Annotated in this window: 43 protein-coding genes (1 of these 43 running past the window's edge); 31 read left to right on the forward strand and 12 right to left on the reverse strand. The window is 34.1% G+C overall.

The window, feature by feature from the left end:
• Window positions 1-805, forward strand: partial view of a zinc-binding alcohol dehydrogenase family protein gene (locus VB776_RS16730; RefSeq protein ID WP_323698006.1) — the 3' portion only. The gene continues 221 nt to the left of window position 1, outside the view; only the last 805 of its 1,026 coding nucleotides appear in the window; its start codon lies beyond the left edge, outside the window; its stop codon occupies window positions 803-805.
• A gap of 94 nt (window positions 806-899) precedes the next feature.
• On the opposite strand, the gene VB776_RS16735 is transcribed toward VB776_RS16730, so the two are convergent.
• The gene (locus VB776_RS16735; protein ID WP_323698008.1) at window positions 900-1,925 is read right to left on the reverse strand and encodes a LacI family DNA-binding transcriptional regulator; all 1,026 of its coding nucleotides are present in this window, start codon (window positions 1,923-1,925) and stop codon (window positions 900-902) included.
• Window positions 1,926-2,197: 272 nt separating this feature from the next.
• Here VB776_RS16735 and VB776_RS16740 point away from each other — a divergent pair, with 272 nt between their 5' ends.
• The 16 genes from VB776_RS16740 to VB776_RS16815 all read left to right on the forward strand — a co-directional run bounded on the left by VB776_RS16740 (window position 2,198) and on the right by VB776_RS16815 (window position 21,896).
• Window positions 2,198-2,968 (forward strand): SDR family oxidoreductase, encoded by a 771-nt coding sequence (locus tag VB776_RS16740; protein ID WP_323698009.1) that lies wholly within the window; start codon window positions 2,198-2,200, stop codon window positions 2,966-2,968.
• Window positions 2,969-3,010: 42 nt separating this feature from the next.
• Window positions 3,011-3,841, forward strand: coding sequence for a 5-dehydro-4-deoxy-D-glucuronate isomerase (gene kduI / locus VB776_RS16745; protein ID WP_323698010.1), 831 nt, complete (start codon window positions 3,011-3,013; stop codon window positions 3,839-3,841).
• A 100-nt stretch (window positions 3,842-3,941) separates the two neighbouring features.
• Window positions 3,942-6,278: a glycosyl hydrolase family 28 protein gene (locus VB776_RS16750; RefSeq protein ID WP_323698011.1), complete on the forward strand. Its 2,337-nt coding sequence runs from the start codon at window positions 3,942-3,944 to the stop codon at window positions 6,276-6,278.
• A 1-nt stretch (window position 6,279) separates the two neighbouring features.
• Window positions 6,280-6,621, forward strand: a complete 342-nt coding sequence (locus tag VB776_RS16755) for a cupin domain-containing protein (protein WP_323698012.1) — start codon at window positions 6,280-6,282, stop codon at window positions 6,619-6,621.
• A 212-nt stretch (window positions 6,622-6,833) separates the two neighbouring features.
• Window positions 6,834-8,360, forward strand: coding sequence for a tagaturonate reductase (locus VB776_RS16760; RefSeq protein WP_323698013.1), 1,527 nt, complete (start codon window positions 6,834-6,836; stop codon window positions 8,358-8,360).
• A gap of 71 nt (window positions 8,361-8,431) precedes the next feature.
• Window positions 8,432-10,090, forward strand: a complete 1,659-nt coding sequence (locus VB776_RS16765) for a UxaA family hydrolase (protein WP_323698014.1) — start codon at window positions 8,432-8,434, stop codon at window positions 10,088-10,090.
• A gap of 100 nt (window positions 10,091-10,190) precedes the next feature.
• Window positions 10,191-11,600 (forward strand): glucuronate isomerase, encoded by a 1,410-nt coding sequence (gene uxaC, locus VB776_RS16770; protein ID WP_323698016.1) that lies wholly within the window; start codon window positions 10,191-10,193, stop codon window positions 11,598-11,600.
• A gap of 120 nt (window positions 11,601-11,720) precedes the next feature.
• Entirely contained in the window at window positions 11,721-12,749 is a 1,029-nt protein-coding gene (locus VB776_RS16775; RefSeq protein ID WP_323698018.1) for a sugar kinase, read from the forward strand.
• A gap of 84 nt (window positions 12,750-12,833) precedes the next feature.
• Window positions 12,834-13,847, forward strand: coding sequence for a class 1 fructose-bisphosphatase (fbp, locus tag VB776_RS16780; RefSeq protein ID WP_323698019.1), 1,014 nt, complete (start codon window positions 12,834-12,836; stop codon window positions 13,845-13,847).
• 17 nt (window positions 13,848-13,864) lie between these two features.
• Window positions 13,865-14,539, forward strand: coding sequence for a bifunctional 4-hydroxy-2-oxoglutarate aldolase/2-dehydro-3-deoxy-phosphogluconate aldolase (locus VB776_RS16785; protein ID WP_323698021.1), 675 nt, complete (start codon window positions 13,865-13,867; stop codon window positions 14,537-14,539).
• A gap of 130 nt (window positions 14,540-14,669) precedes the next feature.
• Window positions 14,670-15,950 carry an MFS transporter gene (locus tag VB776_RS16790; RefSeq protein ID WP_323698022.1) on the forward strand — a complete coding sequence of 427 codons (1,281 nt, stop codon included), beginning with the start codon at window positions 14,670-14,672 and terminating at the stop codon, window positions 15,948-15,950.
• A gap of 219 nt (window positions 15,951-16,169) precedes the next feature.
• Window positions 16,170-17,819: a M14 family metallopeptidase gene (locus VB776_RS16795; protein WP_323698023.1), complete on the forward strand. Its 1,650-nt coding sequence runs from the start codon at window positions 16,170-16,172 to the stop codon at window positions 17,817-17,819.
• 45 nt (window positions 17,820-17,864) lie between these two features.
• Window positions 17,865-19,610, forward strand: coding sequence for a M14 family metallopeptidase (locus VB776_RS16800; RefSeq protein ID WP_323698024.1), 1,746 nt, complete (start codon window positions 17,865-17,867; stop codon window positions 19,608-19,610).
• Window positions 19,611-19,624: 14 nt separating this feature from the next.
• Window positions 19,625-20,164, forward strand: a complete 540-nt coding sequence (hslV, locus tag VB776_RS16805; RefSeq protein WP_184131466.1) for an ATP-dependent protease subunit HslV — start codon at window positions 19,625-19,627, stop codon at window positions 20,162-20,164.
• Between the two features lie 227 nt (window positions 20,165-20,391).
• On the forward strand, window positions 20,392-21,027 hold the full coding sequence (locus VB776_RS16810) for a peroxiredoxin (protein WP_323260999.1): 636 nt from the start codon (window positions 20,392-20,394) through the stop codon (window positions 21,025-21,027).
• Window positions 21,028-21,107: 80 nt separating this feature from the next.
• Window positions 21,108-21,896, forward strand: a complete 789-nt coding sequence (locus tag VB776_RS16815) for a glycoside hydrolase family 25 protein (RefSeq protein ID WP_323698026.1) — start codon at window positions 21,108-21,110, stop codon at window positions 21,894-21,896.
• Between the two features lie 9 nt (window positions 21,897-21,905).
• Here the strand turns inward: VB776_RS16815 and VB776_RS16820 are convergent, their stop codons facing one another.
• The 5 genes from VB776_RS16820 to VB776_RS16840 form a co-directional block, all read right to left on the reverse strand.
• Window positions 21,906-23,099: a glycosyltransferase gene (locus VB776_RS16820; protein WP_323698027.1), complete on the reverse strand. Its 1,194-nt coding sequence runs from the start codon at window positions 23,097-23,099 to the stop codon at window positions 21,906-21,908.
• Between the two features lie 20 nt (window positions 23,100-23,119).
• Window positions 23,120-24,220 (reverse strand): glycosyltransferase family 4 protein, encoded by a 1,101-nt coding sequence (locus VB776_RS16825; RefSeq protein ID WP_323698029.1) that lies wholly within the window; start codon window positions 24,218-24,220, stop codon window positions 23,120-23,122.
• A gap of 143 nt (window positions 24,221-24,363) precedes the next feature.
• A complete protein-coding gene (locus VB776_RS16830) occupies window positions 24,364-25,656 on the reverse strand; it encodes an aminopeptidase P family protein (protein WP_323698031.1) in 1,293 nt (430 codons plus the stop codon).
• 11 nt (window positions 25,657-25,667) lie between these two features.
• Window positions 25,668-26,432, reverse strand: a complete 765-nt coding sequence (locus tag VB776_RS16835) for a class I SAM-dependent methyltransferase (protein ID WP_323698032.1) — start codon at window positions 26,430-26,432, stop codon at window positions 25,668-25,670.
• Between the two features lie 135 nt (window positions 26,433-26,567).
• Entirely contained in the window at window positions 26,568-27,338 is a 771-nt protein-coding gene (locus VB776_RS16840; RefSeq protein ID WP_323698033.1) for a 3-keto-disaccharide hydrolase, read from the reverse strand.
• A 131-nt stretch (window positions 27,339-27,469) separates the two neighbouring features.
• Here VB776_RS16840 and VB776_RS16845 point away from each other — a divergent pair, with 131 nt between their 5' ends.
• Both VB776_RS16845 and VB776_RS16850 read left to right on the forward strand, forming a co-directional pair.
• Window positions 27,470-27,994, forward strand: a complete 525-nt coding sequence (locus tag VB776_RS16845) for a hypothetical protein (RefSeq protein ID WP_323698034.1) — start codon at window positions 27,470-27,472, stop codon at window positions 27,992-27,994.
• Window positions 27,995-28,024: 30 nt separating this feature from the next.
• Window positions 28,025-28,432, forward strand: a complete 408-nt coding sequence (locus VB776_RS16850; RefSeq protein WP_323698035.1) for a hypothetical protein — start codon at window positions 28,025-28,027, stop codon at window positions 28,430-28,432.
• A 58-nt stretch (window positions 28,433-28,490) separates the two neighbouring features.
• On the opposite strand, the gene VB776_RS16855 is transcribed toward VB776_RS16850, so the two are convergent.
• The gene (locus tag VB776_RS16855; protein ID WP_309918619.1) at window positions 28,491-28,646 is read right to left on the reverse strand and encodes a hypothetical protein; all 156 of its coding nucleotides are present in this window, start codon (window positions 28,644-28,646) and stop codon (window positions 28,491-28,493) included.
• 359 nt (window positions 28,647-29,005) lie between these two features.
• Here VB776_RS16855 and hisS point away from each other — a divergent pair, with 359 nt between their 5' ends.
• The 3 genes from hisS (at window position 29,006) to VB776_RS16870 (ending at window position 33,436) form a co-directional block, all read left to right on the forward strand.
• Window positions 29,006-30,361 carry a histidine--tRNA ligase gene (gene hisS, locus VB776_RS16860; protein WP_323698037.1) on the forward strand — a complete coding sequence of 452 codons (1,356 nt, stop codon included), beginning with the start codon at window positions 29,006-29,008 and terminating at the stop codon, window positions 30,359-30,361.
• 125 nt (window positions 30,362-30,486) lie between these two features.
• Complete coding sequence (locus VB776_RS16865) at window positions 30,487-31,881, forward strand: energy transducer TonB (RefSeq protein ID WP_323698038.1); 1,395 nt, start codon at window positions 30,487-30,489, stop codon at window positions 31,879-31,881.
• Between the two features lie 139 nt (window positions 31,882-32,020).
• Window positions 32,021-33,436, forward strand: a complete 1,416-nt coding sequence (locus VB776_RS16870; RefSeq protein ID WP_323698039.1) for an energy transducer TonB — start codon at window positions 32,021-32,023, stop codon at window positions 33,434-33,436.
• An 88-nt stretch (window positions 33,437-33,524) separates the two neighbouring features.
• Here VB776_RS16870 and pgi read toward each other — a convergent pair whose 3' ends face one another.
• Window positions 33,525-35,171 (reverse strand): glucose-6-phosphate isomerase, encoded by a 1,647-nt coding sequence (gene pgi / locus VB776_RS16875; protein WP_323698041.1) that lies wholly within the window; start codon window positions 35,169-35,171, stop codon window positions 33,525-33,527.
• A gap of 425 nt (window positions 35,172-35,596) precedes the next feature.
• On the opposite strand from pgi, the gene VB776_RS16880 reads away from it, so the two are divergent.
• The 3 genes from VB776_RS16880 to VB776_RS16890 all read left to right on the forward strand — a co-directional run bounded on the left by VB776_RS16880 (window position 35,597) and on the right by VB776_RS16890 (window position 41,832).
• Window positions 35,597-37,249: a CTP synthase gene (locus tag VB776_RS16880; protein WP_323698043.1), complete on the forward strand. Its 1,653-nt coding sequence runs from the start codon at window positions 35,597-35,599 to the stop codon at window positions 37,247-37,249.
• 218 nt (window positions 37,250-37,467) lie between these two features.
• Window positions 37,468-39,321, forward strand: a complete 1,854-nt coding sequence (gene yidC, locus VB776_RS16885; RefSeq protein ID WP_323698045.1) for a membrane protein insertase YidC — start codon at window positions 37,468-37,470, stop codon at window positions 39,319-39,321.
• A 525-nt stretch (window positions 39,322-39,846) separates the two neighbouring features.
• Window positions 39,847-41,832 (forward strand): tetratricopeptide repeat-containing sensor histidine kinase, encoded by a 1,986-nt coding sequence (locus tag VB776_RS16890; protein ID WP_323698047.1) that lies wholly within the window; start codon window positions 39,847-39,849, stop codon window positions 41,830-41,832.
• Window positions 41,833-42,241: 409 nt separating this feature from the next.
• On the opposite strand, the gene VB776_RS16895 is transcribed toward VB776_RS16890, so the two are convergent.
• A complete protein-coding gene (locus VB776_RS16895) occupies window positions 42,242-43,417 on the reverse strand; it encodes a class I SAM-dependent rRNA methyltransferase (RefSeq protein WP_323698049.1) in 1,176 nt (391 codons plus the stop codon).
• A gap of 60 nt (window positions 43,418-43,477) precedes the next feature.
• The gene (locus VB776_RS16900) at window positions 43,478-44,503 is read right to left on the reverse strand and encodes a zinc dependent phospholipase C family protein (RefSeq protein WP_323698050.1); all 1,026 of its coding nucleotides are present in this window, start codon (window positions 44,501-44,503) and stop codon (window positions 43,478-43,480) included.
• Window positions 44,504-44,646: 143 nt separating this feature from the next.
• Here VB776_RS16900 and rpsT point away from each other — a divergent pair, with 143 nt between their 5' ends.
• Together rpsT and radC are read left to right on the forward strand one after the other, a co-directional pair.
• Window positions 44,647-44,901, forward strand: coding sequence for a 30S ribosomal protein S20 (gene rpsT / locus VB776_RS16905; protein ID WP_184131519.1), 255 nt, complete (start codon window positions 44,647-44,649; stop codon window positions 44,899-44,901).
• Between the two features lie 196 nt (window positions 44,902-45,097).
• The gene (gene radC, locus VB776_RS16910) at window positions 45,098-45,799 is read left to right on the forward strand and encodes a RadC family protein (RefSeq protein ID WP_323698051.1); all 702 of its coding nucleotides are present in this window, start codon (window positions 45,098-45,100) and stop codon (window positions 45,797-45,799) included.
• A 61-nt stretch (window positions 45,800-45,860) separates the two neighbouring features.
• On the opposite strand, the gene VB776_RS16915 is transcribed toward radC, so the two are convergent.
• The gene (locus VB776_RS16915) at window positions 45,861-47,420 is read right to left on the reverse strand and encodes a DUF5723 family protein (protein ID WP_323698052.1); all 1,560 of its coding nucleotides are present in this window, start codon (window positions 47,418-47,420) and stop codon (window positions 45,861-45,863) included.
• Window positions 47,421-47,777: 357 nt separating this feature from the next.
• Between VB776_RS16915 and pfkA the strand changes: the two genes are divergently transcribed.
• From pfkA to VB776_RS16935, 4 genes are all read left to right on the forward strand, one after another.
• Window positions 47,778-48,752 carry a 6-phosphofructokinase gene (gene pfkA, locus VB776_RS16920; RefSeq protein ID WP_323698053.1) on the forward strand — a complete coding sequence of 325 codons (975 nt, stop codon included), beginning with the start codon at window positions 47,778-47,780 and terminating at the stop codon, window positions 48,750-48,752.
• Between the two features lie 507 nt (window positions 48,753-49,259).
• The gene (locus VB776_RS16925) at window positions 49,260-49,808 is read left to right on the forward strand and encodes a hypothetical protein (RefSeq protein WP_323698054.1); all 549 of its coding nucleotides are present in this window, start codon (window positions 49,260-49,262) and stop codon (window positions 49,806-49,808) included.
• A gap of 26 nt (window positions 49,809-49,834) precedes the next feature.
• Window positions 49,835-50,896: a T9SS type A sorting domain-containing protein gene (locus VB776_RS16930; RefSeq protein ID WP_323698055.1), complete on the forward strand. Its 1,062-nt coding sequence runs from the start codon at window positions 49,835-49,837 to the stop codon at window positions 50,894-50,896.
• 4 nt (window positions 50,897-50,900) lie between these two features.
• A complete protein-coding gene (locus VB776_RS16935) occupies window positions 50,901-51,308 on the forward strand; it encodes a hypothetical protein (protein WP_323698056.1) in 408 nt (135 codons plus the stop codon).
• Window positions 51,309-51,597: 289 nt separating this feature from the next.
• On the opposite strand, the gene VB776_RS16940 is transcribed toward VB776_RS16935, so the two are convergent.
• Window positions 51,598-56,454, reverse strand: coding sequence for a T9SS type A sorting domain-containing protein (locus VB776_RS16940; RefSeq protein WP_323698057.1), 4,857 nt, complete (start codon window positions 56,452-56,454; stop codon window positions 51,598-51,600).
• Window positions 56,455-56,638: the final 184 nt, after the last annotated feature.

The following is a 56,638-nucleotide window of genomic DNA, read 5'->3' on the forward strand; positions in this document are numbered from 1 at the left end:
TACAAGTGAATTAAGTATTGGCGATAAAGTATCTGTTGAGCCATATCTAAATTGTGGAAAATGTCAGGCTTGTTTGAATAACAAACAAAACTGCTGTGAGAACATCAAAGTAATGGGTGTGCATACGGATGGCGGAATGACTGAGTACGTGAAAATTCCTGCTCATAAATTACATCGTTCAAAAATTTTGGGCTATGAACAATTGGCTTTAGTAGAAACGTTGGGTATTGGTGCTCATGCTGTACAAAGAGCAAGTGTTAGTCAGAATGATATTGTGTTAGTGATTGGTGCTGGTCCGATTGGTTTATCTGTCATTCAGTTTGCAAAATTGCATGGGGCTAAAATAGCAGTAATGGATTTCAATGTTCAAAGACTTGATTTTGCTAAAGAACTATTCGATACTGATGTTTCCGTATTAGCGAAAGAGGGCTTTACATCTGATGATTTAAAAGCTACTTTGAATGGAGCATTGCCAACGATTGTTTTTGATGCTACTGGTAACCCTCAATCAATGATGAAATCTTTTTCTTATTTAGCTTTTGGTGGAAAATTGGTTTTCGTAGGTCTTTTTCAAGGAGATGTTACTTTCTTTGATCCAGATTTTCATCGTAAGGAAATGACGCTTTTTGCTAGTAGAAATTCACTTCCAGCTGATTTTAAAATGATTATTAAAAATATGGAAGAAGGAAAAATTCAAACACAGGCTTGGCTTACGCATGAAGCAGCGTTTGAAGAATTACCAGATGTTTTTGAATCATGGCTGGATCCAAGTTCAAGAGTGATTAAGGCAATGGTGACTGTCTAGGATTTTGTCTATCTGCTTTGGGCTGTCGGATAGGATAGCTCTTCTGTCTTTTGCCTTAATGATAGCTGACATCCGAAATCCGATAGCCAAATCATCAGATTGAAACAATCGAAGAATCCCTAATAATCAATTCTGTATAAAGTTTGAATGTTTGATAAGTCGTAGGAATACTTGAGCTTTTTCGCTCAATTAAATCCAACAATAATTCAGCTGAACGTTGACCCATCTGCAAAGAAGGTTGAACGACGGTCGTCAAGGCTGGTTCTAACATAGAGGCAGCCTTGAGATTTGTAAAGCCAACAATAGAAATTTGCTCAGGAATCGTAATATTTTTTGTTTTTAAAGTAGCCAAACAACCTAAAGCGAGTCTATCGCTTACCGTTAAAATTCCGTCTGGAGGATTTGTTTCAGATAAAAGTTCGTCTATGATTAATTCCATATTTTCTGAAGAATAATTGGAGTATTTAATCATGGCTTTATCAACTGGAATTTCATATTTGTTGAGGGCTGCGATATAACCTTTTACTCTTTCTTTTGTAATTGATAAATAAGGCGAAGCAGTAATGTGTGCAATTCTTCTTCTGCCTTCACGAATAAGGTGTTCGGTAGCAGTAAATGCTCCTTCAAAATTGTCAGAGATTACTTTGTGGGTGTTAATTTCATCCGAAACTCTATCAAATAAAACAATAGGCATTCCTTTTTCATGAAGCTCTTTAAGCTGAGAAATGTCGTTAGTTTCTCCAGCCAAAGAAATTAACAAGCCATCAACTCTTCTTGAAGCAATGTGTTTAAGATTAATACTTTCTCTTTCAAAGGATTCATGACTTTGAAAAATTACAACATGATAGCCTCTGTTGTACGAAATGGCTTCAATACCATTGATTACTTGTGAGAAAAAAGGATTATCAATTTCAGGAACAATTACTCCAATTGACCTGCTTTTGTTCTCTTTTAAGCTCAGTGCAATTGGGTTTGGTCGATAGTTATACTTCTCGGCATATTCAATAACCAGTTTTTTAGTATCAGGATTAATTTCGTAGCTTCCACGCAAAGCTCTTGACACTGTGGAAGTGGATAAATTCAATGCTTTAGCAATATCTTTGATGGTAATCAGTTCCAATGGTTTGTTCTTTGATTTGTACAATTACAAAAGTATGAGTTTTTTATGACCTAAAAATAACTAAAACTATGATATTCTACTAAAAGTATCAAAATCTATTGAATAAGTCTAAAAATGTTTCTTGATGAGAACGTTCCCGATAACGTTTGCATAAAAATATTCTAATATTTACTTGAACGCTGTATTTATTAAGTATAGGTTTGTTCAGGGCTTAGTAGGACAAATTTTCTGCTAAATTTTTAAAATCTTGGAATAATTAAAAAAAGAAACTTATGAGTTTATCATCATTATTTAGTTTAGAAGGTAAAGTGGCTTTGGTTACTGGTTGTGACAGAGGTATCGGAATGGGAATGGCATTGGCTTTAGCGGAAGCAGGAGCAGACATCATTTGTGCAGCCCTTACGCTAGAACCTGAAAATAGTGAAATTGAAAAAGGAGTGAGAGGTTTTGGAAGAAATTTTACTGGTTATAATGTAGATTTAAGTGATAGAACTACCCTGTATGCTTTTATTAACGAAGTAAAGTCAAATCATCCACAAGTTGATATTTTAATTAATAATGCTGGTATGATTTTGAGAAATCCAGCGGCAGAACATTCTGACGAATATTGGGATAAAGTATTATCAATCAATTTGGATGCTCAGTTTATTCTAGCTCGTGAATTCGGTAGAGATATGGTAGCAAGAGGTTCGGGTAAAATTATTTTTACCGCTTCTTTATTAAGTTTCCAAGGTGGTATTAATGTTCCTAGTTATGCAGCTTCAAAAGGTGCAATTAGTAGTGTAGTAAAAGCTTTGGCAAATGAGTGGGCTTCAAAAGGGGTTAATGTAAATGCGATTGCTCCAGGTTATATCGCTACAGATAATACTGCTGCTTTAAGAGCAGATGCTGAAAGAAGTAAATCAATTTTAGACCGTATTCCTGCTGGTCGTTGGGGCGAGCCTTCTGATTTCATGGGTCCAGTAGTATTCTTGGCTTCTGAAGCAGGTGCTTACGTAAACGGAACGATTTTAGTAGTAGATGGTGGTTGGATGGGACGCTAATCATCCTATAATTTTATTATTCAATTATTTATATTTAATCCTATGCAAAGTAGATACGAAAGTAGCCCAAAAGAAGTGGCTGGAATGAATACGGAAAGCTTAAGAGCTAATTTTTTAATCGAAAAATTGTTTGAAGCGAACCAAGTAAGTTTAACTTATACGCATTACGATAGAGTAATCACTGGTGGCGTAATGCCAGTTGGTGAAACGGTAAGTTTACCAAATTATGATGCTTTGAAAAGTGAATACTTTTTGGAAAGAAGAGAATTAGGTATCATCAATGTTGGTGGAGATGGCAAAATTACGGCTGATGGAGAAGCATTTTTGATTAACAAATTAGATTGTTTGTATTTAGGAAAAGGCGTTCAGACAGTTTCATTTGAAAGTATAGATGCCAATAATCCTGCTCAGTACTTTTTGATTTCTTCACCAGCTCATCAAGCTTATCCAACACGTTTGATGAAAAAAGAAGAGGCTTCACCAGTAAATTTGGGAAGTAATCTTACTTCTAATGAAAGAACGATTTACAAATACATTCATTTAGATGGTATCCGTAGTTGTCAATTAGTAATGGGCTTAACCGTATTGGCAAATGGTAGTGTTTGGAATACAATGCCAGCACACACCCACGACCGTAGAATGGAAGTATATTGTTACTTTGATGTTCCTCAGAATCAAGCAGTATTACATTTGATGGGACAACCTCAGGAAACTCGCCATTTATTTGTTTCAAATCACCAAGCGATTATTTCACCACCTTGGTCAATTCACTCAGGTTGTGGCACGGCTAATTACTCATTTATTTGGGCAATGGCTGGCGAAAATCAACTATTTACGGATATGGATTTTGTAGAAATTCCATCTTTAAGATAAGAATATTTAGTTTTCTTACCTGTCGGTTTTTGATTGAATATCTAAACCGACAGTTTATTTCACTCTCAAGATTTTATAAAAATTACAATCTCTATTAACAATGAAAAAAATATTAGGTATCATATTTTGTGTTATCCTGATGGCTTTCAAAAGCGCAGATGATAAAGTAACTGTATTTCTCATTGGAGATTCAACTTGTGCCAATAAAGCTCCAGCCGATAGTCCAGAAACAGGTTGGGGAATGATTTTGCCTAATTACTTTAATGATGCGGTACAAGTACAAAATCATGCTGTAAATGGAAGAAGTACTAAAAGTTTTATCACTGAAAAACGTTGGGATGCAGTAAGCCAACAATTGAAAAAAGGAGATTGGGTTTTAATTCAGTTTGGTCATAACGACCAAAAGATCAACGACAGTACTCGTTACGCTGCTCCGCAAACTACTTATAGAAATAACCTGATTAAATTTATCAATGAAACCAGAGCAAAAGGTGCAAATCCAGTTTTGATTACGCCCGTAATGCGTAGAAAGTTTGATAGTAATAGACAGTTCGTCGATCAGCATGGAGAGTATCCAGCTGTGGTAAAAGCTGTAGCAAAAGAATTTGGAGTAGCCTTGATTGACCTTCATGCTAAAAGTAAAGCAGTGATTGAACAGCATGGAGTAGAAGGTTCTAAGAAATTATTCATGCACTATATTGGTGGTGTTTTCGGTAAATTTCCAAAAGGTGTTACGGACGATACACATTTTTCAAAATATGGTGCTTCGGTGATGGCAAGTTTAGTAGCCGAAGGAATTGTTGAAGCAAATGTTGGCTTAAAGAGCTTTTTAAAGAAATCAGAGTTTCAAGAGAAGTATGAGTTTGAATTACCAAAGTACTACACGCCAGTATTTAAAAAGGATACGTTTAATATCATCCGTTACGGAGCAAAGTCAAATGGAATTACTTTAAATACTGAAGCGATTAATCATGCTATTACTATTTGTGCAGAGTCGGGCGGAGGTACAGTTTTAATTCCGAGTGGCTTATGGTTGACAGGTCCAGTTGTGTTGAAATCGAATGTGAATTTACATGTTGCTAAAGGAGCAATCTTACAATTCAGTAGAAATATTGATGATTATCCAATCATAGCGACAACTTGGGAAGGCGAAGAAGCTTATCGTTGTCAAGCACCAATTTCAGGGGTTGATTTAATTGATATTGGTTTAACAGGAGATGGCGTAATTGATGGTGGTGGAGATGTTTGGAGAGCTATCAAGAAAAGTAAACAAACGGATGCTCAATGGAAAAAACTCATAAAATCTGGTGGTGTTTTAGATGAAGAACAAAATACTTGGTATCCAAACGAGCAATCAAGAAAAGGCGTTAAAGTGGTTGGAGGAAGTAAACTTACGAACGGGAAAACGGCTAAAGATTATGAAGATATCAAAGGCTTTTTGAGACCAAATATGTTGAGTCTTACTCGTTGTAAATTCATTTTATTAGAAGGTGTGCATTTACAAAATTCACCTGCTTGGACAATCCATCCATTACTTTGTGACCACATTACGATGAGAAATGTAGATGTGAAAAATTATTGGTATGCTCAAAATAGCGATGGTGTTGATTTAGAATCTTGCAGAAATGGCATCATGGAAAATTGCACTTTCGATACTGGTGATGATGGTATTACGATTAAATCTGGAAGAGATGAACAAGGTAGAAAAAGAGGTGTGCCAACAGAAAACTTTATCATTAAAGATTGTAAAGTGTATCATGCTCATGGTGGTTTTGTAATTGGTTCAGAGATGTCGGGCGGTGTGAGAAATATGTATGTTTCTAATTGTTCTTTTTTAGGAACTGATGTGGGTTTACGTTTTAAAACGGCAAGAGGAAGAGGTGGAATCGTAGAAAAAATTTATGTCAATAATATTCAAATGACAGAAATTGCTGGCGAAGCGGTGTTGTTTGATATGTATTATGCTGGCAAAGATCCCGTTGCTTTAAATGGAGAATCAGATGAATTACCAGAAATGCAAGCTCAGCCTTTGTCGGAAGCAACGCCACAATTTAGAGAATTTCATGTAACTAATATTAATTGTTTAGGGGCAGAAACTGGTATTAAAGTGAGAGGTTTACCTGAAATGAGCGTAAAGAATATCTCTATTGAAAATGCTGTTTTACAAGCCAACACTGGTTTACTTTGTATTGAAGCGGAAAATATTTCATTGAAAAATGTTACGTTGATAACAAAAGATGAAACGACCATGCAGGTACAGAACAGTAAAAACATAAGTCTTGACGATATTCGCTATGAAAATGCTGAGGTACTGTTAAAAATTACTGGTGAGCGTTCACAAGGCATTAAATTATTGAATACTAATACTTCAAAAGCGAAGAAGGAAGTAGAGTTTGGTAAGAAAGTATCCAAAAACATATATAGCAATCAAAAATAATATGTTGTCAGTAAAAGAATTAACCTTAGTGACTGATGAACAAGTAGCTTGGGAGGAACTCGGAGGAGGCATTAAAAGAAAAGTAATGTCTTATAACGATGACATTATGCTGGTGAAAGTAGCTTTTGAAAAAGGTGGAGTCGGAGCGATTCATTCTCATCCACATTTGCAAATAAGTTATGTTTCTGCGGGTGCTTTTGAAATCACCATTGGCGACGATAAAAAAGTACTGAAAGAAGGCGATGTCTATTTTGTTCCATCTGAAGTATTGCACGGAGCAGTTTGCTTAGAAGCAGGAGAATTGATAGATGTCTTTTCACCGATGCGAGCAGACTTTGTGTAGATAATTAGTGAATTAGCGATTTAGTGAATTAGTGATTGTTTTTCTAACACTAGAAATCTCTTCATCCTAAAGTCTAAAATCCTTTAGTCCTAAAGCCTAAAAATCTTAAAGTCTAAAAAAAGAATCAAGCATTATTAATATAAATCAATAGTTGGATTGTCGATATTTCACAATCCAACTACAGTATCCTCTATTAAAGATTTTCAATCATTATGAATACTTCTCAAAATCATAAAAATCTCAGTAAAAGCAACGCTGCTCTTCCTGAATCTTTGCTTAATTTACCTGAAAAGGTATTACAATTTGGAACGGGCGTTTTGCTAAGAGGTTTGCCAGATTACTTTATTAATAAAGCCAATCAGCAAGGTATTTTTAATGGTAGAATCGTCGTGGTGAAATCAACAGACGGAGGCGATGCCGAAGCTTTTGAACGTCAAGATAACCTTTATACCATTTGTGAAAGAGGTATTCAGCAAGGAAATGTATTTGAGAAAAATACCGTTTCGGCTGCTATTAGCAGAGTATTATCTGCTAAAACAGAATGGGATGCTATTTTGGAATGTGCTAAAAATCCTGACTTACAGATTATTACTTCCAATACTACCGAAGTAGGAATTCAATTGGTGCAGGATGATATTAAGCAAAGTCCGCCAATTTCATTTCCAGGTAAAGTATTAGCATTTCTTCATGCTAGATTCAAAGCATTTGAAGGAAGTAAAGAACATGGAATGGTGGTTGTTCCTACAGAATTAATTACGGATAATGGCAAAAAATTAGAAGGCATTATTTTTGAATTGGCACATAGAAATGCACTAGAGTCAGAATTTATTGATTGGTTAGAATCGTCAGTAACTTTCTGTAATTCATTAGTTGATAGAATTGTACCGGGAAAACCAAGTGCAGAAGTAAAAGCCAATATTGAAGCAGAATTGGGTTATCAGGATGATTTATTAATTGTGTCAGAAGTATATCGTTTATGGGCAATTGAAGGGAATCAGAAAGTGAAAAACGTATTGTCGTTTCACCAAGCAGACGAAGGCGTAATTATTGAACCCAACATTGATTTATACCGTGAATTAAAATTACGTTTACTTAACGGTACGCATACTTTAAGTTGTGGTTTAGCCTTCTTAGCAGGTTTCAAAACGGTGAAAGAAGCCATGCAAAATGAAGTAATGTCAGCTTTCATCAGTAATTTAATGTTGGCTGAAATTGGCTTAGGTATTCCTTATAAAGTAGATGATAAAGTAGCACAAAGATTCGGTATGCAAGTATTAGACCGTTTCCGTAACCCAAACCTTGATCACCAATGGTTAAGTATTACGGTACAGTACACATCTAAAATGCGTATGAGAAATATTCCAACGCTTTTGCAATATCATAAAATTTATCAATGCGTACCTGAATATATTGCTTTTGGATTTGCCGCTTATTTGCTATTCATGAAGGCTGTTAAAGAAGAGAATGGCAAATATTATGGCATTCACGCTGGGGAATATTATCAGATTCAAGACGATAAAGCAGAATATTTCTTTACAAAATGGACTAATTTATCAAGTGATGAATTGGTAACGGCGGTTTTAAGTGATAAAAGTCTTTGGGAAACAGATTTGACAAGTATTACAGGTTTTGCGGAAAGCGTAACAACGTTTTTAAATCTTATGATTGAAAAAACTGTGAAGGCTTCTTTAAAATCATACCTTAATAAAGGTGAATTGGTTGAGTATAGTAGAGCATAGTCTTACTTTTAAGTTTAATTATTCTGTGAACTCAAAGAATTAAAATTTTAACCAATCATCAAATATTCATCGTGAAAAGAAACGTTTTAAAAATTCATCCGAACGACAACGTGATTGTCGCTTTAGCAGATTTATCGAAAGGTCAGACTGTGGAATTGGATGGTCAGACTTATACACTGACAGAAGATATTGCTGCTAAACACAAATTTGCTATGCAAGATTTTGAAGTAGGAGCAGAGATTAGAATGTACAATGTATTAGTTGGGAAAGCTCAATCATTTATCAATAAAGGTGGAAGTATCAATATTTTCAATGTAAAACATGCAGTAGATTCTTTTGAATTACGTGAAAACCAAGCTGCATGGGAAGCTCCATCTTCAGTAACAAAGTTTGAAGGTAGAACTTTTAACGGTTATCATCGTGCAAATGGAAGTGTTGGAACGGCTAATTATTGGTTGGTAATTCCATTGGTATTTTGTGAAAACCGTAATATTGAAGTACTTCGTGAGGCTTTGGTAGATGATTTAGGTTATGCTCGTAAACACGAATATCAAAGTCAAACCCATGATTTAATTGCATTATACAAAGCTGGAAAAACGATTGAAGAAATTTTACAAGCAGATTATTTGCAAAGTCAAGGAGAGAAAGATGCGAAGCAAAAACTTTTCCCTAACGTTGATGGCGTAAAATTCTTATTACATGATGGCGGTTGTGGTGGTACTCGTCAAGACGCTCAAGCACTTTGTGGATTATTAGCAGGTTATATCACACATCCAAACTGTGCGGGTGCTACAGTTTTAAGTTTAGGATGTCAGAATGCACAAGCAAGTATTTTACAAGAAGAAATCGCTAAACGTGATGCTGACTTCAAAAAGCCTTTATATATTTTAGAACAACAAAATATTGGTACTGAGTCTGAATTGATGGCTCAGGCATTAAAACAAACTTTTGTAGGATTGATTGAAGCAAATCAAAACACACGTCAACCAGCACCATTGAGTAAATTATGTATTGGTTTAGAGTGCGGAGGTTCTGATGGTTTCTCTGGTATTTCAGCAAATCCAGCTATTGGTTATACTTCAGATTTATTGATTGGTTTGGGTGGTTCGGTGATTTTAGCTGAATTCCCAGAATTGTGTGGTGTTGAGCAAGAATTAACTGACCGTTGTTTAGACCCAGAAGATGCTAAATTATTCAGTCATTTAGTAAATACTTATAACGACCGTGCCAAGGCTGTAGGTTCAGGTTTTGATATGAATCCTTCACCAGGCAATATCAAAGATGGATTGATTACCGACGCTATTAAATCGGCTGGTGCGGCTAAAAAAGGAGGAACTTCGCCAGTAACTTCTGTTTTAGATTATCCAGAACCAGTAAAAAAAGCAGGTTTAACACTTTTATGTACACCGGGCAACGATGTGGAATCGACAACTGCTGAAGTAGCATCGGGTGCAAACCTTGTTTTATTTACCACTGGTTTAGGAACGCCAACAGGAAATCCTATTGCTCCAGTGGTGAAAATTGCAACGAATACAAAGTTATTCGAAAAGATGTCAGACATTATCGACATCAACACGGGTACTATTATTGAAGGCGAAGAAACGATAGAGGAGGCTGGCGAACGTATTTTAGAATACGCAATAAAAGTAGCTAGTGGCGAAATTGAAATTTGTGCCGTTAGAAATGGACAAGATGATTTTATTCCTTGGAAACGAGGAGTATCTTTATAGGATTGAAAATTGAGTATCGAGGATTGATTTTCAATTTTAACGTTCAAAATCAATCCTCGTTTATTTAATTTCTCAATACTAAATCAAAATTTTAACAAAAATGCTGTACACGAAGACATTCTTAGACGAAGATTTCCTTTTACAAACTGCAACTGCTAGTAAACTGTATCATGAGTTTGCTAAAGAGATGCCAATTATTGATTATCATAACCATTTGCCTCCAGACCAAATTGCTCAGAACAAAAGTTTTGAAAATTTATCTCAAATTTGGCTTTATGGCGACCACTACAAATGGCGTGCAATGCGTGCGAATGGTATCAATGAAAGCTATTGTACTGGTAATAAATCTGATTATGAGAAGTTTGAAAAATGGGCTGAGACAGTTCCATATACAATGAGAAACCCATTGTATCACTGGACTCACCTTGAATTACAGCGTTATTTTGATGTACATGAAATTTTAAATCCATCGACGGCTCGTAAAATTTTTGATGAATGTTCTGAAAAATTACAATCGCCAGAATATGCCGTTAGAGGTTTATTAAGTAAAATGAATGTAAAAGTTGCCTGTACTACAGACGACCCTTTAGATTCATTAGAATATCACCAAGCGATTAAAGAGGAAGGAACTTTGGATACTAAAGTATTACCAACGTTTCGTCCTGACAGATTTATTTTAATTGATAATCCTAATTATACTTCATTCATTGAAAAATTAGGAGTAATGGTCAATACTGAAATTAATAGTTTTGAAGCTTTAGTTTCAGCTTTGAAAACTCGTGCTGAATTCTTTGCTTCAATGGGAGGAAAGTTAGCTGACCACGGTTTAGAGCAAATTTATGCAGCTGATTTCACCGAAGAAGATGCTAATAAAGTATTAAAGAAAAAAATAGCAGGCGAATCTATCAGTGCAGAAGAGTCTTTGTTATTCAAATCGGCTATTTTACACAGCTTAGGAGTAATTTATCATGGACTTGGTTGGACTCAACAATTCCACTTAGGTGCTTTAAGAAATAACAATACTCGTGCCATGCGTTTATTAGGGCCAGATACTGGTTGGGATTCAATTGGAGATTTCTCTCAGGCAGCTTCTTTATCTAAGTTTTTAGGTCGTTTAGATGAATACGACCAATTGGCGCAAACAATTATTTATAACCTTAACCCACGTGACAACGAGTTAATGGCAACTATGATTGGAAATTTCAATGATGGTTCTGTGGCTGGTAAAATTCAGTTCGGTTCTGGTTGGTGGTTTTTAGACCAAAAAGATGGCATGGAAAGACAAATGAATGCTTTGTCGAACATGGGATTATTGAGTCGCTTTGTGGGTATGTTAACAGATTCACGTAGTTTCTTGTCGTTCCCACGCCATGAATATTTCCGTAGAATTCTTTGTAATTTGTTAGGAAACGAAATCGAAAATGGTGAACTACCAAACGATATTGAATGGATCGGTAAAATGATTCAGAATATCTGTTATAATAATGCAAAGGAGTATTTTAAATTTTAAACTAAGCTTTAGGCTGTAAGCAATAAGCTTTAAGCAACAAATTGTTATGAAACAGCAATACAAAAACTGTATCATTGGCGGCATATAGCTTACAGCCTAAAGCCTAAAGCTCAAAATAGAATGAACAAAGTTTGTTGTTTCGGAGAATTATTATTGCGTCTTTCACCAAAAGCTAATGGCGTTTGGATAAAAGAAACCTCAATGCCAGTTTTTGTAGGCGGAGCAGAATTGAACGTGGCTACGGCTTTAGCAAATTGGGGAATCAATGCGAGCTATTTTACCGCATTACCTGAAAATTCTTTAGCGAACGATATTAAAAATTATATAGCTGAGAAAGGTATTGATACTTCGGTCATTAATACTTCTGGTGAAAGAATTGGAACGTATTATCTTCCACAAGGAGCTGATTTAAAAAATGCAGGAGTGATTTATGACAGAGCTTACTCTTCATTTGCCTCTTTGAAAGTTGGTCAAATTGATTGGAAAACAGTTTTGAAAGATGTTTCTTGGTTTCATTTCAGTGCCATCAGTCCAGCGTTGAATCAAGATGCGGCTGATGTTTGTTTGGAAGTATTGAAAGTAGCCTCAGAAATGAATATTACCATTTCTGTAGATTTGAATTACCGTTCAAAACTATGGAAATACGGCAAAAAGCCAACTGAAATTATGCCAGAATTAGCACAATATTGTGATGTAATTATGGGTAATCTTTGGGCTGCCAATACTTTATTAGGAATAGAAATTGACCCACTATTATTGACAAGTTTGGAAAAACAGGATGCTTATGATTATCCAGCACATGGAAAAGCAACTTCTGAAGCCATTCAAAAGGCATTTCCAAAATGTAAGTTTGTAGCCAATACGTATAGATTTGATCACAACAAAACGGGCATTGAATATTACACTACTCTTTTTACAGAGGGAAATCAATATCAATCACCAGTATTTTTTGCTGATTCAGTAGTAGATAAAATTGGAAGTGGAGATTGTTTTATGGGGGGATTAATTTATGGTTTATCTCAAAAACAAGACGCTCAAGAAGTAATCAATTTTGCCGCAGCCGCAGCTTATGGAAAACTCCAAGAGTACGGCGATGCCACACAACAAAAAGTGGAAGCTGTAAAATTAATTCTTGAAAATTACCTTTAGTCATTGACGTTTACGAGTTGTACCAAAATCTGCTCGCAAACTTGAAATAACCTATTTGTTTAACAATTAATATTGGCTTTTTTTATGAAAAATGAAAACTTAGCTTTACCTGTTGGTATTACTTTAGATCGATTCATTATGCGCAATCAAGAAGCATTTCAGTTTGCTTCGGGGGAATTGTCGCAGTTATTGAGAGATATTGCTTTAGCAAGTAAAATCCTAAATCGTGAAATCAATCGTGCTGGATTGGCTGATGTAACAGGGCTGTTAGGTTCGCAAAATGTACAAGGTGAAGCCCAACAAAAATTGGATGTTATTGCTGATATTCGTTTTTTGAGAGCCCTCAAAAATGGTGGAGAAGTTTGTGCTATCATTTCGGAGGAAGAACCTGAAATCATTCTGACTGGAAACAATCATGCTAAGTATGTCGTAGCAATTGATCCGCTGGATGGTTCATCGAATATTGATTCTAACGTTTCAATCGGTACAATTTTTTCAATTTTTCGTAGAAAAACACCTATTGGCTCAGTTCCTTCATTAAAAGACTGTATCCAAAGAGGTGACGAACAAGTAGCGGCTGGGTATATTTTATATGGTTCTTCAACTATTTTAGTTTATACAACTGGTAAAGGAGTAAACGGATTTACGTATGATAATTCTTTGGGAGAGTATTTTCTTTCTCACCCACAGATGCAGGTAAATCAAGAAGGAACTATTTTCTCTTGTAACGAAGGGAATTTCTATGATTTCCCTGAATGTATTCAAGAATATTTGACAGAGTGTAAACAAAAAAGATACGCAGGTCGATACATTGGTTCTTTGGTGGGAGATTTTCATAGAAATCTTTTGAAGGGTGGAGTATATTTGTACCCTCCAACTCGTCATAACCTTGATGGTAAATTAAGGTTACTTTATGAATGTTTACCTTTAGCTTTTATTATTGAACAAGCAGGAGGAAAAGCTTCAGACGGAAAACAGAGAATTTTAGAAATACAGCCTCAAAATCTTCACCAACGCTCTCCATTATACATCGGTTCGTCGAGCATGGTAGAAGCCATTGAAGAATGCTGTAAAGAAATGGACAAACAATTTTCTTAAAAAATTAAAAAACAAGCATGGCTTTTTTTCAACCCAAAATATTAAATCAATTACTGGCTGATTTTCCAGTAGTTCCAGTGTTTTATCATGAAGACATTACGTTGACTCAAAATGTAATCAAAGCTTGCTACGATGGCGGGATGCGTGCTTTTGAGTTTACCAATCGTGGAGTAAAAGCATTAGATGTTTTTAAAGCGATTTACCCTTTTATTAGGGAGAATTGCCCAGAAATGGCATTAGGGATTGGCACAATTTTTACGGTAGAACAAGCCAAAGTTTTTATTGATGCTGGAGCTGACTTCGTGGTTCAACCAATTATTACGCCTGAAGTTGGTGCATTTTGTCAGGCAAATGATATTGCTTGGTTTCCGGGAGCAGCTACTTTGAATGAGATTTATTCAGCAACTCAATTAGGGGCAGAAATCGTTAAGATTTTCCCAGGAAATGTTGTTGGTCCTGGTTTTGTAAAATCAATGAAAGGCCCAATGCCAAATGTAAAAGTAATGGTAACTGGTGGTGTTGAACCTACAGAAGAAAGTTTAAAACAATGGTTCTCTGCTGGTGTAACAGCGGTAGGAATGGGTTCTCAGTTATTCCCTGCTAGTTTGTTAGCAAGTGCTAAATTTGATGAATTGACTCATACTGTAGCATCTTTGATGGAATATGTTGAAGGTTTAAAATCAAAAAAATAATCTTTAAATTAAGTAGTCTATGAAGAATGAATGATGTTTTTTGTGAAAAAGTTAATATTTCAAACCTGCTCACAATTCATCACTCATCATTCATAACTCTTATTTAGCTTACCTCATTTTATAAAAATTCATGGAAAATACCCTAGGTAAATACCGTTGGAGAGTAGTAGCGTTGCTATTTTTTGCTACCACAATTAGTTATCTTGACAGACAAGTAATTGCTTTGTTAAAACCAACATTAGAAAAAGAATTTAGCTGGACTGAAAGTGATTACAGTAATTTAGTGATGGCGTTTCAAGCAGCTTATGCCGTTGGGTTAATGATTTTTGGTGGATTTATTGATAAAATTGGTACAAAATTAGGTTATGCTATTGCTGTAGCTTGGTGGAGTACGGCTGGTGTTTTAACAGCTTTTGCTGGAAGTACTTTTGGGTTTGGTGTATTTCGTTCATTATTAGGTTTGGGCGAAGGTGGAAACTTCCCAGCGGCTATCAAAACAGTAGCGGAATGGTTTCCTAAAAAAGAAAGAGCTTTAGCGACTGGTATTTTTAATTCTGGTGCTAATATTGGTGCAGTAGCTGCTCCTTTAATGGTTCCCTTTATTTTAGCTACTTTTGGTTGGCAGGTTGCATTTATCATTACAGGTGGTGTTGGTTTTATTTGGTTAATTTTTTGGTGGATTGGTTATGAATTACCAGCTAGACAAAAAAAGCTTTCCAAAGAAGAACTATTATTTATTCAGTCGGATAATGAACCTGATACTTCGCACGAAGAACCAGTAAAATGGGTAAATTTGTTAGCGATCCGTCAGACTTGGGCATTTATTTTTGGTAAAATGCTTACTGACCCAATTTGGTGGTTTTTCCTTTACTGGTTACCATCTTATTTTTCAGAAACTTTTCAATTGGATTTAAAGAAACCAAGTTTAGAATTAATCGTAGTATATACAGCCACTACCATTGGAAGTATTGGTGGAGGTTATGTTTCTGGTTATTTAATCAAAAAAGGTTGGCCAGTATTCAAAGCTCGTAAAACGGCTATGTTAAGTTTTGCCATTGCAGTTGTTCCAATCGTTTTTGCCCAATATTGTACAAACATTTGGCAAGCAGTAGTGTTAATTAGTTTAGCGGCGGCGGCTCACCAAGCTTGGAGTGCAAATATTTTTACTACTGCCTCTGATATGTTTCCTAAAAAAGCCGTAAGTTCGGTAGTTGGTTTAGGTGGTATGGCAGGTTCAGTAGGAGGGATTTTATTCCCATTAATCGTAGGTTATTTATTAGATACCTACAAAGCACAAGGAAATATCACTGCTGGTTATAATATTATTTTTATCTTGTGTGGTGGTGCATACCTTTTAGCATGGGGAATTATGCACTTGTTTAACCCAAGAAATAAACAGGTAGTCATTTAAAATATTAAATTGGATAATAGTAGAGTGTTTACAGGTATCGCAGCTAATGTGATACCTGTTTTGTTTTATAGCATTTTCGATTCTATTTCATCTTCTGTTTATCTCCTTATAACTGCTAAGTTGGGCTATACATCTAATCTCATAAGATAGAATAGTAAAAGTCGATGCAAAGAAGTATTTTGCATTAAATTACATTTCAAACAAACTTCATAACAAAATATGAAAAAACTATTCCTTTTATCGGGTTTATTGTCGATTTCATTATGGACATCCGCCCAAAATTCTTACCAAAACCACACACAGCTTTCTGCAAGAATCAAGGCATTGAGTTCAAAATTTGCTTCAACTGTTACTCTTCAATCTATCGGAAAAAGTAAAGGCAACCGAGATATTTGGGCTTTGGCAATCAGTAAAGGTAATGCAAGTAATAAACCTGCCATTGCTATTATTGCTGGTGTAGAAGGTACTCATTTAGCAGGAACAGAATTGGCGATACAAATGGCTGAAAAATTAGCAGGAACAAGTACTGATTCCATTGCTAAATTGTTAGATTCCAAAACGTTTTATTTTATTCCAAGTGTGAATCCTGATGCTCAAGAACAGTTTTTTGCAAAACTAAAATTTGAACGTGGTGGAAATGATACAGAAACTGATGATGACCGTGATGGTTATGTCAATGAAGACGCTTTTGAAGATTTGAATGGTGATGGAATTATCACACAAATTCGTGTGGAAGACCCAACGGGGAATTTTATCATTAGTAAAGAAGACCCAAGAGTAATGATAAAAGCAGATCCAGCAAAAGGCGAAAAGGGTAAATATTTATTATTAACCGAAGGAGTTGATAATGATAAAGATGGCTTTTTCAATGAAGACGGAATCGGAGGGGTAAATATTGATAAAAATATGACTTATGATTACCCAATATTTGCTGCTGGCTCAGGTGATTTTGCGGCTTCTGAACCTGAAACAAAAGCTTTATTGAGTTTCTTGTATAAAGCAAATAACATTTTTGCAGTACTTACTTTTGGTCCTGCGAATAATTTAACGGAAGCAATAAAATTCGATAGAAGTAAAACGGCAAAAAGAATTATTACGGGTTTACTCGAAAAAGATGCAAGTGTTGGCGAACAAATTTCAAAGTTATACAATACTCAAACGGGTTTGAAAGACGCTCCAGTTTTGCCACAAACAAAAGGGAATTTCTCTCAAACTGCTTATTTTCATGCTGGACGATTCAGTTTTGTAAGCCCAGGTTGGTGGGTACCGAAAGTACAAGTAGCGAAAGATTCTACCAAAAAAGAAGTAACTCCTGTAGCGAAAGCTTCGGATAATGATGAGGTGAAATATTTAAAATGGGCTGATTCTCAAAAGTTGAATAATGTTTTTGTGAATTGGCAATCCGTAAAACATCCAGATTTTACGGGTAAAAATGTAGAAGTAGGTGGAATTGCTCCTTATGCCAAAATGAATCCTCCAGTAAATTATTTAACAGAATCTGCCAACAAACATTTGAAGTTTGTATCTGCTTTAGCTTCACAAATGCCTGAATTACAGATTGTCAATGTTAATACTGAAACTGTTTCGACGGGACTTACTCGTGTTTCTATCAAAGTAATTAATACAGGTTTATTGCCAACTTATGCTGAAATTGGCGACAAAGTACGTTGGGTTCAGAAAGTAAAAACTGAATTGAAATTAACAGGAAATCAAGCAATTGTTTCTGGCAAGAAAATCAATTTAAGAGGTACTTTGGCTGCTGGCGAAACCCAAGAATATTCTTGGTTAATTAGTGGAAGCGGTTCAATCAGTATTGAGGCTGGTTGTGCAACAACTGGCGTAAAAACGGTAAATGTTAGCTTGAAATAAGTAAGAAGGCTAAGTAAACGTTCAATTTTAATTCGAAAAAATCCAATGAAAAAATATATCATCTTAATTCTTTTAACCTGTTCTTTTTCGGTTTTTTCTCAAGAGAAAATTCAGAATGACGACCTAACTGGTTTAAGAGCAATTGGCTCGCCAGCGAATCCAAAAGTAAAAATGGCTTGGAATCATTATAACGATTATGCCATGATTACGAAATTCTGTCAAGATTTAGCCAAAGCATATCCAGATTTAGTAAAAGTAGAATCGATGGGGAAATCTTATCAAGGCAAAGAAATGTGGGTATTGACCATCAGCGATACCAAAACTGGTAATGTAGCTAGAAAACCAGGTTTTTATATTGATGGAAACATTCACTCAAACGAAATTCAAGGAACAGAAGTTGCCATGTACACAGCTTGGTACTTGGTTGAAAACTTTGCTTCTGTGCCATTTATTAAGCAATTATTACAAGATAAAGTATTTTATATTACGCCAACGATTAATCCAGACGCTCGTGAAGATTTCTTGAAAAATCCAAACAATGCCAATTCTCCACGTTCAGGAATGATGGCAATGGATGATGATGGCGACGGACAAGCAGATGAAGACAAGTATGATGATTTGGATGGTGATGGGAATATTGTAATGATGAGAAGGCGTTCGGCTACTGGTCGTTGGAAAGTAGATCCTGAAAATCCGCAAAGAATGATTCCTGTAAAAGCAGATGAAAAAGGAGATTACGAAATGCTAGGTTATGAAGGTATTGATAATGACGGTGATGGTTTAATCAACGAAGATGTAATTGGATATTATGACCCGAACCGTGATTGGGCTTGGAATTGGCAACCTGATTATGTGCAACGTGGTGCATTATTCTATCCGGGTACTTTACCAGAAACACAGAATATCAAGAATTTTATCATGACTCATCCAAACATTGCAGGTGCACAAAGTTATCATAATAATGGTGGAATGTTTTTGCGTGGTCCGGGTGCTGAGGAAGATGCACCTTTCTATTCAACGCAAGATGCTTCGGTGTATGATTACTTCGGAAAAATTGGTGAAAAAATGAATCCGGGTTATAAGTACTTTGTGATTTACAAAGATTTATATACCGTTTATGGCGGTGAAATTGATTGGTTAGCTTTAGGGAGAGGAATTTTTACTTTCTCTACAGAGTTGATGACTTCCTATAAATTATTCAACAAAACTGCTGAAGAAGGTCGTTTTCAAAATAATGAATTTGATGAATTCAGTCGTTTGATGTTGTTTGGAGATGCTTATGTTACTTGGAAGCCTTTCAAACATCCGCAGTATGGTGATATTGAAATTGGTGGTTCTAAGAAAAATTATGTAAGAGCACATCCCGGTTTTTTATTGGAAGAGGATGCTCATAGGAATATGGCTTTTACCATTTTACACGCTTCACAAATGCCGAAATTAGATGTATTAGAAGTAAAGCAAAAAGCTTTGGCGGGTGGTTTTACAGAAGTAACGGCTACGATTGTAAATGAGAAAGTAATTCCAACGCATTCGGCTCATGATGTAAAATACAAAATTGAACGTCCAGATTTTATTACTTTAAAAAATGCAACGGTTGTAGCTGGAATGATTGTTGAAAATGAAGATACTAATCTTACCAAAGAACAAATCAATAATCCACAAACTATTGCTGTTCCTAGCATTCCAGGAATGGGAGTTGTAAAAGTACGTTGGATTGTTAAAGGTAAAAGTGATAAATTTACTGTCGAAATCGATAGTAAAAAAGGTGGACTGGTGTCTAAGACCTTGTAAAATAATTACCTAAAATGGAAAAAATTAGATCTACAACCGTTCTGGCGGTAGTGCATAATGGCGAAGTAGCGATTGGTGCAGATGGACAAGCGACGATGGGCAATACTGTTGCGAAAAATCATGTGCGAAAAATTAGAAAAATGTTGGATGGCAAAATCGTTACTGGTTTTGCTGGTTCAACGGCTGATGCTTTTACTTTGTTGGAGCGTTTTGAAGAAAAATTAAATGCTTATGGTGGCAATATGAAGCGTGCAAGTATCGAATTAGCCAAAGATTGGCGAACAGACCGCTATTTACGCAAACTGGAAGCTATGATGATTGTTGCTAACAAAGAAGAAACTTTAATTATTTCAGGAACTGGCGATGTACTTGAACCTGAAAACGGTATTGCTGCCATCGGTTCAGGAAGTAATTATGCCCTTTCGGCAGCTTTGGCAATGCGTAAACATGCTCCTCATTTAAGTGCGGAGGAAATTGTTCGTGAAGGATTGACCATTGCAGCTGATATTTGTATTTATACGAATCATAATTTTATTATTGAAAAGCCAGTTTAGATGTTTTGCTTTAGGCTGTAAGCTATAGGCAGTAGGCTTTTATTTTTTTGACTAAGTATTCGAAGGAAAAAATGCCTACAGCCTACAGCCTACAGCCTACAGCCTACAGCCTACAGCCTAAAATAGCCTTAAAAAAATATCAATTAGCCTGTATCTTGAAACCTTTTTTTTGTTAATCTTGTATTCCAATAGAGTAAGTATTTATAAACTTTAAATTGATTAAAACTATGTCATTAAGATTAGGAGATATCGCACCCGACTTTACAGCGGAAACAACTCAAGGAACGATTAATTTTCATGAATGGATTGGCGATTCATGGGCTTTACTTTTCAGTCATCCAGCTGACTTTACACCAGTTTGTACGACTGAATTAGGAAAAACAGCTTTATTAAAAGGAGAATTTGAAAAAAAAGGAGTAAAAGTAATAGCGGTTTCAGTAGATGATTTAGACTCGCACAATAAATGGGTTCCAGATATTGAAGAAGTAAATGGTGTTAAAGTAAATTTCCCTATCATTGCAGATGCTGATCGTAACGTGGCTACTTTGTATGATATGATTCACCCAAATGCTTCTGAAAAAGCAACTGTTCGTTCGGTATTTATTATCGGACCAGATAAAAAAGTAAAATTAACACTTACTTATCCAGCTTCAACGGGACGTAATTTCCAAGAATTATTAAGAGTAATTGATTCACTGCAATTAACGGCTAACTACCAAGTGGCTACTCCAGCTGACTGGAAAGATGGAGAAGATGTTATCATTACGCCAGCTGTTAAAACTGAAGATGCTGCGGCTAAATTCCCTAAAGGTTTTACAATTATCAAACCTTATTTGAGAACAACGCCTCAACCTAACAAATAATCGTTGAATGATTTAAAAATCATTGACTAGAAAAGGCAAGAAGATGAAATATCTTTCTTGCCTTTTTGTATTTTTGTGGCATGAATTATCTAAAACTACTAAGAAAGCGTTATCGATTACTCCCTCGATTTGTCAGGATTGTACTTATTTCTATACTTTTCCTTTTTCTGTCTTTTGTCGTTTATATTAGCCTTCGTCCTAATCCTAATGGCTGGACAAAAGTATCCAAATTAGGAATTACTTTGCCTTTGCGTTATAAAATTCATGGCATTGATGTCTCGCATCATAATGGCGTTATCAATTGGAAGAAAGTAAAGAAAATGAGATTCTCGGAAGAAGACTTAAAGCTAGGCTTTTGCTTTTTGAAAGCAACTGAAGGAATGAGTCATGCTGACCGCCAGTTTGAAAGAAATTGGGAACAAGTAAAAAAGAGCGGACTAAAACGGGGTGCTTACCATTTTTACATCGCTTGGCGTGAACCTATTGGACAAGCCAAAAATTTTATTAATTCTGTAGATTTAGAAGAAGGAGATTTAGCTCCTGTATTAGATATTGAACAAAATTCTTTGAAACCCGACAAACAAATTATTGAAGAACTAGAAACTTGGTTAGAAATTGTTGAAAATCATTATCACAAAAAACCAATTATTTATACGAATCCCAATTTTTACAAAAAATTTATCAAAGGAAATTTTGATGATTATCCGCTTTGGATTGCTGATTATTCAAGAGAAAGTTTGAAAGGCTATAATTCAAATCTCTGGTTTTGGCAACATAATCAACGTGGCTGGTGCGAAGGCGTAAAAGGTACAGTTGATTTTAATGTTTTCCTAGGTACTCAAGAAGATTTAGAAGATTTGTGCTTGTAAACTTTTAACTTATAAACTATCAAGAATTACTTTTGCATAATTTTTGGCTTGATTCAACTCAGCAAATTCTTTCATACTTTTTTGATTGCCAATTGGCTGATTGCTATTTAGAAGTACTTCTAATTTAAGTTGAAAATCATCTTGAATAGTTTCGTCGATAAGTAAGCCTAACTGTTTTTCAGCTGTAATTTTTCCCATCAAGCCATAATTAAAAGTAATTAAAGGCTTAGCAGCACTAGCTGCTCTTACCATAATGGCACTCATCCCAATGTGTTTTTGATACAAAGCCAAAATGTAGTCTGATACTTCAAAAAAAGACTGGATATCTTCGTCAGCTACAAAATGGTTGTGAGTAATTACTTGTACGCTGTTTTTTTGTTGGAGTACAGCAAGTTTTTGTTCAAAAAGCAATTTTTCTTGAACATCCCAAGGACCAACAATTAGTAAACAAACGTCTTTTGCTTTATCCTCTGATAGTTTTGAGAAAGTATCCATTACTGTAGAAATACCTTTTCTATCATCTAAATGCCCAAAAATTAAAAATACTTTCTTGTTCTCATTAATTCTTAGTGTTTGTTTTAATGAGCCAATAGATTTTGTGTAAGGATATACTTGTACTGGGTCTGGCAAGAACTTTACTTTCTTTGTTTTCCAGTTTTGCTGTATAAAATCAACTGCAAAAGGGTCAAGACAAAATAAAGTATTTAATGTTTTTCGATGTAAAATGGCTTTAAGCAACAGATATTTACGCCAAAAACTAATTTTTTCTTTGATTGAATTGACAGGATAATTAACCAATGTTGGTCTAAACAAAATGCCTGAAACTGGACAAGGTGGTTTTTGTTCGGTTAAACAAGCCAGCTGCAGATGGTCGAAATACATCATTACAATGTGATTGGCTTGTAAGTTCTTGGCATATTCAGCACAGATAGCCCATTCTAATTTTGCTCTTTTGATTACATCACTTTTGCTGTTTTTCCAGTCGTTATAAGTTGTTCCTGAGGTACTTAACCATTCAATGTTTTCTGTGGTAGTTTTTTGAATAATGGCAGGATGCTTTTCAAAAAAATCTGGATTTACCAAAACCGCTAAACGAAAATCATATTTTCCGTTTAAAAAATGATTTAGCAAATGATACAGATAGCCGGGATGATGTCCGCTAGCATCAGGTTCAAAGATTAAAACTGTTTTTTGAAAAGACATGAGATGATAAGTGTTTGCTGCTACAGAATACTTTTATAAACATTTAAGGTTTGGGTCGCTGTTTTTTCAGCTGAAAAGTATTCCTGACGAATCGTACCTTTTTGAATAAGACTTTTTCTTAGAGCTTCATTCTGAATAATTTCGGTGATTTTATTGGCAATATCTTCTTGATTATTGGGGTCGAAATACAAAGCAGCATCTTGCGCCACTTCTGGGAAACAAGAAGTATTACTTAACACCACTGGACAAGCACAAGCAAAAGCTTCAAGAATTGGAATGCCAAAACCTTCGTACAATGAAGGATATACGAAAGCAATAGCATGTTGATACAAGTAAAAAAGTGTATTGTCACTCTGAAAACTAAATTGTTTTACTTGGCTTTGTAAATCCAAACTGGCTATGAATTCATGTTCAGTTTTATTGAAATCGCCACCACCCGCACAAAGTAAAGAGACGTCTGAATGTTCTTTTAAGACTGAAGCTATTGATGTTACAAAACCAGTAAAGTTTTTGTAATCATTTCTAGCACCAACATATAACAAGTACTTTTCAGGTGTTTTTACTTGAAAATCTTTAGGCAATTCATGATTTCTGAATGAAGTAGCATGATAAATTACGGCTATTTTTTCAGGCTTTATTTGATAAAACTCTAATAAATCAGCTTTAGTATTTTCAGAAATAGCAATAATTTTAGCTGCCCTGTTCAGTAAATCTTGTTTCTGAGCATGACTAGCATTATCGATGTGATTCAGGTTAAATCGCTCTTTGATACAATCGTGATAGGTCAATACAAAAGGCTTTTTCCCTAAATAATTGAGGTAATAATTATGAAAAAAAGTAGGATGGAAAACATCAAATTTACCTCTTTGAAGCTGCACAATGCTGTTTAAACGATTGGTTCTGGAAACCAACATATTCGTAGGCATAAAGCCAAAAATATGTTTAAACTTATTTGGGCGACGAACAGAACTATTTTTTAAATATTCATTATTTGAAAAAGGTAAGGATAATTTTACTCCTACACCCATTTCAAGTAAAGATTCCATCAAATCATGAAAATAGCGAGCCACGCCTCCATATCTCTGTCCTGTAAATGCTTGATGGTCGTAAAGTATTCTCATATTTATTTTTGATTGAGTGAGTTGTGAGTTAGTGAATTTTGATAATCTACGTTAATCAAACGTAGATTATCAAAATAATTTTAAGTCAAACTCATCTCAATTAATACCACAATTCTTAAATCTTATAGCCCACAGCTCAAAACTCAAAGCTTATTCATTAAGGCTTCTATTTCATCGGCTTCAATTGGAATATTTGCCATTAAGTCGATGTTGCCGTCTTCTGTAATCAAAATGTTATTTTCTAAACGAATACCTAAACCTTCTTCACGAATATAAATTCCCGGTTCAATCGTAAAAACCATTCCTGCTTCAAAACGACGATACTTGTTCCAAACATCGTGAACATCAAGTCCTAAATGATGCGAAACGCCGTGCATAAAGTACTTTTTGAACAAAGGAGCTTCTGGATTTTGCTTTTCAACGTCTTCACGAGTGAATAAACCTAAACCGATAAGTTCTTCTTCAATGAATTTTTCAACAGCTTGCTGATAATCATCCCATAAATTTCCAACCACTAAAATTGATTTAGCAAATTTAAAAGCACGTAAAACAGCATCATAAACCTGACGTTGGCGTGGAGAAAATTTACCATTTACTGGAATTGTTCTGGTTAAGTCTGCATTATAGTTTCCATATTCAGCGGCAACATCTAGCAAAATAACGTCCCCATCTTTACAAGGACGGCTGTTTTCAATATAATGTAATACACAAGCATTTTCACCAGAAGCGATAATTGGTTGATAAGCAAAGCCTTTTGAACGATTTCTTACGAATTCGTGTAAAAGTTCTGCTTCAATTTCATACTCAGTAACATCTGGTTTTACAAAATTCAACAATCTTCTGAAACCAAGTTCAGTAATACGCATTGCTTCACTCAATTGTTGAATTTCAATTGGATTTTTAATCACTCTCAACTGATGCATCAACGGAGCAAGTCTTTCAAATTTATGCAAAGGAAAATGTTCTTTCGCCCATAAAATGAATTTCGCATCACGAGTTTGAACTACAGAATGATTACGAATATGCTCATTTGAATTCAAGTAAATATGCTCTGCTTCAAAGATCAAAGTCGTTAAAACAGCCTCAAACTGGCTCATCCAATAAATACTTTGCACGCCTGAAACTTCACGAGCATGCTCTTTTGTGTATTTATAACCTTCCCAAATAGCAATTAATTCTGAGGTTTCTCTCAAAAATAATACTTCTCTATGAGCAGGATTTGGACTATCTGGAAACAATAAAAGAATAGATTCTTCTTGGTCGATTCCTGAAAGATAAAATAAATCTGAGTTTTGTTGAAATCCCATTGTTCCGTCTGCATTGGTTGGCATCGGGTCATTAGAGTTCAAAATAGCAATAGATTTAGGTTTTAAAAGTTGTGCTAAACGCTGACGGTTTTCAATGAATAGCGTGTTGTTGATGGGTAAGTATTTCATATTAATTAGTATTATTTCTGACACAAGTAAATAACTTCATCTTTAGGCAAAGCAAAACGCATGGTTTGGTCTGGTGGCATATTGATGCCAAATTTATCTTCTGTTACTTTCCAACCGCCTTGTTCTAAGCGTTTATTATAATCTCTTCCGTAAATTCTAAAATGGTCATCTTGTTTGAAAAGACGCTCACGTTCTTTAGGGTCTGTAATGGTTTTATCTTCAAAAGTAGTAGCCAAACTCCAATCTTGTGGCGACTGCATAATTGCCCAACCAGTAGGTTTTAATACTCTTCTCATTTCTCGCATACATTGAATATCGTCTTCAACATGTTCTAAAACGTGATTACAGAATACTACATCAAAAGTATTGTCTTCAAAAGGAATATGGTGTAAATCCATTTTCACTTTTGCCAAAGGCGATTCAATATCAGCAGTGATATAATCCAGATTTCTCATTTTTTCGAAACGGTCGATAAAACAGTATTCTGGTGCAACGTGTAGTACTTTTAATTTTGCATTAAAGAAATTCGTTTTTTGTTGTAAATACATGTACATCAAACGGTGGCGTTCTAATGCCAAACAATTTGGACATAAAGCATTGTCTCTTGGCTCTAAACGGCCATAAGGGACAAACTTTGAAAATTTAGATTTACATACTGGACAGGATACTCTAGTACCTCTTAAAAAGATGGCATAGATTTTCATAGCAAAGTGAGAAACTAATTGGAGGTATTTACGTGGAATGTTTCTGAGTGTCCAGCTAATAATTGATTTCATAATTTAAACTTGAAACGTTTTGGATTCCGTTTTGAATGATTTAAAATGTTACAAACTAAAAAAAGGGAATGATTTTTACACAAAGGTAAAAAATCATTCCCAATATCTGATTATCAAAAATCAAGAAGCTGAATACTATATTTCTCTAATCCAAATGTTGCGGTAACTTACCAAATTACCGTGGTCTTGTAAAGAAATCGGTCCTTTTACATCATGAACAGGATTTGTTGGCTGTCCAATGTAGTTTGTCATACCTTGAATTTTAGTGTGATTTTGAACAATAATACCATTATGAATTACTGTTACATAACCTGGAGTTTCAATACCACCGTTAATTGTAAAACGTGGAGCAGTATAGATAACATCATAAACATTCCAATCGCCCATTTTTGAAGTAGCATTTACCAAAGGAGGCGTTTGTTTGTAAATAGAACCCGCCTGACCGTTTCTGTAAGTACGGTTTTGATACGAGTTTAATACTTGTACTTCGTAAATACCACTGAGGAAAATTCCGCTATTCCCTTTTTGTTGTCCTTTCAAGGTTTCTGGTTCGATTGGTGAACGCCATTCGATGTGCAACTGGCAGTCTCCAAAATGCTGTTTCGTAGAAATATTTCCAGTACCTTTACCTACCGTAAATACTCCATCTTTTACTTCCCACTTAGCTGGAGATCCATCTTTTGCAGACTCCCATCCATCTAAACTTTTTCCATCAAACAAAACAATAGCATCCGACGGAACAGCTCCTGGCGTTACAACTTTTACTTCTGGATCCCAAAACTCACTTGCTTCTGGTTTGTCTGGGTTCTTTTTAGTAAAACGAGTATCTTGTGCATTGGCAGAATTCATTGAAAAAACCGCCAAACTAAGGCTTAAACCCAAAATAAATTTCTTGTTGATCGTCATTGAATTATAGTTTATGTTTATTTTAATTTTAATTTGCGTAAAATAAGCTATTCTTGTTTCTGGATAAATAATCTCATGCTTTATACTGAACGGCAATATTCAAGAATATCTTGCGAAATAATAATTTATTTATGAAAATTACTCAAAGAAATTGGATAAAATTAGCTTTTCTGTGTGGATTTATGCTTTTTGTTAATACTGTTAGTAGAGGGAATGATACGCAGTCAGCTTTAGATTTGAATGTAATATTACAAGACAAAAAAATACAATTAGTTAGAAATCAATTGATTAAAGGTTGGTCCATGCGTGCAAACGGGAGTAATTTTTTTATTGAAAGAAATAATGATATTTTTTTGCCACAAACAGCTTTAAAAAGTATTGATAGCAGAGCAAGTGTAGTCACTAAAACAATTGGTAAAAAGAAAGTACTGATGATGAAAACCAAAGCTTTTTTTATGATGACTGTTGAAAAAAAACTTCCTGCCGATAAAGTTGCTATTATAAGAAATATGGCAAAAGGTGTTTATCAAACAGATTATTATACCATAATTTTATGGCAAGAACATGGCTTTACGTATTCAAAAAATACGATTCCGAATAATTTAAAAGATGAATTTCAAGCAATAGAAACTCTAATAGGAGCTAATTGGCAATGATTTTCTAAAAAAATATAAACGATAACCAATATGAAACCTGATATTCCTAAAAAAGCTCCCGGTCAAAAATTAGTAAAAAGAATGCCTTTACGCACCAAATGGATTTTATGTGCCGTAATGGGTTTATTACTTTTTGGTTTTGGTATTTCTGTAGTAGGAACTGCATCGACCATTAAAGCAGAACCGAATGTACCATTCTTTAGATGGTTTATTTGGGGGCTTTATGGTTTGATTATCACAAGTTTAGGCTTAGTTTCGTTCGGGCAAGCTATTCGTTTTAGAGTATTGATGGATATCAATAAGCGTTTTAGCAGACAGGAAAAGGAAATGATGAAACAGATTAAAAAGTTAAATCATTTAGGAGAAGTACTGCGTGGAAAAGAAGATAAGAAAGAGGAGAAAAAAACTAAAGCTAGTGATAAAGACAAGAAAGAGTAAAAAAGAAAACCTCGTCTATTTAGACGAGGTTTAGATCTCTTAGAAGAAATTGTACAAATTACTTCGCAGCCTTCGCAGCAAACTCAGCTTTGATTGCCTCAATATCTACCAATTTAATTTCTGGAGTTTGAGTCAAATGCTTAATCGCATTGATTTTGTTAGTGGCTATAGCCTTGTTTCTTCTGTCTTTTCTTTTTAGTCTTGTAACAGCCATTGCGAACAGAGTTTTAAATTGAGGTGCAAAATTAGGAAGAATATCTTTTTGAAACAAACATATAGACAATTAATAATTAGACTTTAAGATTTGGGGACTTTAGGACTATAAGACTTTAAGACTTTAGGACTATAAGACTTTAAGACTTTAGGACTACAAGACTTTATGAAGATTGGTTCTTGATTTTTACCTTAGTCTTGCATCCAATCCTAAAGTCCTAAAGTATTCCAATCCTAAAGCCTAAAAAGAAATAAAACCCATGAAGTTTCCAAAAACTTCATGGGTTTTGTAATTTTGTAGCTATTGGACAATCCTGTCCGTTTTCACGTTTTCGGGTTTGTCACCCGATTTTATACTCCATGAAACCAAGTTTAGTAAAAGGTACACGAGATTTTGGACCAGATAAAATGGTTCGTCGCAATTATATTTTTGATACTATCAAAGCTGTTTTTCAAAAGTTTGGTTTCCAGCCAATCGAAACACCAGCCATGGAAAACCTTTCAACCTTGATGGGGAAATATGGTGAAGAAGGAGACCAATTATTATTCAAAATCTTAAATTCAGGTAATTTTTCTGAGAAAATTACGCAAAATGAATTAGATGAAGGAGCGAAGAAATTAACGTTAAAAATTTCTGAAAAAGGTTTGAAGTACGATTTAACTGTTCCTTTTGCTCGTTTTGTGGTAATGAACCGTAATGATTTGGCGATGCCTTTCAAACGTTATCAGATTCAACCCGTTTGGCGTGGCGACCGCCCACAAAGAGGACGTTATCGTGAATTTTATCAATGTGATGCCGATGTAGTTGGTACAGATTCACTGGTTTGTGAAGCTGAAATCGTGTTGATGATTCATGAAGTATTCAAAAATCTTGGTATTAATTTCTCTTTAAAAATTAACAATCGTAAAGTACTTACTGGACTTTCAGAAGCGATTGGTGCGACTGGACAAGAAGGAAATCTTGCCGTTGCCATTGATAAATTAGATAAAATTGGGAAAGAAAAAGTATTAGAAGAATTAGCCGAAAAAGGCTTTTCTCCTGAATCTTTGACCAAACTTGACCCTGTTTTTGATATTTCAGGAACGAATCAAGAGAAATTTGTCAAACTGGAAGAATTATTACAAGATTCAGAAACTGGAAAAAAAGGAATCGAAGAATTACGTGCCGTTTGGAATTTATTACAATCATTCGGACAAACAGAAGAAAATATTGAGTTGGATATTACCTTAGCTCGTGGGCTTTCGTATTACACAGGTGCAATTTTTGAAGTAAAAGCATTAGACGTTCAAATGGGTTCTATTTCAGGCGGCGGTCGTTATGATAATTTAACAGGTACTTTTGGCGTAGCTGGTTTATCAGGAGTAGGAATTTCTTTTGGAGTAGATAGAATTTACGATGTTTTAGAAGAATTGAATTTGTTTCCAGAAAACAATTCTGTAACGACGAAATTACTACTTTGTCATTTCGGAGAAAAAGAATTGAGTTATGCTTTGCCACTTTTGCAAAAAGCACGTTTGGCAGGAATCAATACTGAAGTTTATCCAGATGTCAGTAAAATCAAAAAACAGTTGGATTATGCCGATAAAAAGAAAATTTCTTATGTCTGCATCATCGGTTCAGAAGAAATGGAAACAGGCAAATTGACTTTGAAAAATATGATTACGGGCGAGCAAGAGAAATTGACTTTTGAGGAAGTAATCACCAAATTACAGTAAAATTCTTTCGGCATTAATAAATTTAAAATTTGTTAATGCCGTTTTTGTTTAGGTTTACTATTATTTTACCAGAATATTTTTACTTTTGGAAATTGATCAACAAAATTAAGATAAACATTTTCAAAATGAAAAAAGCACTTAACACTATTGTTCTTACCTTCTTCTTTTTTAGTGCCTTTGCACAAAATCTTACAGAGGAAATCGACCCGATTCAAAAATTTATTGAAGCTACAGTACAAATTCCTTTTCAAGCAAAATTAGCCAATATTCAAGGAGTCGTTGCTGTAAGAATTACAATGGGTTATGATAATTTGCCCGAAAAATACGAAATCACTCAAAACCTTAATGAAGAATGTGACCAAGAGGCACTCAGAGTAGTAAGATTAATCAATCCCAAATATCTAAATGATAGATTGGCAGCGAAAAAAGATGTTGTTTTAGAAGTACCATTCTTCAATCCCCATTTGCTTCATTTCAACAAAGGTTATCTTGTAGAATACTTTGACAAAGACAAAAAATCTTATGAGGGGCAAGAACCAACATATATGAGGAGGTATTTAGTTGATACTCTATCTGGAATGATAAACAGTAGTATTGAATATTTTACTTTTCAAAATAAAGAATTAAAGCTGTTAGAGACAGTGAATCTTAAAATGGATAGTTGGAAACATGAACCCAAGACAGAAATGTTGGAAAATGCATCCGATTCAACAAAAATATTTTTCAGAACAGCAAGAAGTAATAACGATTTTCCTTTTTTTGCACAAGGGTTTTATGAGAATGGTCGAGAGTCTTCAAGAAGTTTTAATGGAGAATCTTGCACTTATTATCCTAGCGGAAGTGTTGCAACTATTAGTAAGAAAATAAAAGAAGGAAAAGAAAATATAACGAAATCAATAGAATGGTTTGCTAATGGATTAATGGCATCTATCATTTTCAATACTAGAAACGAAACTGGAAGTATCGACCGTTATTTTGCCGTTTGGGATAGTCAAGGAAAGCAAATTGTTAAAAATGGAGGAGGTAATTTTGAGTATTGTGAAAGAAAAAATGGAGAAGTGATTTTTTATTCTGGTTTAGTGAAGGAGGGATTGAAGGAAGAGGAATGGAAAGGGAAAAGTGCCAGTGGCGAAGTTCTGTTTGAAGAAACATATCAAGAAGGGAAATTTATGAAGGGTATTTCTTTCGACAACGGACAAAAATTTGTATATGATAAGCAGGAAGTGCCAGCCGAGTTTATTGGAGGAATGCGAAGTCTGTCAAAACATCTTCAAAAGAATTTAACATATCCTATAATTGCACAAAGAGCTAATGCTCAAGGAAGAGTATATGTTCAGTGCAATGTTGATACAGATGGTACTGTAAGCGATTTGACTGTACTAAAAGGAGTAGGTTTTGGCTGTGATGAAGAAGCCGTAAGAGTAATTCAGCTTACAAGTGGACAATGGAAACCAGGTCAGAGAAGAGGAAAAATAGTAAAAACAAGATTTACTTTGCCAATTAGTTTTACGATGAATTGATTTTTTGAAATCAAGCATAGTGTAGCATCAATAAATTTAAAATTTGTTAATGCCGTTTTTCTTTAGTTCTACTATTATTTTACCAGATTATTCCTATTTTTGGGAATTGTTCAACCAAATCAATACAAACACTCTCAAAATGAAAAAAGCACTTAACACTATTGTTCTTACCTTCTTCTTTTTTAGCTCTTTTGCTCAAACTCCTTCAGAGGAAATCGATCCAATTCAGAAATTTATTGAAGCCACAGTACAAATTCCTTTTATGGCTCAAGTAGATAATGTGCAAGGGCAGGTTGAGATACTTATTTCTATGGACGATAATAATCTTCCAGTAAAATATGAAATAGTTAAAGGATTAAGATTTGACTGTGATGCGGAGGCATTAAGAGTAGCTAAATTAATCAATGTTAGAAATTTGGAGGCAAAATTAAAAAATGGGAATAAGGTATCTCTATCAATTCCTTTTTTTACAATTGAAAAAGTTATTTATGATGAGGGTACTGTTTTTATGCTTTTTGATAGTGAAAAGAAAAGAACTTTTGATGAAAGTAACTTTAAATATTCAGCAAGCTATTTTGTAGATTTACTGACAGGCATTATTAATAGTGGAATAACATATCATGTACTTCAAGAGACAAATGCAAAGTATGTAGATTATGCTACTCTTAGCATAGATACTACAGAAAGAAGTACCCTTTCAATTTGTGAAAATGAAGCAGATGATATGAAGGTTTACACAAAGAGTGCTTTAAATAATAGCAACTTTCCACTTTTTTTTATTTCATGGTTTGAGAATGGGCAATTGAGAGATAGAGAAGCCAATAATAAAACCTATTATTATTATCCAAATGGAAGGATTCGTAAGCTTATTGAAAAAGATACAACTAAATCAATTGAAAAAGAAATTACGTTTACTAAAGAGTTTGAATGGCATGCCAACGGACAGCTTTTTGCCGTTATAGAAAGAAAAGTTTCAAAAGAATTAAACGAAGAAAAGTATATCTCAGTTTGGGACACCCTTGGTAATCAAGTCGTAAAAAATGGCAATGGTATATGCTCTTTATATTTGTACAAACTCAAAGATGCTATTAAAGTAGATGGACAAATAAAAGAGGGGCTGAAAGAAGGGCAATGGATTGGTAAAACGATGGATAATAAGACAGCTTACATTGAGTATTATGAAAAAAATAACCTTGTAAAAGGGATTGCCTATATAGAGAAAGATTCTGTAGTTTATGAAACTATTGAAGAAATGGCAGATTTTAAGGGTGGGTTAAAAAAGTTTGCGGATTTTCTACAAAAAAATCTAAACTACCCTAAACAAGCTAGACAAGAGAGCATTGAAGGGAAAGTCTATGTTCAATTCACAGTATGTACTGATGGAACATTGTGTGATTATAAAGTTGTAAAGGGGATAGGAGGAGGTTGTGATGAAGAATCTGTAAGAGTATTGCATAAATCAAGTGGAAAGTGGATTGCCGGTAAACAACGAGGAAAAGCTGTGCGTTCAAGGTTTACTATACCAATATCTTATAAACTGACTGGTTCAAGATAGTAATGAAACTAACAAAAAAATCCACGTGAATTGCGCTAAGCTCACGTGGATTTTTTTGTTACAGATATTTCAATTTTACAACTGTGCTTTATCTCCAAGCCTTGTAAGCATTAATCAAAGAATTGGTTGAAGAATCGTGTGAAGTAATCGTTTCTTCGCTGGTAAGCTCTGGTAAAATTTGGTTAGCCAATTGTTTACCTAGTTCTACGCCCCATTGGTCGAAACTAAAAATATTCCAGATTACTCCTTGTACAAAAATTTTGTGTTCGTACATCGCAACTAAACTTCCTAAAGTTCTTGGTGTTAGTTGTTTGAACAAAATAGAGTTTGTCGGACGGTTTCCTTTGAATACTTTAAATGCCGCTAATTCAGCAATTTCTTCATCAGATTTTCCAGCTTTTTTAAATTCAGCGACTACTTCTTCTAACGTTTTTCCGTTCATCAAAGCTTCAGTTTGTGCAAAGAAGTTTGATAACAATAAAGTATGATGATTACCAATTGGATTCTGAGAAACGGCTGGTGCTAAAAAGTCGCAAGGTACTAATTTTGTTCCTTGGTGAATTAATTGATAAAATGCGTGCTGACCATTTGTTCCCGGTTCTCCCCAAATAATTGGGCCTGTTTGGTAAGAAACTTCTTCGCCATTACGTCCTACATATTTACCATTTGATTCCATATCTCCTTGTTGGAAATAAGCTGCAAAACGGTGCATATATTGGTCGTAAGGTAGAATTGCTTGGGTATCTGCTCCGTAAAAATTATTATACCAAATTCCTAATAAGGCTAAAGTAACAGGAATATTTTCGCTAAAATCAGCGGTACGGAAGTGCTTATCCATTGCATGAGCCCCTTCTAATAATTCTACAAAATTTTCGAATCCGATTGATAAAACGATTGATAAACCAATAGCCGACCATAAAGAGTAACGACCACCAACCCAATCCCAGAAACCAAACATATTATCAGCATCAATGCCGAATTCAACTACTGATTTTTCATTCGTTGAAATTGCCACAAAGTGTTTCGCAACACTTTCAATTGAACCGCCATTTGCTAAGAACCAATTACGAGCAGAATGTGCATTCGCCATTGTTTCTTGCGTTGTGAAAGTTTTAGAAGCAATCAAAAAAAGTGTCGTCGCTGGATTTACTTTTTTCAATACTTCAGCGATATGTGTACCATCAACGTTTGAAACAAAATGTAAATTCAAATGATTTTTATAAGGTTTCAACGCTTCAGTCACCATTACTGGGCCTAAATCCGAACCACCAATTCCGATATTAACGATGTCTGTAATGGCTTCGCCAGCGTATCCTTTCCAAGCTCCAGAAATTACTTTTTCTGAAAAACCTTTCATTTTTTCCAAAACAGCGTTTACATCTGACATAATTTCTTTGCCATCAACTGCAATTGGAGTATTTGAACGATTTCTCAATGCTACGTGTAAAACTGCACGCTTTTCAGTTTTGTTGATAGTATCGCCAGTAAACATTCTTTCGATAGCATCATCCAATTCGCATTCATTTGCCAACGCTACTAAGATGGCTTTTGTTTTTTCGTTGATTATGTTTTTAGAATAATCCACTAAAATATCTTCAAAACGAATTGAGAATTTATCAAAACGCTCTGGGTCGTTAGCGAAGAGTTCTTTTATAGAAGTTGTATCAATTTCAGATTTGTGCTTTGTCAGTAAAGAAAAAGCATGCGTTTGGTCGAAAGGAACAGATTTTAACATAATTGCTTTGTTATTTTAAAGGAATAATTTCTGGTTATACTCACAAAAGTACAAAAGACTGCTGAATTAGTAGAGATAAAGCCTTTAGGTTTTTGTTAAGAAGTTGATTAAAGTATTGATAAAAATAAAGGAGTAGGCTTTCCTTCATCAATAAGGATGATTCACTAGATTTTATAATCTGCTTTTAGTTTTAATGAAACCAAAATTTTAATTGTTAAAAATTTACAATTGTAAAGCATTGTTATACAGTGATTTATTGGGTTGTTTAGCGAAAGTTTTCAGTGTTTATTCAAAAAAAGGCAAAATACTTCCATGAAAATACCCTAACTTTGTATCCCGTAACTAAGGGTTGCGGAACTCCATTCTTCCTCTGTACTTTTTTGTACACATCCTCTTAGAAAAATTCAAACTTCAATTTTATTACAATGTCAGGTAAAGGGCAACCTAAAACCGCAAAATATATTTTCGTTACGGGCGGTGTAACTTCATCTTTAGGAAAAGGAATTATTGCTTCATCATTAGCCAAATTATTGCAGGCTAGAGGGCTATCAGTAACTATCCAAAAACTGGATCCATATATCAATATTGACCCGGGAACGTTAAACCCTTACGAGCATGGTGAATGTTATGTAACCAACGATGGAGCGGAGACCGATTTAGATTTGGGTCATTATGAGCGTTTTTTGGGCGTACCAACTTCTCAAGCGAATAACATTACTACGGGTAGAGTTTACTTCAATGTTATTACAAAAGAGCGTCGTGGTGATTATTTAGGAAAAACTGTTCAAGTTGTTCCTCATATTACTGACGAAATCAAACAAAATATTCTTTTGTTGGGTGCTACAGGTCAGTACGATATTGTAATTACTGAATTAGGTGGTTGTGTAGGTGATATTGAATCACTTCCTTTTATTGAGGCTGCTCGTCAGTTGAAATGGGATTTAGGAGAGAAAAATACTCTTTTTATTCATCTGACATTAGTGCCTTATATCGCCGCTGCGGGTGAATTAAAAACTAAACCAACACAACACTCAGTACGTGCTTTGTCGGAATATGGAATTCAACCAGATATTATTGTTTGTCGTACAGAACATCCAATTCCGCAAGAAATGCGTCGTAAAATTGCACTTTTCTGTAACGTTTCACCAAACGATGTTATTGAAGCAATGGATGCTGAGACAATTTACGATGTGCCTTTGTTGATGCGTAAAGAGAAATTAGACCAACGTGCTTTGTATAAATTAGACATTTATAATGATAAAGATGCTGATTTAGAACAATGGAAAAGTTTCTTGGGCAAATTGAAAAACCCAACAGAGCAAATTACGATTGGTTTAGTAGGTAAATATGTTGAGTTGAAAGATTCATATAAATCTATTGCAGAAGGATTGATTCATGCTGGAGCAGTAAATGAAACCAAAGTAAATGTTGTTTGGATTTCATCTGAAAACTTAGTGGAAGGCGATTATCAAAAGAAATTAGAAAACCTTGATGGTATTTTGGTTGCTCCGGGTTTTGGAGAAAGAGGTATCGAAGGAAAAATCAATGCAGTGAAGTATGCTCGTGAAAACAAAGTTCCTTTCTTCGGAATTTGTTTGGGTATGCAATGTGCAGTGATTGAATATGCTAGAAATGTGGTTGGTTTTGAAAATGCTCATTCATCTGAAATGAATAAAGAAACGCCATATCCAGTAATTGATTTGATGGAAGAACAAAAATTGGTAACTAACAAAGGCGGAACAATGCGTTTAGGTGCTTATGCTTGTAAGTTAGAAAAAGGTTCTTTGGCACATCATGTATATGGAAAATTAAATATTCAGGAGCGTCACCGTCACCGTTATGAATTCAATAATGCTTATTTAGAGCAATTTAAAGCTGCTGGTATGATTCCAACAGGAATTAATACGGATTCAGGTTTGGTAGAAATCGTTGAAATTAAAGACCACCCTTTCTTTATTGGTGTTCAGTTTCACCCAGAGTACAAATCGAATGTTGCTAATCCAGCACCTTTGTTTGTTCACTTTGTTAAGGCAGCTTTAAGAAACGCTATTCCTTTAATGAAAGGAAGTACTAAGTAACCTTTTATCATTTAAAATGATTTAATTAAAGATAAGTCGTAATTTTGCACCGCTAAAGTCAAAAGCTTTGGCGGTTTTATTTGATAGAAAGTTTTTTATGTTTCGTTCTTATTTTTTAGAGATAGAAATTCTTTGAAAATAAAACAGATACTATTAACAGACAAACGAATTAATGTACGAAAGTACTTAAACTCGAAAAAAGACAAATTCAAAAGATAATGATGGACAAAAATCAAGTCACGGGGCTGTTGTTGATAATGGCGATGTTGCTGGGATACCAGTTTTTCCTAGCCCCTAAAGTTGAACCAGAAAAAGCACCTGAAAAAGCAAAAGTAACTCAAACTTCCACAGCAGCTAAAGTTACAACAGTTGATTCAGTCGCTTTGAAAGCCGCTGCTGGTGATTTTGCTTCAGCCGCTATTGGTACTGCACAAGAGCTTGTGTTAGAAAATAAAGACATCAAAGTGGTTTTCTCTACTTTGGGTGGTAAAGTAAAACAAGTATTATTAAAGAATTACGAAACCTACAATTCATTTGCGGCACAGAAAAAAGAACCTCTTTTGATTTTTGATGAAGCTTTTGATAAAATAACGTTTGAGTTACCAACTACAAAAGGAAACGTTGATTTAAACAAATTGTACTTCAATACTTCTTCAAAAGGTGGAGTAGTTGCTGAAGGACAAACACAAAAAGTTAGTTTTATCTTAAACTTAGCGAGCGGACAAAGCATTGAACAAACTTATACTTTGGCTGGCGAAGGTTTCTTATTAGACCAAGACGTTAAATTACAAGGTTTAGACGGTTTGTTGAAAAACGAATCTGTTAAATTGAATTGGTTAGAAAACGTTCGCCCAACTGAAAAAGATTTAACTGAAAACCGTAAGGCAACTGTTAATTACTTATTGAACGAAGATGAGGAGTTTGACCAATTGGCGGAAACACCAACAGGTTCAAAAGAAGAATCTTTAGAAAAGCCTGTAAAATGGGTTTCTTTCAAAAAGAAATACTTTCTTTCTGGTTTTATTACTAAAAATGCTCCAATTCAAAAAGCAAATATTGTTGCAACTGCTAACGAAACTGATTCTGTAAATATCAAGACTTTAAGAGCTAACATGGATTTAGATTTAGCTGACTTAAAATCTGGAAAAGGAAATTATCAGTGGTATTTTGGTCCAAATGATTATAATATCATCAAAAACGTAGCACCAGGTTTTGGCAAAAATGTAAAATTGAGTTATGATATTTTCTTGCCAATTACTCGTTATGTGTTTGTTCCATTGTTCAATGTTTTAGAAACAGTATTCAATAATTACGGTTTATTAATCATTGCTTTGGTATTAATTATCAAATTTGCTTTACTACCGCTTACTTATAAATCGTATGTAAGTATGGCAAAAATGAGAATTCTACAACCTGAATTGAATGCCATCAAAGAAAAAGTAGGTGATGATGCAGCAGCACAGCAACAAGCTCAAATGAAACTTTATGGTGAAGTTGGTGTAAGTCCACTGAGCGGTTGTATTCCAGTATTAGCAACGATGCCAGTATTGATGGCGGTGTTTATGTTGTTCCCGAACTTGATTAACTTGCGTCAGCAGTCTTTCTTGTGGGCAAATGACCTTTCTACTTTTGACTCTATCGCTAATTTACCTTTCAGTATTCCATTATACGGTAATCATATCAGTTTGTTTACTTTGTTAATGACGGTTTCAAGTATTGCTTACGGTTATTATAACAACCAAAATACGCCAGACCAAACAGGACAACCGATTGACATGAAGAAAATGGCATACATCACTCCAGTAATTTTTATGTTTGTGATGAACTCTTTGCCAGCAGGTATGAGTTTCTATTACTTCGTTTCAAACTTAGTAACTATTGGTCAACAAATTGGTATTCGTAAATTTGTAGATGAAGATAAAATCAAAGCAGTTTTAGAAGAAAATCGTAAAAAAATTGCAGCAGGTGGTGTGAAGAAATCTCGTTTCTCAGAATATATTTCGAAGCAAATGAAAGCTGTTGAGGAAACACAAAAAGCTCAACAAGCCGATCCTAAGAAAAAGAAAAAATAAGGATTGAATAAGTATTATCACAAAGGCTTAGAAAATTGTTTAACGGCAATTTCTAAGCCTTTTTTGATTGTAGTAGATCTTAAGATTAATTTACATCTTTAATAGTAGATGAAGTAAATAGTTTCGATTCGTGAAATTTATAAGAATATTAATTAAGATTTCTAACAAGCTAAAAAACAATATTTTAACGAAATAATTTCTTCCAAAAAAATAAAAAATGTCCTTTAACCTGACTTTTCGGGATTGAAGGGCATTTTTCTGTTTTTACCAAATTTGAATGATTTTGTTTTAATTACTTTTTTTATACGGGTATGATAATAGTATGATAAAACTCATAGAAAAAAATAGCGATTAGCCTTGTTGCTTTAAGTCATTCTGTATAAGTTTATTATTAAAACATTGTTAAAGTATTATTCAAGTTGCTAGTTAAAGGGTTAAAAACTTATATTCTTAATTCTTTTTTTGTTTAACAGTAATAGTCACGCCTTATGTTTTTCTTGAAATAACACACAAATTAAAGTTTATATGGGTAAACCTACCATTTTCAAATCTGGGTTTCATACAAGAAATATGGTTACAAAGGGCTTCTTTTTTATATTGGGCTTGGTATTGTGTTGTACCATAGTTAGTCATGCTCAGACAGGTCGTTTGAAAACCTTGCAAGAGCAACTTAGAACTGCTAAACATGATACCGACAGAGTAAATACATATTATTTCCTTTCAAGATATTACTGGAATAAAAATGCTGATACTGCCCTTTTTATGGCAGAGAAATCGCTTGCACTTGCACAAAAAAATCATTTTGATAAAGGAATTGCTTTGGCATATCTCACAAAGGGAGTGTCTTTAGTATCGAAAGGACGTTTGCCCGAAGCACTCGAATGCCTTTTTCAAAGTCTTCGTCTGAGTGAAAAATTAGGGTTGATTGGTCTTTCTCAGAATGTTTTTAATAACATTGGTATTGTTTACACCGATATGGAAGATTACAATAATGCCCTTTTCTATTATAAAAAGGCTTATAATATTGCACTTCAACATAACTATCCTTCTTTCAATGAATTAGTTAATATTGGCGAAGTATTTAAGTACAAAAACCACCCTGATTCTACGATTGCTTACAATCGAAAAGCCCTTAAAATTGCCCAAGCAGCAAAAGATACCTTTGGGATTATTGTTACATACTACAATATTGGTGAGAATTATATTACCCTAAAAAACTATCAACTCGCACAAGATTATCTCAATAAAGCATTGCCTTTAGCTGTGAAAATTAATGATAATGAAGGCATCACTTATTGTCATAGTGCTTTTGCTTTGGTTTATTATCATACTGGGAAATATAAAAAGAGCCTAGAATATGCCCAAATGGCATTGAAAGAAAATAAGAAAATAGGGTTTAATGAAATCTCAAAGCAAGTCTATAATGTATTGTATTTGACTCACCTAAAACTTGGGAATTATAAAGAAGCACTGCAAATCAGGAATTTGGAAGTTGCCTTGAAAGATAGCCTCAGTGGTGTCGAGAAAACAAGGGCTATCACTAAAATTCAATCTGGTTATGGTCTTGAAAAGCAGCAACAACAAATTAATTTACTGAAAAAAAGTGCTATCATTAAACAAGAGGAATTAAAGAATACAGAACTAAAACGTAATCTGATTACTGCGGTAGCTTTATTCTTGTTAGTGCTGGCTTTGCTTTTGGTGAAAAACTTTGTTGATAAAAAGAAGCTTATCAAACAATTAGAAGAACAAAATAGAGACATCAGTAATAAAAATCAGCATTTAGAAGAACTGATTCTAGTAAGAAATCGGATTTTTTCTATCATTGCACATGACCTTCGAGGACCAGTTCATTCTATTTCAGGAATGATGGATATGCTGAAAACAGAAAGTATGGATGAGGAAGATAAAGGATATTTTATCGAAAAAGCTTCTCAGAGTCTTCATGTTACCGGCAATTTACTTGATAATTTATTGTATTGGGCAAGAAGCCAAATGGACGGTATGCAAGTAAATACCATTGCTTTTGATATTCAGCAGGTAATTCAGCAAAATATTGCTTTGATTGAAGCAAGGGCTACTGAGAAAAGTATTAGGGTTTTCAAAGAAGAAGGAAAAGATTCACAAATGGTTTTGGCTGACCAAGCGATGATTGATATTGTAATAAGGAATTTGGTAGAAAATGCTGTGAAGTTTTTGAAAGCGGGGAATAGTGTAAGTATTGCAACGGAAGAAAATGAAGATAAGCTTATTGTATCAATTAAAGATGATGGACAGGGAATTGCACCAGAGGTTCAATCTAAAATCTTCAATAAATATACTTCTTATTCAAGTTTTGGTACTGCTCAAGAAAAGGGTAGTGGTCTGGGACTTTTGTTGTGTAAAGAGCTTGTAGAAAAAAATCATGGCAATATCTGGTTCGAAAGTAAACCAAATGAAGGTACTACTTTCTTTTTTACCATTCCTTTGAAGAAAACGAGTGATTTAGCAGTAATGACAACAAGTTACTAAAATACATTTTGAATTAGATTGACTACTACTTTTAAAGTTGTCAAATCTTAAAATTAATCTAATTCAGAATTTTATTTGGTTTGATATAGAAATTTGATGCACTAGCCAAACGAAACCTATCTCTGAGATAGAATTTTCCATCTTTTTGATAAGTTTTCCTATTTCAGAGATAGCTTGTTCCATCTTTTTGATAGGTCGTCCTATCCCTGAGATGGGTTTTCCTATCTTTTTGATAGCTTGTTCTGTCTTCGAGATGGGATTTTCCTTGTTTTTGATAGGTTGTCTTATTTCCGAGATAGTTTTTTACATCTTTTTGATAGGTTGTCCTATCTCTGAAATTGCAAAAAGAGTCGCAAACTTTACTTGATAGAAGTTTGCGACTCTTTTCATGTTCAGACTAAACTGTTACTTATTCTACATACAGCACTAAACCTTTTAAATAACTGCCTTCTGGATGGAAGAAATTAACAGGATGATCTGCGGGTTGTGTAAGATGGTGCAATACTTTTGCTTGTCGCCCAGCTTCTAAAGCCGCCGAAACAACAGTATTGTAGAATAACTCTCTATCCACCACTTGCGAGCAAGAGAAAGTAAACAAAATACCTCCTTTAGCTAATCTCTTGAAACCTTCTGTGTTCAATCTTTTATAACCTTGAATGGCATTGTGACGAGTCGCAACATTTTTGGCATAAGCTGGCGGGTCAAGTACGATAAGGTCGTAAAATTGGTCGTTAGCTTTCAAATACTTCATCACATCTTCAGAATATGCTTGATGATTTAAGTTTTGAAAGTTATTGGCTTCAATATTTTGAGTAACTAAATCAATTGCCTTTTGAGAAACATCCACCGAATGCACTAATTCAGCCTCAGCTCCCAAAGCATACATCGAAAAACCACCTGAATAACAGAATGAATTCAATACTTTTTTACCTTTAGAATACTTCGCTAACAAAGCTCTGTTATCTCTTTGGTCGAGGAAGAAACCCGTTTTCTGTCCAGTTTCCCAGTTAATCATAAACTTGAAACCATTCTCTAATACGGCATGAGGCACGGCACATTGTCCGTACAAATAACCATTTTGAACACTAGCGGCAAACTGATTCGGCAATGTTTCATGAGATTTATTGTAGATAGCTAACAATTTGTCGCCATATACTTTTTGAAGTGCTACCGCTATTTTCTCTTTTTCAAGATACATCCCAATGCTATGTGCTTGGAATACAGCCACACCATTATAAAAATCAATGATTAAGCCTGGACAACCATCGCCTTCACCATGGATTAAACGGTAACAATTAGTAGTTTCGAAATCAATTAATTGACGAACCTGATAGGCTTTTTGGATTTTATCAAACCAAAAATTTTCATCTGATTCAGTTTCTTGGAAAGAAAATATTTTTACAGCGATACTTCCTTCGTGATAATGACCTGTAGCCAAATAGTTTTTGTGTGAATCGAACACATCAACCGCTTCACCATCCGTAGGACTGCCGATTATTCTTGCAATAGCACCCGAAAAAATCCAAGGGTGAAAACGTTTTACAGGATTCTCTTTTCCTGCTTTTAAAATAATTTGTGATTTCATGCTGTAAAATTACAGATGAAAATCGTTTTAATGTTTATTCATCGTTCATTTTAACATCAATCAATGCTCATCTCGTACTTTAAAGAGTTTTTGTAGCCAAGTTTTTTGTTCTTTCGCATCTGCTTCTTTTTCTTCTTTAGTAGGTTGATGAAGTAAGTTTTTTAAATCAGGCTGACCAGCATCAATCCAAGCAGTGTACCAAAAATCCCCAATCATTTTAATAGAACGACGCATTTGTCTTTCTACTTGATGATTCAACATTTCATGATATTGTTGAGAATACTCTTTAGAATAGGTTTTAATCGTAATACCATTTCGTTCTTCAATGCTATATTTTTTACTTGGTTTAGTAGCAGCATTGAGCTTTTGTTCAAAGATAAAGACAGAATCTAAGCAGGCATTCGCATTGCGAACGGCTTCCCAAGCTCTTTTACTGATTGATTTTTCATAAGTAGCAGAACCTACAAAGAAATCATATTCATCCGAAAAGTTTTCAGGCAAACGTGATTCCCAAAAAGCATGAATCCCGATTTGATTTGTTTTTTGTCCATTATAATTTGAAGAAGTATGTAATGGAACATTGGCATCTGCAATATAATGACCAATTTCAGCAGAAAGCTTTAAAATTTTAGCCGAATTTTTTTCTTGAAAAGCCTTCGTCAACTGAAACTTCATGAATTGAATATGCCATGGTACGATACCATGTTTCATCAAACTATCTTCTGAAAATTTTTCCACAGCATCATTCCAGTAATGCGGTAGTTTATAAGTAGCACTATCGCCATAAGTATCTAAGTCGATGTAGTGTTTGGGTGCTTCATCTTTCACAGCATAGCGTCGGCGGTCGGGTGCAACAGAATTTTCTACGATATAATATAGGTTTGTTTTGTAGAAAGAAATCATTTCTGGAGGCAAAGTAAAAATAGCTAAACGATTGATTCGCTGATGAGCATAAAATCCCCATTTTGTGCTATTAGGAGTAGTGAGGCTATGTTTTGATGGTACTCGTAATGAATTGCTAAGGACAAATGGTGCTTGTATTGTTGAAAACAAGACGAAAATGAAGCTTGTAAACATTTTTTTCATGGAAATAAACTTTAGGTGAAAAAATCTAATTATATCAAATTTGAAAGTTTTTGTAAATATGCATTTGTATTATCTTAAAAAAGATGTACCTTTGCACCTCAATATTAGAAAATCAGAAAACCAATATTATTCGGGAAATAAACATGGCAAATCACAAATCATCATTAAAGAGAATCAGAGCCAACGAAGCAAAAAGACTACGTAATCGTTATCAGCACAAAACTACCCGTACAATGGTAAAGAAATTGCGCTTGACACACGATAAGGTAGTTGCTACTGATCTCTATAAAAAAGTTTCTTCTGCTCTTGATAAATTAGCTAAGAAGAACATTATTCACAAGAACAAGGCTTCTAACTTGAAATCTAAGTTAGCAAAGTTAGTGAATAAAATAGCTTAATATAGCTTTGAAATATTCATAAAAGAAGACCTTTCTGAAAAGTTAGGTCTTTTTTTATGCCCAAAATTTTGAAGAAAATGTTTTTAGTTTTAATTTAGGATTAGTTAAGAAAAGATTTTATTCTTTTAAATTCAGGCACTTAAAATACTTCTATTGATTTACTTAAAACAAATACTACAAAAAAACGAAGACACCTATGAAATCCTACGACAATCCCCATCTTAATATAAAATCTTGGGCAGAAGAAGATAGACCTCGTGAGAAATTACTCCTGAAAGGTAAAGCCGCTTTATCTGACGCTGAATTATTGGGTATTTTAATTGCCACTGGTATTCAAAAAATGACAGCCGTGGATATTGCCAAAGTAATTCTGCAAAGTGTTCAGAATGATTTGAATCAACTTGCTAGACTTTCTGTAAAAGATTTAGCTAAATTCAAAGGCATTGGCGAAGCCAAAGCAATTACTATTGTCAGTGCTTTAGAATTAGGAAGAAGAAAGAAAGAGACAGAAACAAGTAATCGTCCAAGAATTAGATGTTCAGAAGATGCTTATGAAGTATTGAAACCTCATTTGTCAGATTTATCTCATGAAGAATTCTGGATTATTCTTTTGAATAGAGCTAACGACGTGATTAAATGTGAAAAAGTAAGTAGCGGAGGTGTGTCAGGAACGATTGCCGACCCGAAAATGATATTTAAAATAGCTTTGGAACATTTAGCCAGTGGAATAATTTTGGCACATAATCATCCTTCTGGTAATCTAAATCCAAGTCAAGCAGATAAGGATCTTACTCAAAAATTAAAATCAGCGGGTAATAGTTTAGATATTTCTGTGTTAGATCATCTGATTTTTACTGATAAAAAATATTATAGTTTTGCAGACCAAGGAGTTATGTAATTAAGAGTTTTGAATTGTGAGTGGTGAATGATGATTTTAACGTGTTGATATTTAAGGGGGATTATTTTTTCCAAAACATGAGTATTTCTTTAAAGCTTTTTCGAGAAGAATTTTCATAAAAACAAGCATTAGGTACAGTAGGAGGGCGACGGAAAATCGGAATACTTGCTCCAAAGTAGAGGTCGAGTCCACGAGGTTTGCCAATATTTAAGATACTTCCAAGATTATCTGTTCCCAGAAAAACAGGTCCAAGGCGAGCCGCTAAACCAAATGAAAAAGTACTGTAGTTATCTAGCAGTGCGAAAGGCATAGCTACTTCAACCCATTTTGTTTCCCATCTTGGTGTTACTGCTAACAATGAAGGAGATTTTATCCCAACAGAATAATCGCTTCTTAAAGCTTGTGTCCAAACACTGTTGATATAAATATTATTTTTATAATGATAATCAAAGTTGACACTCAACGCTGTAGGCAAACTACTGTTGAATAAGGTTTTTGCTTGGGCATCATTCAGATTGAGAGAATTATTTAAACGGTCAAAAGCATCATCAAGGTCAGTTATTTTTTGTTTGTAATCAGCAGAATTAAAAACTTGATTTGTAGTATTGATTTGCCAATTTTTTACATAATTTGGATTGGCATATTTTAGTCCACCAATATCCACTAATGAAACCCCTAAGCGGTATTTGTATTTGTTTTTACTTGGGTCTAGTTTCAATACTCCTTTTTCTCGATAAGTAAATTTTTTGAGATTAGGACGATACTCATAAACGAAACCAATATCAAGTCCCCAGCCATTTCCAGCTGAATTATTTCCAAAAAGCCAACTTGGCGAAAATCTTGCATTTTCATAAGCACTGTTGAGGGTATAACCGTATTTAGCAACAATATTATTGAGTTGGAGTAATCGTTCGTCTGGGTTTGTTGGGTCTTCTATGATGTCATAATTGGCATTATCGACCATTAAATGAGCAGAGTATAAGCCCACCAATCGTTTTATTGTTCCTCCAATTTTTACAAAATCTTCTTCTTCATCAAACAATACTTGTCCAAATGTTAAACCTATTTCTACAAAGCTATTAGTATTGAATGCTGAACCATTGAGACTGACTAGTTTATTTTGAAGGTCTTCATTTTTAATCCCTGTGCGAATAAATTCGGTAAACTGACTTTCCAGTCCCGTGAAATTAATTCCCGTTCTAATTCTTGTAGATAGTGCTAAAGCTTGCTGGTCGTTGAGGTTAATCATTACTGATGGTCCACGGAGGTCATCAATACTGTGCATGTGTTTTTTACCATCACTTTGGTTAGCGGCTAAATACTCATCTTTGTAAATGATATTTTGATTACTTGGATTTCTATATTTGCTAGGGACAGTATTTGAAAATAATTGAAGTACAGAGTAAGGAGCATCCCAATTGGTGAAGTTATTAGTAAGAAACAAATCGTTTCCGATTAAATTAACATAGACTTTATACCTAGAATCTGCCACATTCGCAGGATTTGAATAAAGTGTGTTTGTACCTGTATAATTACTACCAGAAATACCTAACCATTGTTGTGCTACTCCTTGAAAAGGAAATGATAAATAAATAATAAAAAGAAGTACTAATCTAAACATGGAATGGTAGTTGAAAAGCTAAGAAATTACCTCGAAAGAAATCGAAGAGATAAATTAATGGTTAAATAATTTTGCAAATATACCGCTAATACAAATTACTTCTTGACGATATAGATTTTAGCTTCAAAATATTTTGTTTCTTTGTGAAAAAGCAAGGAGTTCAATTTAATGTTGGAATATTGACATAAATTACTATTTATGTTTTATTTAACTGTAATTTTTTGAAAAAATCTTAGAAACATCACTTATAAACGATAAATTTGTAAGGTTTTGCGTAAATGAATGATGATTTATGTCATTCATGTTAACCTAATCGCTACTATTAACCAAGTTTACTAAAATACAATCTTTACCAACATGAAAAGAATTGCGGTATTTACTTCAGGAGGTGATGCACCAGGTATGAACGCTTCAATTAGAGCGGTCGTTAGGGGAGGACTACATCATGGAGTCGAAATTTTTGGAATAATTCGTGGATACAATGGAATGATTAAAGGTGATATTATTCCGCTCAATTCACAGTCAGTAAGTAATATTATTCAACGTGGTGGTACTATTTTGAAATCTGCTAGGAGTAAAGAATTTATGACTCCAGAAGGAAGAAAAAAAGGTTACGAACAGTTGAAGTCACATGGCATTGAAGGCTTAGTTGCTATCGGAGGAAACGGTACTTTTACTGGAGCTGAAATTTTCTTTAATGAATTTCAAATTCCAACAGTAGGTGTTCCTGGAACAATTGATAACGACCTTTATGGCACTGATTTTACAGTTGGATACGATACTGCTGTAAATACAGCTTTGGATGCTATTGATAAAATTAGAGATACAGCCGATTCACACGATAGAATTTTCTTTATTGAAGTAATGGGTCGTGATTCAGGTTATATTGCCATTCAATCAGGTATTTCGGGTGGAGCAGAATCAATCTTGATTCCAGAAGAAAGACAAACTGTAGAAGATGTAGTGGAAACCCTGAAAGCAGGCTTCAATAAAAAGAAAACTTCTTCAATTGTTATTGTTGCAGAAGGAGATGAAGAAGGAAATGCTGCTGTAATTGCTGACAGAATCAAGCAAACGATTGATGTACCTGTTGATATTCGTGTAACTAACTTAGGGCATATCCAAAGAGGAGGTAGCCCAAGTGCTGCGGATAGAATACTAGCAAGCCGTTTAGGTTTAGGAGCTTTGGAAGGTCTTTTAGCGGGTCATAAAAATGAAATGGCTGGAATTGTAAACGACGAATTGATTTACACTCCTTTCCACGATACAATTACTAAAAAGAAGATTATCAATACTGATTTGCTAAGATTAGCAGGTATTTTGAGTAAATAATTAAAATAAATCAGTCTTTAAAAAACTCTTGTACACAAAAAAAGCTGGAAGAAATTCCAGCTTTTTTTGTGCTTTTACTTTTTTCTCAACTTCAATGTTTTCTTGAAATCTCATATAGTTCAAGACTGTGTCTTGGACGTTTTTTAATTCAGTTTCAAACTGAATTAAAGTTTAGCACAGAACACTACGCCAAGTTAGAGTTACACAATTTCAGAAATACAATTTTAAAATTGTATTTATTTAATATTAATTATGCTTAAAATGTCTTTTAAATATTGAAAGTTCTTTATAGATTTATAATGATAATCATTGTTCACAAAATTTAAACCTCAATATATTATGAAAACAAATCTAAAATTATTTATTATCTTATTTGCATCTTGGAACTTTACCCAAGCTCAAAATTCGGAGAAGTATGTTTATCCAAATTCTGGTGAGTGGAAACAAATGAAAACCCATTAGGAAAAGATAAATCTATTTCTGATTCCAAAGGATAAGTTAACATCCATGACATCACCAGAGTTATTACAAGCGTACATTGACTATCCGTTATTATTTGATTTCTATGCTTATAATGACATGGAAGAGGGATGGAGAAATATGTCAAAGCAATGTAATAGTTTAGCCGAACTTTTATTGAGAAAAGATTGTGCCAAAACACTTCTTGATTATTACTCTAAGAATGGAATACCTGATGTAGAAAGTTCAAGCAATTCAGCTAAATCATATTTTAAGATAAGAGCAATTGAAATAGCGATAGGTTCAAAAGAATTAATGCAGTATATGAGTATGGAAGATGGTAAAAAGGCTATCAAAGTAATGTTAAATGTTCTGAAATATAAACAGAAAGATACTAATTCATATAGTGTGTTAGACACGTCCGTTTTGACTACAACAGGCGGAAGAATTATACAAAATTTCTCTAAAGAAAAAATAGCCAAATTAAGTTCTAAAAATAAAGATAAAATCATAATTGGAATTGAGAAGGGTTTAGCTCTGGATAATGATTCATTTGATGAACTTTTGGTAACTCTGAACGATTTTGCCTCAAATTGATATTTAAAAACTAAACTCAACAGAATATGAAAAAAATACTATCATTATTTGTAATTACTGTTTTTTCTCAATGGTCATTCTCACAGACAAATGCAACTATTTTAACTCCCAAAGGTAGTTTTGTTTCTGACGCTGTTCATCCACAGGAAATTTCTCAAAATGATATCAATACCATAAATTCGTACTATGATAATTATGTTGTTGGTCCTTCGGCACAAAGAATAGGCAGTGCCACAAAGTCTTATAACTGTCATGGCTATGCATGGTTTAATGCAGACGGTGGAAGTAGAGTTTGGATTGGATATTATGGTGATACAGCTGAAGACATTTTCTGGAATGATGGAAGTTATGTATCAAGTGGTATTACTTCTGGTGCAAAAGTTTCTTTTTCGGGCAATCACTCCGCTATTGTTACAAGTGACTCTCAATGGTTTATTTCTAAATGGGGGCTAGAACCCCTTATGAGGCATAGAGATAATTATTATCCCAATGGATATGGTAGTATTGTAGGTTATTATGTTAAAAGTTGCAATAGTAGCCCATATTTTACGCCAGAAATTATGGTAAATAATCAGCCCGCTTCGTCCAACACAAATGTTTGCAATTATGCTACTTTAAGTTGGAGCAATAATCAAAGTGCTTCATACACTTGGCAATTTGATCCGATTTCTTTATCATCAAATGGGTCTTTGAGTCCTTCAGGAGGTTGGTGTAATGTTAATATCTGGGGGAGTTTCGTAAGGATTAGATCAACAATTAGTAACAGTTGCGGGTCTGGTTCATTTTTCTTTTATCTTTATAATTGTGGAAACGGATATTCATCTTATGTGGTCTATCCTAATCCTGCGGTAGAAGAAATTACGGTTGAATTTAAAGATAGTGACAGTAATTTAGTAGAAAATGAAGTCAAAAATTTTAAAATTTTTGACGAAAAAGGAAATCTTGTGAAAGAAATTACTGGGAATGATAGTTTGATGGAAGAGAATAAGGTAAAAATAAATACTTCTGATTTGAAAAAAGGTACTTATTATTTACATTTCAACGCAAAAAATCAAGACATAAAAAGACATAAAATCATAATTGACTAAATCAATGAAAACTACAAAATATTTACTCATCTTACTCATCTTTTCATTGTTTTCTTGTGAAAAGGAACTTATTGAAGATGTTACCCGAGTGGAGGTAAAAGAAGCTCCTTGTGGCTTTAAATATCCATTAGAAGAAATAAAATGGTTGTCTGAATTACATAAAAGATATGTTGAGGGTGATGTAATGGATAAAAATTTAGGGAAGATTTCTAATATGGCAACCATAAATTTATATTCTTACAATGATGTTTTTTATTTCCAAGTAGAGAGTGGTCTGTTTTCATGTGTTGCTTGTAATATTTACAGATGCGATGGAAGTCTAATACAAGATGTTGATACCATAAGTAAACAAGGTTACATGAGAGATAGAGAATTAATTCAAACGCTATGGAAAAGTAAATATGCTAGGTAACGAAAAGCAAAATCCTCTCAAAGTCTAATTTTGAGAGGATTTTTTATTGACCGTTACTTATGAATTACTCCACAGTTCCCAACTGAACTGTATTGGTCTTCAAATTCCCAACTCGTTCAAGACTGTGTCTTGGACGTTTTTTAATTCAGTTTCAAACTGAATTAAAGTTTAGCACAAGTGATGCTTTGCTTAACACTTGCGCTAGTTGGGAATTCAAGTTGAAGATTAATCTTTAGAATCCTTACAAAACAAAAAAAGCTGGAAGAAATTCCAGCTTTTTTTGTGTCTTTTACTTTTTCCTTAATTTCAAAGTTTTCTTAAAATCATCTTTTTGTAACATCAAGAAGTACTCTCCACTCGGATACGTTGAAATATCAATTACTTCCGAATATTTTCCTTTTGTTTTAATTACTTTCTGAATCATCGTTTTTCCTAATATATCATATAGATATAATGAAATAGGCTGATTATCATTATTGGTAAATTCCAGTGTGAAATGTCCTTCATTTGGATTAGGGAAAGCATTCAAATATACATTGTTCCAATAAGTATTAGGTTCATTAGCTGTAACTAAATTTACTGTAACAGGTTCAGTAGTTGACGAGCAGCCATTAGCAGTAATGGTTACATTGTAAATTCCTGCCTCTTTGGCTGTGAAAGTATTAGTAGTTGCACCAGTAATTATAGCATTATCTTTATTCCATTGATAAGTATAACTAGCATCTTGAATGACTGATAATGTTACATCTGTATTTTGTAAAATATCCGTTGTTCCACTTTTGGTGATGGTTGCTTTTACGAGTTTGATTTCAGTAATAGCATGAATATCTGTTGTATCAGCACATCCATTTGCATCAGTTATTATTGCAGTATAAGTACCTTCTTTTGAAACTGTAATAGCATTAGTTTTATCATTTAAAACAGTTGTGCCTAGTTCCCAAGTATAATTGAAAGGAGCGATACCAGTACTTACAGAAGTTGTCAATATTTTAGTGCTTCCTTCACAAAAGCTTTTATCGCCTGTTATTGTAGCAATTGGTAAAATGTTTTGTACTACTATTACAGTGTCTGCGGTGCTAACACATCCACTATCACTTTTTAAAACAATAGCATATTGCCCTGGCTTTGTTACCGTAATACTATTGTTAGTGCCAACAATATTTTTTCCTTCTAACCATTGATAATTTTTTGCGTTGTTACTGTTTATAGAAAGTACAGTACTGCTCCCTTCACAAAAATTAGTTGTGCCTGTAATTTTTCCAGTTGGTAAAGGATTTTTGTAAATATAAAGGTGTGTCAGTTGCATCGTACATCCTTTATCACTTTCAAGAAATAGCGAATACTCTCCCTCTTTGGTGATAGTTATGCTTTTATCTGTACTAATAGTACCGTTCCAATCTAACCATTCGTAGTATTTAGTGTTATTACTTTTAGCAGTTAATGTAGTGCTTTGCCCTTCACAAAATTGTTTTTCTCCTATTATTTCGGCACTTGGGCTTGGGTGTATAACAACAGTTGTAGAGGCTAAGGTGCTACGACATCCAAGTTCGCTGGTTAATTCTACCTGATATTTACCTTCTTGGCTTACAAATAGATTGCTTGCATTAGCGCCAATCGCTTCATTATTTCTTTTCCATTGGTAGCTCACCTTATCTTTAGTTATGGCAAGAAGGGTTGTATTTCCTCCATTGCACAGATTAGTGTTTCCGATAATTTCACCAGTTGGCAATGGATTTTCTGTAACTGTAATGACATTTGAAAAACTAGTACATCCTATTTCGTTTTTCATAGCAATCGTGTATTGGTATCCTCCTTTGTTAACAGTAATAGCTTTGTTATTTGTGCCTATCATGCTTTTACCTTCAAACCATTGATAACTTACAGTATTGTTTGTATTAGCAGTAAGTGAAGTACTACCTCCAGCACAGAAATTTTCTACTCCAGAAATACTTCCTGTTGGTAAAGCCGCAATTGTTATTTCAACAGAGTCTTTTGACGAAATTTTCGGAGAACTTGCATTGATTTTCAACCAATACTTTCCACTTGGAATACTTGAATTTGGAAGAAAAGATGAAAAAGTTGTCTGATTGACTAACGGGAAACTATATTTTGTTTTTGTACTAGAAGTTAATGTAGCAGACAATACATTGCTTTCATCAAAAGAGCCTTCTATGGTTGAAAGTACTTTAATGCTATCTCCTGAACAGACTTCATTTTTAGCTACTTTATTGGTTAAAAGGTTTGGACGAACTGCTAAACTAAAAACAGTTTCATCACTCATACAGCCATTATCATAACAACGAGCTGAATATGCTGTAGTTGCTTTTGGGTTAACTGCTAAGATGTTAGTGCCTGAAATTAATTTATTATTTACTTGTTCAACAGCACTACTCCAATTCCACATTACATTGCTGCAACCTTTGGCTTCCAAATTGATTGACTGCCCAACATCAATTGTTTTTATAGCATTATTGCTAAATTTTGGTTTTGTAATTGAACCACATGGATTCACTCGTAAATTACCAGTATAATTGTTAAACCAAAATCTTCCCTGTTTATCTATTTCCATATTTGAAGATGAAATGGTTGGGAATGTAACTATTTTTTGCCAGTTATTATTTTTTAGGGTATATATATCACTCTCATAATAGTTTGTGCATACATATAGGTTGTTAGCATCATCAAAACAAATATTATCAATAGTACCTTGCGTAAAAGTATTTGAAGGATAACTTATCCAAGTTTGTCCATCGTATTTCACAATTTCTCCATTTGCTATTAGCCAAAGGGTTCCATTTTTATCGACTTTTATATCTTTAATTGTTGCGGGAATAATACTATTATTTTGATTATTATAATGAGTAACTTTTTTAGTGGCAAGATTATAACTACTTACAGTACATTTCAAAGTAGATAGATCTGTAGTGTAATAAATGGAAAGAAACCAAATGTCTGTTTCATTTGCTTTCATTTTTGAAAAATAGGAATCTCCATTATTATCATACTGATAGAAAGTTTTTACAAGATTTTTGTCGTCTATTTTGGCTACTTTTCCTCTACCACTTACCAGTCCATGATTAATATCTAAATGTCTTATGTCAAAAACTGGTCCTTCAAAATCTAGTTCTTTTGAAGATAACAATTGCATTGTTTTTGCATCAAATTGTTTCAAAGCATATGCAGATACTGCAAATAATCCTGAATATACTTTCCTTTTACTGGTTTCCATAAGAACCCAAAGATTTCCTAAAGAGTCAACATCTATGGCATTGATAACATTTCCTATTTCTTTGTTGGTACTTTCAAGTCCGTATAATACAGTTTTAATACTATCAGAATTAATTTTCACGATTCCCTTTTCAGTATATTTGAAGATACTATTGCCTATTGGGATGATATTAGAGGGCAATGTACCAATATTAGGAGTATTGTCATCGATAAGATATTTCCATGTATTTGATGGCAGATAGTTGCCTGTTTTAAAAGGCAACTTAAATGTTCTTAATACGCCTTCAGGAAAACCATAAGCTAAATCTTTTTTAGGATTAATGGTTTCGAACTTTAAGTAATATTGTGTATTGGCATCCAGGTTTTCCACCGAAAATGAATTTGTTATGAAATTATAATTACTAGGCACTATTTTTCTTTCAACGATTGGATTACTGAAATCATCGTTTTTAGAAACTGTAAGTTTAGCTTCATATTTTTTATCATAAATTCTATAAGAAAAAGGGGCAGTTAATTGTAAATTATTAGCTTGCCCGAAGATTGTAGAGACATCTTCATTAGGAGCACTTAGTATTACTCTTCTCGTTTCTGACCAACTACCTTTCCTATTTCCATCGATTGCTCTTACTTTCCAATAAAAACAATCAGTATATAGATCTAAATTTTGAGGAATAATGGTAAAGGAATTGTTTGTAGTGGTAGGAATATTTTTTTTCGCAGAAAAGTCTTGATAATTATCAAGACTATTGTTTGCTATATCAAGCTCATAAGCGGTTGCACCTTCTACTGGTTCAAAAGTAATAAGCATTTTATTATTTATTTTCACCTCTTTGATGTTATCAAGGGGCGTTAGTAATTGGGGTGCAGCAAGGATAGTATTGGGTATTTCTATGGAAACCGTATTCGACCACTCAGAACTTCCTAATCTGTTTTTTGCTTTAAGTCTTAGGTAATAAGTTTTGTTTCTAAATACTTTACCATAATTAATGATATTGACATCACTCGAATCCGAAGTAATAATTTTGGAGAAATCTTCCGTTTCCGAAACTTGATAATAATACTTTTCAGCCGAAGGAATTGGATTGAAAATATAGTAACTACCATCAATATTTTTACTACCAGTAAGTGTAATGGCAGACAAAGCACTTATTTTATTCAAATTTTTTTCAGCATAGTTTTGCATCAAAGCTCTACAAAGAGGATGAAAAGTAAGTTCTGCCTCACAATAACTCATAATAGTTCCCCTTTTTTCCTCTAAAGGACCAGTATAACAATCTCCTTCTGCTGGATAACAATAATCTATTACTCCACCGGGCCAATAACAGCTTTGTGTATGCGGTGAACCAAAGTTATGTCCTAATTCATGAGCTAATGTGCTAATATTACCCCATGGTGAAATATTGAATTGTTCAGAAGCCATACCACCAGCACCATAAAAAGATTTTGTGGGTAGATACACAGCGTGGTCAAACGCAACATTTTTTAATACTCCATTATTTTGTTCTTCTATTAAAGTAAACAACAAAGCAAATATACTATCTACACCACGATAAGGGTCAGTAAGGGTGTCTTTTCTGATATTAATAAAGCTTACAACCAATTGTGTATTAATCTCTGCTTCATAAATTTTAGAAACCCTTTCAATTGCTTTGATGACTTCGATTTTAATTAAAGTAGTATCTTTTTCGTATAATTCATAGGTGTCCGAATCTATATCTACGGCAATTCTGGAAACATAAAATTCATTAGCAGATTTACGAGCTTGTTGTTGTTTTAGCCAAGTGGGTGCCATTTGCATGGCTTTGATGGTGCTTTCGGGTAAAATGCTTTCGTTTACACCGCAGGGTATTTGTTTTTGTTGTGCTAATAGGTTTTGACTTAGAAAAAACAACAGAAACAAGAATGTAGAGATTCTCATAGGGGAATAGATTAAGAGTTTAATTGTATGAAATGATTGACTGTTAGTGTAATAATGGATGTTTGGACACTATCCCTAATTTTGTGTAAGTTGTTTTTTGTATTGATTATTTGTTTTTGATTCTTTGGTCAAAAATAAGGTAAAATTGGTTGATAATAATTCCCCAGTTTTGAATGGGTTTTGT

Source organism: Arcicella gelida, from assembly GCF_034931025.1.
Taxonomy (GTDB): Bacteria; Bacteroidota; Bacteroidia; order Cytophagales; family Spirosomataceae; genus Arcicella; species Arcicella gelida.

Excerpts from the sequence above, each read along its gene's own strand:
- VB776_RS16740 (WP_323698009.1), top strand. The coding sequence starts at position 2,198 with ATGAGTTTATCATCATTATTTAGTTTAGAAGGTAAAGTGGCTTTGGTT.
- kduI (WP_323698010.1), top strand. The coding sequence starts at position 3,011 with ATGCAAAGTAGATACGAAAGTAGCCCAAAAGAAGTGGCTGGAATGAAT.
- VB776_RS16750 (WP_323698011.1), top strand. The coding sequence starts at position 3,942 with ATGAAAAAAATATTAGGTATCATATTTTGTGTTATCCTGATGGCTTTC.
- VB776_RS16755 (WP_323698012.1), top strand. The coding sequence starts at position 6,280 with ATGTTGTCAGTAAAAGAATTAACCTTAGTGACTGATGAACAAGTAGCT.
- VB776_RS16760 (WP_323698013.1), top strand. The coding sequence starts at position 6,834 with ATGAATACTTCTCAAAATCATAAAAATCTCAGTAAAAGCAACGCTGCT.
- uxaC (WP_323698016.1), top strand. The coding sequence starts at position 10,191 with ATGCTGTACACGAAGACATTCTTAGACGAAGATTTCCTTTTACAAACT.
- VB776_RS16775 (WP_323698018.1), top strand. The coding sequence starts at position 11,721 with ATGAACAAAGTTTGTTGTTTCGGAGAATTATTATTGCGTCTTTCACCA.
- fbp (WP_323698019.1), top strand. The coding sequence starts at position 12,834 with ATGAAAAATGAAAACTTAGCTTTACCTGTTGGTATTACTTTAGATCGA.
- VB776_RS16785 (WP_323698021.1), top strand. The coding sequence starts at position 13,865 with ATGGCTTTTTTTCAACCCAAAATATTAAATCAATTACTGGCTGATTTT.
- VB776_RS16790 (WP_323698022.1), top strand. The coding sequence starts at position 14,670 with ATGGAAAATACCCTAGGTAAATACCGTTGGAGAGTAGTAGCGTTGCTA.
- VB776_RS16795 (WP_323698023.1), top strand. The coding sequence starts at position 16,170 with ATGAAAAAACTATTCCTTTTATCGGGTTTATTGTCGATTTCATTATGG.
- VB776_RS16800 (WP_323698024.1), top strand. The coding sequence starts at position 17,865 with ATGAAAAAATATATCATCTTAATTCTTTTAACCTGTTCTTTTTCGGTT.
- hslV (WP_184131466.1), top strand. The coding sequence starts at position 19,625 with ATGGAAAAAATTAGATCTACAACCGTTCTGGCGGTAGTGCATAATGGC.
- VB776_RS16810 (WP_323260999.1), top strand. The coding sequence starts at position 20,392 with ATGTCATTAAGATTAGGAGATATCGCACCCGACTTTACAGCGGAAACA.
- VB776_RS16815 (WP_323698026.1), top strand. The coding sequence starts at position 21,108 with ATGAATTATCTAAAACTACTAAGAAAGCGTTATCGATTACTCCCTCGA.
- VB776_RS16820 (WP_323698027.1), bottom strand. The coding sequence starts at position 23,099 with ATGTCTTTTCAAAAAACAGTTTTAATCTTTGAACCTGATGCTAGCGGA.
- VB776_RS16825 (WP_323698029.1), bottom strand. The coding sequence starts at position 24,220 with ATGAGAATACTTTACGACCATCAAGCATTTACAGGACAGAGATATGGA.
- VB776_RS16830 (WP_323698031.1), bottom strand. The coding sequence starts at position 25,656 with ATGAAATACTTACCCATCAACAACACGCTATTCATTGAAAACCGTCAG.
- VB776_RS16835 (WP_323698032.1), bottom strand. The coding sequence starts at position 26,432 with ATGAAATCAATTATTAGCTGGACACTCAGAAACATTCCACGTAAATAC.
- VB776_RS16840 (WP_323698033.1), bottom strand. The coding sequence starts at position 27,338 with ATGACGATCAACAAGAAATTTATTTTGGGTTTAAGCCTTAGTTTGGCG.
- VB776_RS16845 (WP_323698034.1), top strand. The coding sequence starts at position 27,470 with ATGAAAATTACTCAAAGAAATTGGATAAAATTAGCTTTTCTGTGTGGA.
- VB776_RS16850 (WP_323698035.1), top strand. The coding sequence starts at position 28,025 with ATGAAACCTGATATTCCTAAAAAAGCTCCCGGTCAAAAATTAGTAAAA.
- VB776_RS16855 (WP_309918619.1), bottom strand. The coding sequence starts at position 28,646 with ATGGCTGTTACAAGACTAAAAAGAAAAGACAGAAGAAACAAGGCTATA.
- hisS (WP_323698037.1), top strand. The coding sequence starts at position 29,006 with ATGAAACCAAGTTTAGTAAAAGGTACACGAGATTTTGGACCAGATAAA.
- VB776_RS16865 (WP_323698038.1), top strand. The coding sequence starts at position 30,487 with ATGAAAAAAGCACTTAACACTATTGTTCTTACCTTCTTCTTTTTTAGT.
- VB776_RS16870 (WP_323698039.1), top strand. The coding sequence starts at position 32,021 with ATGAAAAAAGCACTTAACACTATTGTTCTTACCTTCTTCTTTTTTAGC.
- pgi (WP_323698041.1), bottom strand. The coding sequence starts at position 35,171 with ATGTTAAAATCTGTTCCTTTCGACCAAACGCATGCTTTTTCTTTACTG.
- VB776_RS16880 (WP_323698043.1), top strand. The coding sequence starts at position 35,597 with ATGTCAGGTAAAGGGCAACCTAAAACCGCAAAATATATTTTCGTTACG.
- yidC (WP_323698045.1), top strand. The coding sequence starts at position 37,468 with ATGATGGACAAAAATCAAGTCACGGGGCTGTTGTTGATAATGGCGATG.
- VB776_RS16890 (WP_323698047.1), top strand. The coding sequence starts at position 39,847 with ATGGGTAAACCTACCATTTTCAAATCTGGGTTTCATACAAGAAATATG.
- VB776_RS16895 (WP_323698049.1), bottom strand. The coding sequence starts at position 43,417 with ATGAAATCACAAATTATTTTAAAAGCAGGAAAAGAGAATCCTGTAAAA.
- VB776_RS16900 (WP_323698050.1), bottom strand. The coding sequence starts at position 44,503 with ATGAAAAAAATGTTTACAAGCTTCATTTTCGTCTTGTTTTCAACAATA.
- rpsT (WP_184131519.1), top strand. The coding sequence starts at position 44,647 with ATGGCAAATCACAAATCATCATTAAAGAGAATCAGAGCCAACGAAGCA.
- radC (WP_323698051.1), top strand. The coding sequence starts at position 45,098 with ATGAAATCCTACGACAATCCCCATCTTAATATAAAATCTTGGGCAGAA.
- VB776_RS16915 (WP_323698052.1), bottom strand. The coding sequence starts at position 47,420 with ATGTTTAGATTAGTACTTCTTTTTATTATTTATTTATCATTTCCTTTT.
- pfkA (WP_323698053.1), top strand. The coding sequence starts at position 47,778 with ATGAAAAGAATTGCGGTATTTACTTCAGGAGGTGATGCACCAGGTATG.
- VB776_RS16925 (WP_323698054.1), top strand. The coding sequence starts at position 49,260 with ATGACATCACCAGAGTTATTACAAGCGTACATTGACTATCCGTTATTA.
- VB776_RS16930 (WP_323698055.1), top strand. The coding sequence starts at position 49,835 with ATGAAAAAAATACTATCATTATTTGTAATTACTGTTTTTTCTCAATGG.
- VB776_RS16935 (WP_323698056.1), top strand. The coding sequence starts at position 50,901 with ATGAAAACTACAAAATATTTACTCATCTTACTCATCTTTTCATTGTTT.
- VB776_RS16940 (WP_323698057.1), bottom strand. The coding sequence starts at position 56,454 with ATGAGAATCTCTACATTCTTGTTTCTGTTGTTTTTTCTAAGTCAAAAC.